The following is a 55474-nucleotide window of genomic DNA, read 5'->3' as shown; positions in this document are numbered from 1 at the left end:
CACCGAGGTCCACGGCGAACGTCTGGCGGGCGGCGAAGGCCAGGCCGGTCAGCGCCGCCAGCCACAGGACGGCGATCCGGGCGGCCCACCCGGCCACCTCGCCCGCCCCGGCCGCGGCCCGGTGCCGCAGCGGCCGCAGGAACCCGGCGGCGAGGACGAGTGCCCCGGTCAGGGTGACCGACAGCGGCATCACCGTCACACCCGCGTGTGTACGGGCGAGCGGCCCCGCGTTGCCCGAGAGTTGTACGCTGCCGCCGACCGCTGTCACCATCGTCGCGCACACCACCCGGGGAAAGGCGCGGTCGGGCAGGTGCGCGGCACCGGCCGCCCACAGCCCCAGTGCGGCGACCACGCCCATGGCGACCAGGGAGGCGAGCACCGTGCACAGGGCCTGCGCCCAGCCGTGGCGGCGGGCGGCGGCCGGGGGAGCGGAGGAGGGGGCAGGGCTCACACCGCCACGCTAAGCAGCGCCGGGACGGCACGCCCCCCGGAAGGTCCGTCCGCGTCGGCCGGGCCCAGGGGGACTGGCGGGCGGCGCGCTGGGTAACAGGACAGATGCAGTAGCGTCCGGCCAGACCGGCTTTTCGAGAGAGAAACGCATGATCGAGCATCCGGACGGGGTCGTGATACCCCCTGGTTTCGACATTCCCGTGGAACCCCTGCGGCGGGCCACGCACTACACCGGCGAGCCCGGCTGCATCGCCGAGGCGCGCTCCTTCACCACGCACTTCCTGGAGCAGCTCAGGACCGAATGGTGCGCCGTGATCGGCGGCCGGTCGGCCCAGGCGCTGCTCCTGGTGGTGAGCGAGCTGGTCACCAACGCCGACCGGCACAGCGAGGGCCCGTACATCCTCGAACTGGAGGGCACGGACACCTCGGTCACCGTCAGCGTGTACGACAGCAGCGCGGCCCTGCCCCGGCGTTACGCGCGCGACCCCGAGCGCGTCGGACGGCACGGCCTGGAGATCGTGCACGCGCTGGCGGACCGGGTCAGCGCGGAGCGCATCCCGGTGGGCAAGCGGGTACGCGCGCTGGTACGCCTGGAGAGCGACTGATCCGGGGTACGTCCGGAGAGCGACTGATCCGGCCGGCTCTGGTGAACCGACCGGACCGATCCGGACCGGCGGCGGGTGGGCCCCGCCGCACTCGCGCCGCTCTTCTTCAGGTCTTCGTCAGGCGCAGCCCAGCTCGCCCAGCATGCCCTGGCGCAGCTGTGTGATGATGCGTTTGATCAGGCGGGAGACGTGCATCTGCGAGCAGCCGAGCCGCTCACCGATCTCCGCCTGGGTGGCCTCCTCCACGAACCGCAGGTGGATGATCTGCCGGTCGCGCTCGCTCAGGTTCGCCACCAGCGGCGCCAGGCAGTGGAAGTCCTCGACCAGGCCGAGCCCGGCCTCCTCCACGCCGATGAAGTCGGCCAGGACCGCCTCGCCGTCCTCGGGGCCGTCGCCGGTCAGGGCGGCGTCCAGCGACGAGGAGTTGTAGCCGTTGGACGCGATCTGCGCCTCGACGACCTCGTTCTCGGAGAGGTTCATCAAGGTGGCCAGCTCGGCCACCGTCGGGTCCCGGTCCAGGCGGCTGGAGAGTTCCTCCCGCGCCCGGGCCAGTTCGACGCGCAGCTCCTGCAGCCGCCGCGGCACGTGCACCGCCCAGGTGGTGTCCCGGAAGAACCGCTTGATCTCGCCCACGATGTAGGGCAGCGCGAAGGAGGTGAACTCCACCTCGCGGGCCAGCTCGAACCGGTCGATCGCCTTGATCAGCCCGATCATCCCGGTCTGGACGATGTCCTCCATGTCGTCGCCGCGGTTGCGGAACCGGCCAGCCGCGAAGCGGACCAGCGACATGTTCATCTCGATGAGGGTGTTGCGGGCGTACTGGTACTCGTGCGTGCCCTCTTCCAGCTCCGTCAGGCGCCGGAAGAAGTGGCGGGACAGCTCCCGCGCGTCGCGCGGCGCGACGGCCCGGGGGTCCGCGACCGCCGGCAGCGGTGCGCCGTCCGTCCGGTTCTCCCCGGTGGCCTCGACCGCTGTCTCGGACCGGCTCACGGCGGTGTCCATTGCCTCTCCCACGAAAGTCACGGTTCGACCTCTGCCTCGTCGGCCTGCACGTACATGTCATTCCGGCGGTCCGGTTCGAGACGGGTCCCGGCCGGGCGTGCCCTCCGGATACCCCGAGTGACCCGGCGCATGCCCCCCGTGCGGCGGCACGGCGGAAAAGCGACGGCCGCGCGGCGCGCGGGCACGACCGGCCGGGCCCGCTGTGCCACTGACCGTCCGCCTCTGTACGCTCCCGTGCCTTATCTCTCTGTACCTCTCCTTATCTCTCCTTCGCGGTGTTTCACGCCCCTGTGTTCCGGTGCTTCACCCAGGGCGGAACGCCGTGCCCTTGCCCCGGCGGCCGCGGCTCCTAATCTGGGGGAGTGACCGACCAAGCGCCGAACCCAGTCCGTGTCGTCCCGCTGCGGCCCCAGGCCGCCCGTCCTGCCGGTGCCCTTCCCGCGCCGGGCCGCCCGGCGCCCGGCCGCCCCGGTGACGCGCCGCCCGCCCGTGAGCCGTTGTGGCGCGATCTCGTCGGTGACGTGCTGCGCCGCGAACGGCTCGCCCAGGAGCGGACCCTCAAGGACGTCGCCGACGCGGCGCGGATCTCCATGCCCTATCTGTCGGAGGTGGAGCGCGGCCGCAAGGAGGCCTCCTCGGAGGTCCTCGCGGCCGCGGCCCAGGCGCTCGGGCTCGGCCTCGCCGACCTGCTGGCGCTGACGCAGGGCGAACTGCTGCGGGTCACCAGCCTGACGGCCGGCCGGGCCCGGAGCACGTCAGGCGGCGCCCGCGTCGACGGGCTGTGCCTCGCCGCCTGACCCCGCCGGTCTGACCCCGCCCGCCGGGGCCGCCCCTCGGGGCCGCCCCGGACTGCCGCCGGGACCGGCGCCTCAGACCGTCGCGAGGCGCCGGCTCAGCACCTGGTCGGCCAGCCCGTACGCCACCGCCTCCGCCGCGGTGAACACCTTCTCGCGGTCCATGTCGGCGCGCAGGACGGCGGCGTCGTGCCCGGTGTGCCGGGACAGCACCTCCTCGACCTGGGCGCGGATCCGCACCATCTCCTTGGCCTGGAGCGCGAGATCGGTGACCGTGCCCTGCCGGCCGCCGCTGGCCGGCTGCCCGAGCAGCACCCGCGCGTGCTCCAGCACGAACCGCCGCCCCGGATCGCCGCCCGCCAGCAGCACCGCAGCCGTGGAGGCCGCCTGTCCCACGCAGAACGTGGAGATCGGCGACCGCACGAACGTCATCGCGTCGTAGATCGCCATGAGCGAGGTGAACGACCCGCCCGGCGAGTTCAGGTAGACCGCGATCTCCTGCTCCGGGTTGGCGGACTCCAGGTGGAGCAGCTGGGCGATGACCACGTTGGCCACGCCGTCGTCGATCTCGGTGCCCAGGAAGACGATCCGCTCGTTCAGCAGGCGGCTGAACACGTCGTAGGACCGCTCGCCCTGCGCGGTCCGCTCGATCACGTACGGAACCGTGTACGACCCCATGTCACAGCCCCATCCGTCGGCGCGAACCGGCCGGGCGGACGTCGGTGAGCGTCGCCACCACCTGATCCACCATCCCGTACTCCCTGGCCTGTTCGGCGGTGAACCAGCGGTCCCGGTCGCCGTCGCGGGCGATGGTCTCCTCGCTCTGCCCGGTGTGCTCGGCGGTGAGCCGTTCGATGGTCCGCTTGGTGTGCTCCAGGTTCTCCGCCTGGATCTCGATGTCCGCGGTGGTGCCGCCGATCCCCGCCGACGGCTGGTGCATCATGATCCGCGCGTGCGGCAGCGCGAACCGCTTGCCCCGCGTGCCCACGGTCAGCAGGAACTGGCCCATGCTGGCGGCGAATCCCATGGCCAGCGTCGAGACGTCGTTCGGGATGAGCCGCATGGTGTCGTAGATGGCGAGCCCCGCGGAGACCGACCCGCCGGGGCTGTTGACGTACAGGCTGATGTCGGTGCGCGGGTCCTCGGCCGAGAGCAGCAGCAGTTGCGCGCACACGCGGTTGGCCGACACCTCGTCGACCTGGGTGCCCAGGAAGACGATCCGCTGGGCCAGCAGCTGGGCCGCGAGGTGGTCGTCGAAGCGGCTGGGCGGGGTGTCGCCCTCCTCGGCGCGCGGTGCCAAGCGCGTGGGGGCGAGGTGGGTGGGTGGAGTCATCGGGTCTCCCTGTCCTGGCTCGGATGCCGTCGGCTCCACTGTCGGCCGCCGGCCGCCGCTCCCGGCGGTTTCTCTGCCCGTGGCAGATCCGCCAGGGGCAGAGCGCCGCCCCGCCCGCCGGCCTCAGCCCTGCTCGCGCAGTTCCCGGAAGAACGCCCGTACGTCCCCGACCAGCAGGTCCGGCTCCTCCATCGCCGCGAAGTGGCCGCCCCGGCCGAACTCGGTCCAGCGCACGACGTTGTCCGTGCGCCGGGCCCGGTGCCGCAGCGGGACCTGGATCTCGGCCGGGAAGACGGCGAGCGCGGTCGGCGCGGTGGACGGCTCGGCAGGCGCGGCGGCCCGGACCGATCCGGCGTGCGCCCGCTCGTAGTAGATCCGCGACGCGGAACCGGCGGTCCCGGTCAGCCAGTACAGCATCACGTTGGTGAGCAGCCGGTCCCGGTCGACGGCCTCCTCGGGCAGCTCCCGCGAGTCCGTCCACTCGCGGAACTTCTCGACGATCCAGGCGAGCTGGCCCACCGGCGAGTCGGTGAGCGCGTAGGAGAGGGTCTGCGGGCGGGTCGCGTGCAGCATCGCGTACGCCGCGCCGTCCCGCTCCCAGGCCGTCCAGCGCCGCCACGAGGCGAGCGTGCGCTCCCGCTCGCCGGGATCGAGCGCGGCCAGCTCCTCGTCCGTCGGTTCACTGGTCTGCTGCGCCCCCGGCAGCAGGTTGAGGTGCACGCCGATCACCCGGCCGGGGTGGGCGCGGCCCAGCTCGCGCGAGATCGCGGCGCCCCAGTCGCCGCCCTGCGCGCCGAACCGTTCGTAGCCGAGCCGCCGCATCAGCTCGGCCCAGGCGTCGGCGACCCGGCCGGCCTCCCAGCCCCGGTCGGTCGTCGGCCCGGACAGCCCGAAGCCCGGGATGCCCGGCACCACGACGTGGAACGCGTCCGCCGGGTCGCCGCCGTGCGCGGCCGGGTCGGTGAGCGGCCCCACGACGTCCAGGAACTCCACGATCGACCCCGGCCAGCCATGGGTGAGGAGCAGCGGGATGGCGCCGGGCTCCGGGGAGCGGACGTGCGCGAAGTGGATGTCCGCCCCGTCGACGGTGGTGGTGAACTGCGGCCACCGGTTCAGCTCCGCCTCGGCCGCCCGCCAGTCGTACGTGTGCCGCCAGTACCGCGCCAGCTCGCGCAGATAGCCGGCCGGTACGCCGTAGTCCCATCCGGCGCCGGGCAGTTCCTCGGGCCAGCGGGTGCGGTCGAGGCGGTCGTGCAGGTCGTCCAGGGCGCTCTGCGGGATGTCGAGGCGGTAGGGCCGGATGCCGTCGGCCCGCGGTGACGTGGTCATGGCGGCGATGCTAGTTCGCGGCGGACCGGAAACCCGGGGACCGGTCCCGGGCCGGCCGATGAGTTCCGCCGCCCCCGGGAGTCTCCACCGCAGACAGTGACCCACCCCCAGGAGGACCCCGTGGCCACCGAAGGATTCACCACCTGCCTCTGGTTCGACGGTACGGCCGAGGAGGCCGCCCACTACTACGTCTCGGTGTTCAAGGACTCCGGCATCGGCCGGATCGGCCGCTGCACCGAGGCCGGGCCGGGGCCCGCCGGGTCCGTGCTCGCGGTCGACTTCACGGCGAACGGCCAGCGGTTCGTCGCGCTCAACGGCGGCCCCCAGTTCACGTTCAACGAGTCCGTCTCCTTCCAGGTCTTCTGCGCCGGCCAGGAGGAGGTCGACCACTACTGGGCCCGGCTCACCGAGGACGGCGGCGAGCCCGGCCCGTGCGGCTGGCTCAAGGACAAGTACGGACTGTCCTGGCAGGTCGTCCCGGACGGGCTCCTCGACCTGATGAGCGACCCCGACCCGGAGAAGGCGGCCCGCACCGCCCGGGCGATGTACGCGATGGGCAAGCTCGACATCGCCGCCCTGAAGAAGGCCCACGCGGGCGGGTAGCGGGCGGTCGTGCGGCCGGCCCACCCGTCCGGGGGAGTGGGCCGGCCACCGGCTGTGCGGGCCGCGGCCGGGATGACTAGCGTGAGGTTGCGGGAGCGCCGCCGACCGGAAGAGGGCCGCGTCCATGACAGCACGACCTGACGAGGGAACCCCCTGCTGGGCCGACGCGATGTTCACCGACGTGGAGCGGGCCGAGGCCCTCTACGCGGATGTGCTCGGCTGGACGTTCGGCGCGTCGGCGGCGGAGTACGGCAACTACGTCCTGGCCCGCGCCGACGGTAGCGCGGTGGCGGCCGTGGTGCCGCCCGCGCCCGGCCAGCAGGGCCCGGCGCAGTGGTGCCTGCACCTGGCCTCGCCGGACGCGGCCGCCACCGCCGCCCGCGTCCGCGACCACGGCGGCGAGGTGCTGATGCAGCCGATGCGGGTCGGTGACTTCGGGACCATGTGCCTGGCCCGCGAACCCGGCGGCGCCGTGTTCGGCGTCTGGCAGGGCGACACCCACGAAGGCTTCGAGGCCACCGCCGTCCCCGGCGCCTACTGCTGGGCCGAGATCCGCACCCGCGAGCCCGAACGGACGGACGCGTTCTTCACCGCCGTCTTCGACTACACCGTCCGGGGCATCGAGGGCGGCATGAACGGCTTCCGCGTCTACGACCTCGGTGGCCGGACGGTCCTGGGCCGGATGCGGATGACGGACGACCTCCCGCCCGAGACACCCTCGTACATCGAGGTCTACTTCACCGTCGCCGACTGCGACGCGGCGGTGGCCGCCGCCGGCCGGCACGGGAGTGCCGTGCGGTACGGGCCCGCGGACAGTCCCTTCGGCCGTTGGGCCGCGCTGACCGACCCGCAGGGCGCCCGTTTCAGCGTGATCGACATCACCACCGCCCGGGGGGAGAAGCCGCAGGCCGAGGACGTGGTCCGGGCGCCCGACGGGTGAGGGCCGAACGGGTCCGCCGGCCGTGGCATCATCGAGCCCATGCGTGAACGAGTGGTGGCCGCGTGCGACGGCGCGTCGAAGGGGAATCCGGGTCCTGCGGGCTGGGCGTGGGTGGTCTCCGACGACACCGAGACCCCGGCCCGCTGGGAGGCCGGCGCGCTCGGCACCGCCACCAACAACGTCGCCGAGCTGACCGCCCTGGAGCGGCTGCTCACGGCGACCGACCCGGACGTGCCGCTCGAAGTCCGGATGGACTCGCAGTACGCGATGAAGGCCGTCACCACCTGGCTGCCCGGCTGGAAGCGCAACGGCTGGAAGACGGCCGCCGGCAAGCCGGTCGCCAACCAGGAACTGGTCGTACGGATCGACGGGCTCCTCGACGGCCGCACGGTCGACTTCCGCTACGTACCCGCCCACCAGGTCGACGGCGACCCGCTCAACGACTTCGCCGACCGCGCCGCCAGCCAGGCGGCCGTGGCCCAGGCGGCGGCCGGCAGCGCGCTCGGCTCCCCGCAGCCGCCCCCCTCGCCCGACACCCCGAAGGCGTCCGCGCCGCGTCGCAAGGCCCCCCGCCGCACCGGCGGCGCCGGGTCCGCGCGCACCCTCAAGGCCAAGTTCCCCGGCCGCTGCCTGTGCGGCCGCGCCTACGCGGCCGGCGAGACCATCGCCAAGAACGCCAAGGGCTGGGGCCACCCGGAGTGCCGCACCGCCGAGGCCTGACCGGCCCGGAGCACACATCCTGTTACCCTTCGCTACCAATCGACCACTTTCGGTAGCCATCTGGGGTGTGCGTGAAGGTCGTCTGCGCCGGCGGCGGGCCCGCCGGCCTGTACCTCTCGATCCTGCTCAAGCGCCAGGACCCGTCCTGCGACATCACCGTCCACGAGCGCAACCGCGAGGGCTCGACCTACGGATGGGGCGTCACCTACTGGCAGGGGCTGCTCGACCGGCTGCGCGACGGCGACCCGGAGTCGGCGCACGCCGTGGAGGCGCACTCGGTCCGCTGGAGCGACGGCGTGGCCCACATCGGTGACCTGACGACCCGGCACCACGGCGACCAGGGCTTCGGCATCGGCCGGCACCGGCTCCTGGAGATCCTCACCGAACGGGCCCGCGCGCTGGGCGTACGGGTGGAGTTCGGCAGCGCCCTCAGCGCCGCCGAACCGCCCGCCGCCGACCTGCTGGTCGCCGCGGACGGCGTGCACAGCGCGCTGCGCGGCCGCCACGCCGACCGCTTCGGCACCGAGATCCGCCACGGCCGCAACCGCTACCTGTGGCTCGGCACCACCAAGGTCTTCGACGCCTTCACCTTCGCCTTCACCGAGACCCCGCACGGCTGGATCTGGTGCTACGGCTACGGGTACGGCGACGGGCACAGCACCTGCGTCGTCGAGTGCGCCCCGCACACCTGGGCCGGCCTCGGACTCGACCGGCTCGGACCGGCCGGCACGCGGGCCCTGCTGGAGCGGCTCTTCGCCCGCGTGCTCGACGGCCACCCCCTGCTCGGCCGCGCCGACGGCGACGGCGCCACCCCGTGGCTCACCTTCCGCACCCTCACCAACCGCACCTGGCACCACGGCAATCTGGTCCTGCTCGGGGACGCCGCGCACACCACGCACTACTCCATCGGCGCCGGCACCACCCTCGCCCTGGAGGACGCCATCTGCCTGGCCGGCGCCCTGCGCGCGCACACCGCCCTCCCGCACGCGCTGGCCGCCTACGGACACGAACGGCGCGCGGCGCTGCTGCCCGTGCAGAGCGCGGCCCGCCACAGCGCCCAGTGGTACGAGAACCTGCCCCGCTACCTCCACCTGCCCCCGCACCGCATGTTCGCCCTGCTCGGCCAGCGCCACTCGCCGCTGCTGCCGTACGTGCCCCCGCAGGTGTACTACGGCCTCGACAAGGCGGCCGGGAGCGTCGAGGCGCTGCGCCGCCTGAAGCGGTGGCTCGGCCCCCGGGCCGCCCGCGCCCTGCAGGCCCGCACCACGGCCCACCGCAACAGGCCCTAGAGGGCCGCCGACCGGGTGGTGCGCGCGTCAGCGCAGCAGCCGGTCCAGGAACGCGTTGCCGAACACCCGGTGCGGGTCCAGCCGGTCCAGGGTCGCGACCGCCTCGCCCCACACCTCGGCGCCGAACGAGCCGGGCACCGCCGTGCCGAGCACCCGCTCGTCGCTCCAGCCCGCCCGAGCCGTGTACGCCCAGCCCTTGGACCACTCCACGCGCGCGAGCGCGTCCCGGCCGGTGAAGCGGCCGAGCAGGAAGCCCTCCAGCTCGCTCAGGAACGCCTCGGCGCCCGGCGTGCCCGGCAGGGTCAGCACGTCCAGCCAGACCGCCGTGTCCCACTCCGGATGCTCCGCGCTCGGCCGCAGCACGGACAGCAGCGGGGCACGCGCGCCCGGCACCCCGGCGTCGGCGGGCTGGTCCAGGCCGGTCACCCGGATCTCCACCGAGCCGTTGACCGGGAAATCGCCGCGTGCCGCGTGGGCGGCCAGCCGCTCCCGGTAGAACCCGGTGAACTCGTGCACCACCCGCTGCACCCCGGCCCGCGAGGTGAGCACCGCGTACCCGTTGGCCGTCACCCGCAGCGTGCTCGGCCGCACGTACAGCAGCGTGTTCCTCGACGCCCCCCACAGGTCCGCCGACGCCGTCGCGGCGAGCCCGAGCCGCACCACCTCCAGCTGGGCCGGGCCGAGCAGCGGCGCCAGCCACCAGGCGGCACCGGAGACCAGCCGCCCCACCAGATCGGCGACCGGCTCCGGAAGGCTGTCGGAGAAGGGGTAGTTGTACGGCGAGGTGACGTGCCGCGAGCCGGCCGGGCGGACCGGGGCCACGCTCCACTCCTTCAGCCACGGGAACTCGGTGAAGGCGAACCAGATCGTCTCCACCCGCCCCGAGCGGCGCAGGAAGGACTCCAGGGTGCGCCCGCCGGAGCCCGGGGCGGCGAACAGCTCGCGGGCCGGGACGTCGGTGCGGCTGACACAGCGCAGGGGGCGGTCCGGGCCCACCCGCAGCACCACCTCGGTCACCAGCGACCGGCCGAGATGGGCCAGCAGCGCCGCGCAGTCCGCCTCGTTCCGGCGGAAGGTGCGCAGGACGTAGGCCCCGCTGTCCGCGTCCCACACCACCGCCGTCAGCTCCAGCACCCGGTTGCTCAGCGAGCCGTACGTGCCGCCGGGTGCCGGGCGTTCGCCGTCGGCCGGTACGGCGGTGCCGTGCGCGTCGATCGCGAGGGCGCCGCCCAGGCTCAGGTCGCCCGGGGCGGGTGCCGCGGTGAGTCCCAGGCCGTGCCCCTCCAGGAAGGCGAGCAGGGCGTCCAGGGTGACCCCGGCGCCGGCCCGTACGGTGTCGCCGGACTCCAGGGCGAGCCCGGTCAGATGGGCGGCGGTGTCCACCAGCAGGACCCGGTCGGCCGCGGTGGTCCGCGCGGTGACGGTCAGCGGGGACCAGCCGTGCGCACTGCCCCGGGCCCGCACCCGCCAGCCGTTGCGCCAGGCCCAGTCGACCACGGCGAGCAGCTGCTCCGGGCCGGTCGGGGCGGTGGCCCACAGTCCGTGGGCGGTGATCTCGCCCGACCAGTTGCGGTACGCCGTCCGGTACAGCGCCACCCGGGCCGGGAACCCGGGGAGCCGGGCCGCGGCCACCGCCGGATCGGCCGCGACGAGCACCGGCACGGCGGCCAGCGCGGCGGCGGAGCGCAGCAGGGTACGGCGGCTCGGCGGGTCCGAAACCCCTGGTAGGGCGGGAGAGTTGTCCTTGGGAAGATCGTTCACGCGGTCACGCTAGAGAGGACGGCCGCGCCGCGTCAGCCGTGCGCCGCCGTAGATCACCCGTCCGGGTGAAATGCCGGGCCGGGGCGCGGGAATCGATGGACAATGCGCACCCCGGCGCCGCGCGTCGGACGCCCTGGCCCCGCCGGGGCCGCGCGCACCGCGCGACGCGGGTCCGGGTGACACACTGGCGCCATGGACGAACGTGTTATCGACAGGTCGGGTCAGTGGGCCTCGGTGGTCGGGCTCGGCACCTGGCAGCTGGGCGCCGACTGGGGCGACATCGACGACAAGGAAGCCCTCACCGTGCTGGAGACGGCCGCCGAGTCGGGGGTGACCTTCTTCGACACGGCCGACGTCTACGGCGACGGACGCAGCGAGCAGACCATCGCCACCTTCATCGGCTCCCGTCCGGACCTGCACGTGCTGGTCGCCACCAAGATGGGCCGGCGGGTCGAGCAGATCCCGCAGAACTACGTCCTGGACAACTTCCGCGCCTGGACCGACCGCTCGCGGCGCAACCTCGGCGTCGACCGCCTCGACCTCGTCCAGCTGCACTGCCCGCCGACGCCGGTGTACTCCAGTGACGAGGTGTTCGACGCGCTCGACACCCTCGTCGAGGAGGAGCGGATCGCCGCGTACGGCGTCAGCGTGGAGACCTGCGCCGAGGCACTGACGGCGATCGCCCGGCCCCGGGTGGCCAGTGTGCAGATCATCCTCAACCCGTTCCGCATGAAGCCGCTCGCCGAGGTGCTCCCGGCGGCCGGGGAGGCGGGCGTCGCCATCATCGCCCGGGTCCCGCTGGCCTCCGGGCTGCTGTCGGGCAAGTACACCAAGGACACCGTCTTCCCGGCCGACGACCACCGGACGTACAACCGGCACGGCGAGTCCTTCGACCAGGGCGAGACCTTCTCCGGCGTCGACTTCGCGACGGGGGTGGAGGCCGCGGCGGAGTTCGCCGCGCTCGCCCCGCAGGGCTGCACCCCGGCCCAGCTCGCCCTGCGCTGGATCGTCCAGCAGCCCGGTGTCACCACCGTCATCCCCGGCGCCCGCTCCCCGGAGCAGGCCCGCGCGAACGCGGCGGCCGGGAAGATGCCGCCGCTGTCCGAGGAGACCATGGCCGCCGTCCGCGACCTCTACGAGCGCCGCGTCAAGGACCAGGTCGAGGCCCGCTGGTAGCAGGGAGCCGTAGCCGCGCCGGGGCGTCTCACGGCTCCAGGCGCAGCTGCCGCTCCTCCTCCTGGTCGCCCGCGGCGGCGCCCTCGTCGTGCGCCGTGAAGGCGTGCGCGAGGGTGTCGCTCGCCCGCCGCACGGCCTCCGGCGTGCCCTGGACGGTGACGGTCACGGGCGCGGAGAGCCGGCCGCCGCTCCCCGCGGCGCCGGTGCCGGCCGTGTCCTGCCCGGCCGCGTCGGCGGAGAACGTCGCCGTGCGGATGCTCGCCTCCGGGTCGGCGGGGAGCTGGTCCGGCGCCCCGAACGTCCCTTCCAGGGCCTGGACGACCGTCCGGGCGTCGGCGACCTCGCCACCGCTGAGTGTCACCGTGAGCTGCGTGCCGGGCATGGGTCAGGACCTCCTCGACTGGGGTGTCTGCGTCACCCGCTTCGTGTAACCGGGCACCGGGCGCTGAAACGGCCGTCCGGCCGGGGGAGGAATGCCGCCGTCCGGGGAACACGCCTGGACACGGGGCCGGAGGTCGGCTCCGCGGCGAGCGGAAGGCGGTGCGATGGCGACGGAGAGACTGTCCGGCGGGGGCGAGGGCCGGGGGCGCGACGAGACCGAGGAGGAGCGGGCCGACCGGATGTGGGTGGAACTCATCCAGGAGGTGCGGGTGGCCCAGACCGGGGTGCAGATCCTCTTCGGCTTCCTGCTCACGGTGGTCTTCCAGCCCAAGTACGACAGCCTCGCCCGCACCGACCAGATCATCTACGTCGTCACCGTGCTGCTGGGCGCCGCCGCGACCGGCGCGCTCATCGGCCCGGTCTCCCTGCACCGGCTCGTCTCCGGGCGCCGGGTCAAGCCCCAGGCGGTGCGCTGGGCGTCCCGGCTGACCTTCGTCGGGCTGGTGCTGCTGCTGGCCACCACGACCGCCTCGCTGGTGCTGATATTGCGGGTGGCCACGCACGGCGGGCTCGTGCCGTGGCTGGCCGGGGTGGTGGTCGCCTGGTACCTGCTGTGCTGGTTCGTGCTGCCGCTGTGGGCCCGGAACCGCTACACGTCCCGGTGAGCCGCGCTCAGCTCCCCGACATGACCTCGGCCAGGAAGTCGTCCACGCCGATCTTCTCGGTGCCGGGCGCCACCACGTCATGGGTCTCGCGCAGGAAGGCGGCGATGCCCGGCGCCCACGCGAACACCGTGGCGTGGTGCCGGCCGCCGTCCGGGTGGGAGTCGCCGTAGAAGTCCATGCGCAGCTCCTCCCAGCGGCCGGTCACCGCGGGACGGAAGCGGACGTCACCGACGCCCACCGGGCGGGTGAGGCCGTCGCCGAGCATCTCGCGGTCCAGGCTCCAGCGGGCGAGCACCCGGCCGTCGTGGCTGAAGACGGCGGTGACGGCGAACGGGTCGCTCACGTCGTAGGCCAGGTGCGCGAGCACCGGGAAACGGTCGGTGCCGTCCGCCTGCAACTGCATCACCAGCGTCGTGCGCACGCGACGGTTCACGAGAGGGCCCCTCCGAGGACGTCTGGACATGGAGCCCTCTAGTACCCCGGAATCCGGCATGATGCTCCGTCATCCGGGTGAATCCCGCCACCGCGGGTTTTCCCGTCCCCGTCGCTCGCGGGCGCGGTCAGGCGAAGGCGTCGCGCAGCGCGGGCAGCAGCTTCTTCACCGACCAGTCGAGGAACGGCACCTGCGTCTCACCGCCGATCTGCACGAGCGCGACCTCGGTGAAACCGGCCTGGGCGTACGGGCGTACCGCCTCCACGAACGCCTCCGGGTCGTCGCCGCACGGGATCGAGGCGGCCACGTCGTCGGGGGTGACGAACTGGGTGGCCGCGTCGAAGGAGTCCGGGTGCGGCAGCTCGGAGTTGACCTTCCAGCCGCTGCCGAACCAGCGGAACTGCGCGTGCGCCCGCTCGATCGCCGCGTCGCGGTCGGTGTCGTAGCAGACCGGGAGCTGGCCCACCCGCGGCTTGCCCGCGCCGCCGTGCCGGTCGAACGCCTCCAGCAGGTGTGGCTTGGGCTCGGTGGCGATGACCAGATCGGCCAGGTGCCCGGCGAGTTCGCAGGACTGCTCGCCGGAGACGGCGATGCCGATGGGCGGCGGCTCGTCCGGCAGGTCCCACAGCCGGGCCGACTCCACGTCGAAGTGCGCGCCGTGCCGGGTGACATGCCCGCCCTGGAACAGGGCCCGGATGATGTCGACGGCCTCCTCCAGCCGTTCGTGACGTATGTCCACGCTCGGCCAGCCGCCGCCCACCACATGCTCGTTGAGGTTCTCGCCCGAGCCCAGCCCCAGCCGGAACCTGCCCTCGGAGAGCAGTTGCACCGTCGCCGCCTTCTGCGCCACCACCGCCGGGTGGTAGCGGAAGGTCGGACAGGTCACGTACGTCATCAGCGGGATGCGCGAGGTCGCCTGCGCGGCGGCCCCGAGCACGCTCCACGCGTACGGCGCGTGCCCCTGCGAACGCAGCCAGGGAAAGTAGTGGTCCGAGATCACCGAGAAGTCGAAGCCGGCCTCCTCGGCCCGCACCACGTGGTCGACCAGCTCCCGCGGACCGGCCTGCTCGGTCATCATCGTGTATCCGATGTGCACCATGGCGCCCGAGTCCCCGGCTGACCGCCCGGGAAACGGGTCTTCATCCGAATGCGGGAGCCGGTCTCCTCGGCGCGGCTCAGCGCCGGCTCAGCGCAGGGCGAATTCGTCCGCCCAGCGCAGGATGTCGGCGACCTCCGCGTTGCCGCCGCACACCACCAGGCCGAGGCGGGCGTCCGGGCCCACCCGGTCGCGTACCCGCCGGGCGGCCGGCAGGAGGCAGCCGGCGGCGGGCTCGGTCCAGACCTTGCCGTGCTCGGCGAGGTCCAGGCAGCCCTGGACGGCCGCCCGGTCGGAGACCACGAGGACCTCCTCGACCAGGGCGGTGACATGGTCGTACGTCACCCGCGCCACCGTGGGCGCGCTGAGCGTGGTGACGATCGAGGACAGCGTGACCGGCAGCGGGCCGCCCGCCGCCAGCGCCTCGGACATCGCCTGGGCGCCCTCGGTCTCCACGCCCCAGACCCGCACCCCGGGCCGGAGCGCGCGCAGCGCCGCCGCGACACCGGAGATCAGTCCGCCGCCCCCGACGCTGACCAGCACGTCGGTCAGCTCGCCGGCGTCCTGGGCCAGCTCCAGGCCGACCGTGCCCTGCCCGGCGATCACGACCGGGTCGTCGAAGGGGTGGACCAGGGTCAGCCCCTCGTCGCGCAGCCGGGCGGCCGTCGCGAACGCCTCGCCCATGCCGTCGGTCAGCCGCACCTGCGCCCCGGTGTCCTCCGCGGTCCGGATGGACCGGGCCGGCGCGGTCCGCGGCATCACCACCGTGGCCTTGACCTGGAGGGCGGCCGCCATCACGGCCAGCGCGATCCCGTGGTTGCCGCCGCTGACGGCGACCACGCCCGCGGCCCGTTCCGCCTCGTCCAGCGAGAGCAGTTTCGCCGTCGCGCCGCGCGCCTTGAACGAGCCGGTGCGCTGCAGCAGCTCCAGCTTCGCGGTCACCGGGACACCGAGCAGCTCGGACAGCCCGGGGCTCGGCACCGTGGGCGTACGGACGACATGTCCGGCGATCCGCTCGGCCGCGGTTTCGATCTGCGAGATGCCGATCACGGCAGTCCACCCTTCCGGCGCGGGCCGGGTGTCCGCGCCACCCCGACCCTCACCCGGCGGGGCACCGACGGTCAACATCTTTCGGCCCGCCGCCCCCGAGGGGCCGTCCACCGCCCCCTGTCCTCAGTGCTGCTGCGGCTTCTGCGGTGTCGCCTCGCTGGGCCGGACCACGACATGGCCCTCGCCCTGGAGCATCAGCTGGACCGCCTCGCCGGAACCGCCGCGCAGCATCGAACCCAGCGACTGCGAGCGGTGCAGCGACGTCTGCAGGCGGGCGGTCCAGCCGACCACCGCGTCCGTGTCGACGTACACCGGCTGCTGGGGCGTGACCGGGATGACGAGCGGGTTGCCCTCGCACACCAGGGCCAGCCGGCCCTGCCCGCTGAACACGCTGTTGAACAGCCCGCCGCCCGCGATGCCCGACCCCTTGACCGTCTTGATCTGGTACGCCAGGGACGCGTCGAAGCAGAGCACGTTGCGCCCGTTGACCGTGAACTCGTCGCCGGGGTCGATCTCGACGATGAAGCAGTTCTGCGCCTCGTGCGCGAACCATGCCTCGCCCTGACCGCGCACCGCCATCAGCGGCAGCCCCTCCCCGGTGACCGCGCGCTTGAGCATGCCGCCCACGCCCTGGCCCTTGCGCTCGAACTGGAGGTCGCCGCGGTAGGCCACCATCGCGCCCTGGCGGGCGAGCATCTCGCCGTTCACCGCGTAGCCGACGCACTTGGCGTTCTCGACGTACATGCCCGGCGCGGCCGCGGGCCGCACCACGTGCTCACTGGAAAAGAGGTCACCCTTCATGCGGGCATCCTGTCCCGGAACCAGTGGTTCCGCCAAGATCCCCCGGGTGCCGGCCGCCGGGGAGGGCTCAGCGCAGGGTCCGCGCCCAGTCCGGCGGGACGCGGCCGGCCGGGCCCGGCACCGGCTGGTCGGCCGGGTGGGCGGCCGGGGGCGCGAGGTCGGGGCCGGTGTCGTACAGCTCGTCCGTGGCGTAGTTCCAGAACCAGGTCTCGCCGGGCTCGTAGCTGCGGATCACCGGATGCCCGGTGGCCCGGTGGTGGGCGCCGGCGTGCCGGGCGGGGGAGTCGTCGCAGCAGCCGATGTGCCCGCAGGCCGCACAGCGCCGCAGATGGAACCACCAGCCGCCGGCGGCGTCGCACTCCACGCAGCCCGGACCGCTCGGCGGGACGCCGGGGTCGACGGCGGGGTCCTGGGACATGTCGTGGGTCATGCCGGCTCCTCGGGGACGGGAGAGGGGGCGGGGGCGGAGGTGGTGTCCGGCGCCGTGCCGTCGCCGTCCGGCGCGGTCAGCGGCAGCAGCACCTGGAACCGGGTGTCACCCGGCACGGACTCCAGCCGGATGGTGCCGTGGTGCTTGTTCACCACGATCCGCCAGGAGATGTCCAGACCGAGGCCGGTGCCCCGGCCGACCGGCTTGGTGGTGAAGAACGGGTCGAAGATGCGGTCGCGGATCTCCGGCGGCACCCCCGGCCCGGTGTCCCGGAACTCGACCAGCAGCCGGTCGCCCTCGCGTGCCGTGCGCACCGTCAGGGTGCCCTCGCCGCCCGCGTAGCCGATGGCGGCGACCGCGTTGTCGATCAGGTTGGTCCACACCTGGTTCAGCTCGGCCGGATACGCCGGGACCCTCGGCAGCGTACGGTCGTACTTCTTGACCACCTCGATGCGCGGACCGGTCTTGCCCGACAGCATCAGCAGCGTGCTGTCGAGGAGTTCGTGCACATCGGCCACCTGATAGGGGGCGCGGTCCAGCTGGGAGTACTGCTTGGCGGCAGCCACCAGCCCGGAGACGCGGGTGGTGGAGTCCGCGATCTCGTCCATCAGCAGTTCGGTCTCCACCGTGTAGCTGAGCCAGCCCACGGCTCCCGGCAGGATCTCCTCGTCCACGGCCGCCGCCACCTGCTCCAGCCAGTCGACGTCGAGCCCGGCCTGGACGAAGACGGGAGCGGCCTGCCAGGCGCCCGCCACCCCGTGCTCCTCCAGCCAGTCGGTGACGGCGTCCTCGCGGTCGGCGGTCTCCAGGGGGCTGAGCGAGTGCGCCTTGGCGACCCGTTCGGCCGTACGCTCCTGGATCTCGATCAGGTGCGCCAACTGGTCGCGGGAGAACGGGCCTTCGGCGATGACCGCGAGCTTGTGCCGCATCTTGGCCACCCGCTCCCGCAGCGCCGCCGTGGCCCGTACGGCCGCCGCCGCCGGGTTGTTCAGCTCGTGCGTGAGCCCGGCCGACAACGAGCCCAGCGCCAGCAGCCGCTCGCGCTGCCCGATGGCCGCCTGGGTGCTCTTGGACCCGAAGAAGAGCCCCTCCAGCAGATGCACCGCCATCGGGAACCACTCCCGCATGATGTCCGCGAACGTGTCCGCGGGCAGCACGAAGAACCGCGTCGGCTCCGTGACGCGCATCGAGTTGTTGTACACCTGCCGCACCCGGTCGCCCAGGTACGCCTGCACGGCGCCCCCGTACACCCCGCGCTGCGCGCTGCGGACCACCTCCACATCGTCGCCGCCGACCCGGCGGGACAGCGCCACCGCGCCCTCGATCAGCACGTAGAAGCAGGTGGCCGGCTCGCCCTCGGCGTACACCGGGCCGGGCTCGAAGCCCATCACCCGGCCCGCCGCGCACAGCCGGCCCAACTGCTCGTCCGACAGTTCCTCGAACAGGAACAGCGAGCCGATCTCCCGGGGGCTGCACGGGAGCACCCGCCCGCTCACGACTGCTCCAGGTAGCGGTGCACGAGCATCACGGCCATGGCTCCCTCTCCGACGGCGGACGCGACCCGCTTGGCGGACTCCGCCCGCGCGTCCCCGGCCACGAACACGCCGGGCACATTGGTCTCCAGGTGGTAGGGCGGCCGGTCCAGCTCCCAGCCCTCGGGCGGCCGGCCGTCGGCGGTCAGATCGGGCCCGGCCAGGATGAACCCGTGCGCGTCGCGCAGCACCGTGCCGTCCAGCCAGTCGGTCAGCGGCGCGGCGCCGATGAACACGAACACCCACTGCGCGTCGACGCGTTCGGTGCGGCCGCCGTCCACCTCGCGCAGGGTCAGCTGCTCAAGGCGGCCCGGGCCGTGCGCGGCCTCGACGACCGTGCCGGTGCGCACCGAGATGTTGGGGGACTCCTCGATCTGCTGGACGAGGTAGTGCGACATCGACGCCGCGAGGGAGGGGCCGCGCACCAGCAGCGTCACCGACTTGGCGCCCCGGGACAGGTACATCGCCGCCTGGCCCGCCGAGTTGGCGCCGCCGACGATGTACACGTCCTGCCCGTGGCAGGCGGCCGCCTCGGTCAGCGCCGAGCCGTAGAACACCCCGCAGCCGGTGAGGTCGTCCGCGCCGGCCGCCGTCAGCTGCCGGTAGGACACCCCGGTCGCCAGGATCACGCTGTGCGCGGCGACCGCCGTGCCGTCCGAGAAGCGGACCGTGCGGGCCGCGCCGTCGATCTCCAGGCCCGTCACCTCGCGGGCGGTGAGGATCTCCGCGCCGAACTTCGCGGCCTGCCGGCGCGCCCGGTCGGTGAGCTGGGCGCCGGAGACGCCGTCCGGGAAACCCAGGTAGTTCTCGATCCGGGAGCTCTGGCCCGCCTGGCCGCCGGTCGCCGAACGCTCCACGAGGACCGTGCGCAGCCCCTCGGAGGCCCCGTACACGGCCGCGCCCAGGCCGGCCGGGCCGCCGCCGATCACCACGAGGTCGTAGAAGTCGGCCGCCGGCGTGGTCGCCAGCCCGACGCGGGCCGCCAGTTCGGGCGCCTCCGGCTCGACCAGCGGCGTGCCGTCCGGGGTGACCACCAGCGGCAGCCGCCGCCCGTCCTGCCCGGCCGCCGCCAGCAGCCGCCGGCCCTCCGGCTCGTCGGAGGAGTACCAGCGGTAGGGGACCTGATTGCGGGCCAGGAACTCCCGGGTCCGCGAGGACCGCGCCGACCAGCGGTGCCCGACCACCTTCGTGGCGGGCACGGGCCGGTGGTCGCTGTGCCGCCACGCCTGGAGCAGGTCGTCCAGGACCGGGTAGAGCTTCTCCTCCGGCGGGTCCCAGGGCTTGAGCAGGTAGTGGTCGAGGTCCACCACGTTGATCGCGTCGATCGCCGCGTTCGTGTCCGCGTACGCGGTCAGCAGCACCCGCCGCGCGCCCGGGTACACGTCGAGGGCCTGTTCCAGGAACTCGATGCCGTTCATCCGCGGCATCCGGAAGTCGGCCAGGATCACCGCGACCAGATCGCCGCGCAGCTTCAGCTCGCGCAGCGCGTCGAGCGCGGACTCGCCGGACTCCGCGCGCACGATCCGGTACGACTGGCCGTAGCGCCGCCTCAGATCGCGGGCGACGGCACGGGAGACTCCCGGGTCGTCGTCCACGGTCAGGATGACGGTCCGCGTGGCCTCCGCGGCCTGTGCCATGTGTCTCCCACCCCGAGTGGTCGCAGCGGGCGGCCCGGTGCCCCCGCCTTCGAGCCCACGTGCGCCCATCGTATGGGTGTCCGTGCGGCGGCGCGCGGCCGCCCGGGGCGCGCCCGTCCGGGGGTGGGCGCGGCGGACCCGGTGCGCCCGCGCCCGGGCGGGGTGGGGAAGACTGGGACCGACGCAGCGGCCACGGCACAGGGAGGCGGACGGCATGACACGGCCGATCACGGCAGGGGTGGACGGATCGCGGGAGAGTCTCGCCGCGCTGGCGTGGGCGGCCCGGGAGGCCGGGCGCCGCGGGCTGCCGCTGCGCGTGGTGCACGCCTGGCGTTTCGAGGTGCGCGAAGCCTTCGACCTGGGCGACCGGGACACCCAGCGCCAGCGGGTGCGCGAGTCGGTCGACGAGGCGGTGCGCGGCCTCACCGCGCGCCACCCGGAGCAGGCCGTGACCTGCGACCTCGTGGAGGACGACGCGGCCGAGGCGCTCATCGCCGCCGCGGCCGACGCCGAGGCGCTGGTGCTCGGCTCGCGCGGCCAGGGCGCCCTGGTCGGGTTCCTGGTCGGCTCGGTCGGCCAGCAGGTGATCGCCGAGGCCGCCCGGCCCGTCGTGCTGGTGCGGGCCGGTGACGAGCCCGCCGCCGAGGCCGCCGGGCGGGAGGTCGTCGTCGGCCAGCACGGCACCGCCGAGGACAGTGCCGAGATCCTGCGGTTCGCCTTCGAGACGGCCGCCGCTCGGGGCGCCACGGTCCGTGCCGTGCGCGCCTGGACGCTGCCGCCGGTGTTCGCCTACAGCCCCGGTTCGCTCAGGCTGCTCGACGAGGCCGGCGGCCTGGAGCCGCACGAGCGCAAGGGGCTGGCCGAGGCGCTGCGGCCGTGGCGGGAACGCTTCCCGCACGTCCCGGTCGTCGAGCACGTGGAGATGGGCAGCGCCGGACAGGTGCTGCTGGCGACCGCCGGGCGCGCCCAGCTCCTGGTCGTCGGGCGCCGGGCCCGGCGTACGGCGGTGGGCGCGCGGATCGGGTCGGTCGCGCACGGTGTGCTGCACCACGCGGCCTGCCCGGTGGCCGTGGTCCCGCACGCCTGAGCCGGTCCTACTCGGTGACCTGTCCGGGCGCGGCGGGCGCGGGCGTGGCGCGGGCTTGGGGCAGGACGTCGCGGACGTAGTGCTCGATCGCGGTGTCCAGGCCGATGTCGTGCTGCGCCCGCTCGGACAGGTACCAGCGGTGCTCCAGCAGCTCGTGGTAGATCTCCGCCGGGTCCATGGTGCCGCGCAGCTCGCGCGGCACCTGGCGCACGGTGGGCCGGAACACCTCCCGCACCCAGCGGTGCGCGAGCACCTCCGGACGCGCGGAGAGGGGGTCGCCCGGGGCGTAGTCGTCCTGGGTGGCCATCCAGCTCTCCAGGTCGGTCAGCAGCCGCCGCGCCTGGTTCTCCTCGGTGTCCAGGCCGGTCAGCCGCAGCAGCTGGCGCTGGTGGTGACCGGCGTCGACGACCTTGGGCACGAAGGTGACCGTGGAGCCGTTGGAGGCGTGCTCGATCTGCATCTCGGCCACGTCGAAACCGAGGTCGTTCAGCCGCCGTATCCGGCGCTCGATGTAGTGGTACTTGCCCGCCGGATAGACCGAGGTACGGGTCAGCTCCTGCCACAGGCGGCCGTAGCGGGCGCAGATCTCGGTGCCGAAGTCCACCGGGTCGACCGAGGGGTGCAGCGCGCCGGACGCCTCCAGGTCGAGCAGCTCGCCGCTGATGTTCACCCGGGCCAGGTCGAGGTCGTACTCCCGCTGCCCGTCGCTCAGCCGCGCGTGCAGCTCGCCGGTCTCCGCGTCCACGAGATAGGCGGCGTACGCGCCCGCGTCCCGCCGGAAGAGCGTGTTGGACAGCGAGCAGTCGCCCCAGGCGAACCCGGCCAGGTGCAGCCGCACCAGGAGGACCGCGAGGGCGTCCATCAGCCGGTGCATGGTGGCCGGGCGCAGGGTGGTCTCGAACATCGCCCGGTACGGCATCGAGCCGCCCAGGTGCCGGGTGATCAGCACCGGTTCCAGCGGGGCGCCGGTGCGGTCGGTGCGCCCGGTGACCACCGCGAGCGGGTCCACGGCGGGGATGGCGAGCCGGTCCAGGTCGCGCAGCAGCCCGTACTCGCGCAGCGCGGGCCGCTCGGCCAGCTCCTTGACCGCGATCACCTCGGCACCGGCCCGGGCGTAGCGCACGACGTGCCGGGAGATGCCGCGCGGCAGCGGCACGAGGTGCTTCTTCGGCCACTTCTCCAGCGGCGTCTGCCAGGGCAGTTCGAGCAGGAGCGCGGGGTGCTCCGGGTTGGTGGCGCTGATCTGCAATGCCATGGCGGCACTCTAGAGCGGGTGGTCAGAGCGCGTGGTCCCGGGCCCGGCGGGCGGCCGCCTTCACACTGCCGTGGTGCGCGGCTCCGTGGCCGGGCAGCAGGACCTCCGCGTCGAGGGTCTCCAGCAGGTCCAGCGAGGCCAGCGCCCGGGCGCGCTCGTGGTGGAACATGTCGGGCAGCAGCTGCGGCCCGCTGATCCGCGAGGTGGGATGGCCGCTCACCAGGGCGTCCCCGGAGACCAGCACCCCCGCGTCCGGGAGGTGGAAGGCGGTGTGGCCCCGGGTGTGTCCGGGCGTGTGCACCGGCACCGGCCGCCCGGGCAGGTCCAGCGGGCGGCCCGTCGCCGCGAACGCCCCCGGAGCGGTGACCGGCAGGTGCGCGGTGCCGCCCGCGCGCAGCGAGTGCACCGCCCAGGGCAGCACACCGGGCCGCCAGCCGTTGCGCAGCACCGTCCCGACACTCACCTGATGCAGGAAATCGCGCCGGGCGTGCGGCACTTCGGCCTCGTGCAGCAGGACCGGGGTGCCGTAGGTGACGTTCAGGTACTCGGCGGAGCCCACGTGGTCGTTGTGCGCGTGCGTGATCAGCACGGCGGCCACCGCCTGCGGTGAACTGCCCACCTGCGCCAGCGAGTCGAGCACCTGCCGCCGGTCGACCGGGTAGCCGGTGTCGATCAGGGTGGCCGCGTCCCCCTCGGTCAGGATCACCCAGTTGGTGTCGCTGCCGCGCACCAGATAGGTGCCCTCGGCGACCTGCCGCACCCTGCCGCGCATCGCTGTCCCCGCCTCCATGAGTGGCCGCCCGACCGGGACAGCAAACCAGACGTGCCGTCAGCGCACACCGGCCGGCCGGAACTGGATGCTGATCCGCGGCTCGGTGGCCCGCGCGCTCTTGGGCACGCAGTGCTCCCAGGCGCGCTGGCAGGAACCGCCCATCACGATCAGGTCGCCGTGCCCGAGCGGGCGCCGCACCGTGGCGCCGCCGCCCCGGGCGGGCCGCAGCAGCAGGTCGCGGGGCGCGCCCACGGAGAGGATCGCGACCATGGTGTCCTCGCGCGCGCCCCGCCCGGTCCGGTCGCCGTGCCAGGCGACGCTGTCCCGGCCGTCGCGGTAATGGCACAGGCCGGCCGTGGTGAACGGCTCGCCCAGCTCCTCGGCGTAGTGCGCGGACAGGGCATCGCGGGCCTCGGCGAGCACCGGGTGGGGGAGCGGGTCGCCGGCGCCGTAGAAGGCGAGGAGGCGGGGGACGGCGACCACGTTGTCGTACATCTTGCGGCGCTCCGCGCGCCACGGCACCTCGGTGGCCAGCTGTTCGAACAGCTCGTCGGCCCCGCCGAGCCAGCCGGGCAGGACGTCGATCCAGGCCCCGAGCCCCAGCTCCGTGCGGCGCAGCCCCTCCAGCGGGGCCAGCCGCAGCTCGTCGGCCTGGTCGAAGAGGGAGCCCTGGAGGTGGTGCGCGCTCATACGACCAGCGTACTCGGTAATCGAAAATATCTTCGAGTGGAATACCGGGGAATCCCTTCGATCGAGGGGACTTTGGATACATCGACGTATCGGATACATTCATGTATCGAGACGGTCGGAGGCCGGAGGGAGACCGGGCATGGCGGCGGAAGGCAGCACCGGGCGCGTCACCAAGCGCCGGGCGCGCACCCGGGCCAACCTGCTGGAGGCCGCGTTCCGGGTCTTCGCCGCGAAGGGCTTCGGGCGGGTGTCCATCGAGGAGGTCTGCGAGGCCGCCGGCTACAGCCGGGGCGCCTTCTACTCCAATTTCGCCACCCTGGACGAACTCTTCTTCGCCCTCTACCAGGAACGCGCCGAGCTGATCGCCGGCCAGGTGGCCGGGGCCCTCGCGCTCGACGGGCCGGGCCTGGACGTGCGCGCGGCCGTGGACCGGGTGACCGAGGTGCTGCTGCTCGACCTGGACTGGCTCCTGGTCAAGACGGACTTCCTGGTGCACGCCGCCCGCGACCCGGCCGTGGCCCGGACCCTGCTGGAGCACCGGGCACGGCTGCGCGAGGCCGTCGCGGAGCGGCTGGCCCGGGCCCACGGCACCACCCCGCTGCCCGCCGTCCTCGGCGGGGTGGACGGCGCCGCCCGCGCGGTCGTCGCCGCGTACGACGGTGTCACCACGCAGTTGCTGCTGGACCAGGACGTGGAGGCCGCCCGCGCCTGGCTGGGCCGGCTGCTCATGACACTGCTCACCGGCGGCGGCACCGGCGACGGCGGGACCACCGACGGCGGGGCGAGCGGCGTCGTCGGCGCCACTCGACGCACCACTCCCGAACGAGCCGAACGAGCCGAACGAGCCGAACGAGTCAACTGAGGAAGGAACGGTCGTCATGGACGCGGACGTCATCGTCGTCGGAGCGGGCCTGGCCGGCCTGGTCGCGGCCCACGAGCTGACCAGCCGGGGCCGGAAGGTCGCCCTCGTGGACCAGGAGAACGCCGCCAACCTCGGAGGGCAGGCGTACTGGTCCTTCGGCGGGCTGTTCCTCGTCGACTCGCCCGAGCAGCGCCGCCTGGGCATCAAGGACTCCTTCGACCTGGCCTGGAACGACTGGCAGGGCAGCGCCCGGTTCGACCGGCAGGACGACGAGGACTCCTGGGCGGTGCGCTGGGCCCGCGCCTACGTCGAGTTCGCGGCGGGCGAGAAGCGGTCCTGGCTGGAGGGGCACGGCATCACCCTGCTGCCCACGGTCGGCTGGGCCGAGCGCGGCGACCTGCGGGCCGACGGCCACGGCAACTCCGTACCCCGCTTCCACATCGCCTGGGGCACCGGCACGGGCGTCGTGGAGCCGTTCGCCGAGTACGCCCGGCAGGCCGCCCGCGACGGACTGCTCACCTTCCACCACCGGCACCGCGTGGACGAACTCGTCGTCGAGGGCGGCGCGGCGCGCGGGGTGCGCGGCACGGTCCTGGCCCCGGACGACGCGCCGCGCGGCGCCGCCTCCAACCGGGAGGAGACCGGCGCGTTCGAACTCACCGCGCAGGCCGTGATCGTCACCAGCGGCGGCATCGGCGCGAACCACGAGATCGTCCGCCGCTTCTGGCCCGAGCGGCTGGGCACCCCGCCCGCCGAGATGGTCACCGGCGTCCCCGCGTACGTGGACGGCCGGATGCTCGACATCAGCGCGGCGGTCGGGGTGCGCCTGGTCAACCGCGACCGCATGTGGCACTACACCGAGGGCATCCAGAACTGGGATCCGGTCTGGCCCGGCCACGGCATCCGCATCCTGCCCGGCCCGTCCTCCCTGTGGCTCGACGCCCTCGGCCGCCGGCTGCCCGACCCCTGCCTGCCCGGCTACGACACGCTGAGCACCCTGCGGCACCTGCGCACCACCGAGGACATCGCCGGACACGGCCACTCCTGGTTCGTGCTCACCCGGAAGATCATCGAGAAGGAGTTCGCGCTCTCGGGCTCCGAGCAGAACCCGGACATCACCGCCAAGGACGGCAAGGCGGTGCTGCGCGACCGGCTGTTCGGCAAGGGCGCGCCGGGCCCGGTGCGGGACTTCGTGCGGCACGGCGCGGACTTCGTGGTCGCCGACACCCTCGAACAGCTCGTCGAGAAGATGAACAAGCTGACCGACGAGCCGCTGCTCGACGCCGCCGGGGTGCGCCGCCAGGTGGAGGCCCGCGACCTCCAGCTGGCCAACCCCTACAGCAAGGACGCCCAGGTGCAGGGCATCCGCAACGCCCGCCGCTACATCGGTGACCGCCTCGGCCGGGTCGCCTCGCCGCACCGCCTCCTCGACCCGGCGGCCGGCCCGCTGATCGGCGTCAAGCTGCACATCCTGACCCGCAAGACGCTCGGGGGCATCCAGACCGACCTGGACTCCCGCGCGCTCGGCGGCGACGGCCGGGTGATCGACGGGCTGTACGCCGCCGGTGAGGTGGCCGGGTTCGGCGGCGGCGGCGTCCACGGCTACAACGCCCTGGAGGGCACCTTCCTCGGCGGCTGCCTCTTCTCCGGGCGCGCGGCGGGGCGGGCGGCGGCGGACCGGACCGGCTGATCCGGCGGTACCGGCCCGGGCCGGCTGATCCGGCGGTACCGGCCCGGGCCGGCTGATCCTGCGGTGCCGGCCCGCACCCCCGGAGGCCATCGCGGGTGCGGGCCGGGCGAGTTGGTCCGGGCCGGGGACCGGCCGGGAGCGCGCACCTCTAGTCTGAGGGCGCTCGAACAGTGTGTGATCATGCCGTCCCAGCCTTTCGGAAGCCCTTTCGAGGAGAGCCCGTGACGCCACCCAGGAAGCAGCCGCCCGCCGGACGCACCCCCGCCGCAGGCACCCCGGCCCGCCGCCGCCGCGAAGCCGTGGCCGCCGCCGTCCCCGTCGCCGTGGCGGCGCTGCTGGCCACCGCCGGGCCCGCCGCGGCCGGACCCGTGCACGGCGGTCCCGCCGCCCACCGCGCGACGGCCGGTGCCCCCGGCGCCGGCGACCCCTACTTCCCGCTCGCCGGCAACGGCGGCTACCACGTCTCCCACTACGGCCTGACGCTGCGCTACGACCCGCGCACCCGGCACCTCGACGGCACCGCCGTCCTCACCGCCCGCGCCACCCAGGCGCTGAGCCGGTTCGACCTCGACCTCAAGGGCCTCAAGGTCACCGCCGTCACCGTCGACCACGCCAAGGCCGGCTACCGGCGGGCCGGCCAGGAACTCGTCGTCACCCCGCGCACCGCCCTGCGCAAGGGCCACGACTTCCGCGTCACCGTCACCTACAGCGGCACCCCCGAGCCGGCCACCGACCCCGACGGCTCCGCGGACGGCTGGATCCCCACCGACGACGGCGCCTTCGTCGCCGGGGAGCCGCAGGGCGCCATGACCTGGTTCCCCGCCAACAACCACCCGCTGGACAAGGCGTCGTACGACTTCACCCTCACCGTCCCCCGGGGCGACACCGCCGTCGCCAACGGCGTCTTTCTCGGCAGCCGCACCGCCGGCGCCCGCACCACCTTCCGCTGGCGCCAGAGCGAGCCGATGGCCGCCTACCTCGCCACCGCGACCGTGGGCAGGTTCCAGGTCCAGCAGTACACCACCCGCGACGGCGTCAAGGTCTACAACGCGGTCGACCCGCGCGAGGCCAAGGCCGCCGCGCCCGTGCTGAAGCAGCTGCCCTCGGTGCTGGAATGGGAGAGCAGGCTCTTCGGGCCGTACCCCTTCCGGGCCGCCGGAGCCATCGTGGACCACGCCCCGGGCGTCGGGTACGCGCTGGAGACGCAGAGCAGGCCGCTGTACGACTCCGCCCCGGACCTCGCCACCCTCGTCCACGAGAGCGCCCACCAGTGGTTCGGCGACTCCGTCTCGCTCACCCGCTGGCAGGACATCTGGCTCAACGAGGGCTTCGCGACCTACGCCGAGTGGCTGTGGACCGAGCAGCACGGCGGCAGCAGCGCCCAGCAGGAGTTCGACGCGCTGTACGCCCGCCCGGCGAGCGACGGGCTGTGGGCCTTCGCGCCCGGCGACCCGGGCAGCGGCGCGAACATCTTCGCCACCCCCGTCTACGCGCGCGGCGCCATGACTCTGCACGAGCTGCGCAAGGCCGTCGGCGACCCGGCGTTCTTCCGCGTCCTGCGCGCCTGGGCGTCCGCCCACCGCGACGGGCACGGCACCACCGCCCAGTTCATCGCCCTGGCCGAGCGGATCTCCGGCCGGAACCTGGACGGCCTGTTCCACACCTGGCTGCTCACCGGGGGCAAGCCCGCCGCCCCCTGAGACGACGCTGACGAGTTCCTCACACGCGCCGGTCATGATCGGCACATGAACCCCCGCCCCGTCCGCTCCCGCCCGACCGCCGCCGCGCCCCGCGCCCTTGCGGTGCCGCCCCGTCCCGAGGGGCGCGGCGGCCGGCCCGTACCGCGGACCGCTTAGGATCCGCCGGGTGTGCGCACATGTGCTGGTCGCCGAGGACGACGAGATGCAGGCCGAGCTGATACGCCGCTCCCTGCTGGCGGAGGGCCACACCGCGACCGTGGTCCACGACGGCCGGGCCGCCCTGGACGCGGCCCGGCTGGAGGGCCCCGACCTCGTCGTCCTGGACCTGATGCTGCCGGTGATCGACGGCTTGGGGGTGTGCCGGACGCTGCGCCGGGACGACGACGTCCCGGTGCTGATGCTCACCGCCCGCTCCACCGAGGACGACATCCTGCTCGGCCTGGAACTCGGCGCCGACGACTACATGACCAAGCCGTACAGCCCCCGGGAGCTGATGGCCCGCATCCGCACCGTCCTGCGCCGCGGCGGGCGGGGCGGCGGGCGGCGCGAGGGCCACGTCGTACGGGCCGCGGGCCTGGCCGTCGACCCGGTGCGGCACGAGGTGCGGTGCGAGGGCCGGCCGGTGGTGTGCACCCCGGCCGAGTTCGAGATCCTGCTCGCCATGGCGGGCGAACCCGAACGGGTCTTCACCCGGCGGCAGTTGCTCCAGTGCACCCGGGGCCTGGACCGGGCCTCCACCGAACGGGCCGTCGACGTCCACATCATGAACCTGCGCAAGAAGCTGGAGGCCGACCCGCGCCGCCCGGCCCGCCTCCTGACGGTCTTCGGCGTCGGCTACAAGCTGAGCGGCGGCACGGCATGAGGGGCGGCGTCGGGATGAGCGGCGGCACGGCATGAGGGGCGAGCGGCACGGGATGAGCGGCGGCTCGGACGCGGGTCCGGGCGGTGGCATACCGCTGCGCAAGCGCCTGCTGGTGCGGCTGCTGATCGCCTCCGTGCTCATCGCCCTGTGCTCCGTGGCGGCGACCGCCTGGCTGGCGGTGCAGACCACCACCCACGCTCTGCGCGAGGAACAGGGCCAGGACCTCGCCGACGACATGGCCGTACTCGACCGGCTGACCGGCTACGCCGCCACCCACCCCGACTGGCGGGGCGTCGGGCCCGTCCTGCGCGACCTCGCCGCCCGCACCGGCCGCCGGATCGCCCTGACCACCGCGGACCGCACCCCCGTCGCCGACTCCGCGCCGCCCGGCAGCCCGCTGCCGCCGGCCCCCGCCGCCACCGTCGACCCCCTGCGCACCGACACCTACACCCAGCACGGCGCCCAGATCAGCGGCATCGACCCGCGGGCGGTCGGCCCGTACCTGCTGCCGGCCCAGGAACGGGCCAAGCTCGATGTGCTGGCCGCCCGGCGGCGCACCTGCTACGACGACAACGGCGTGGCCACCACCCTGCGGCGCCTGCCGAGCGGCCGCCCGGTCGTCAGCGACACCGACGGCACCGGATACGCGCCCGAGCCGTGCGCCGACGGGCTCCTCAACACCCCGACGCCCACCGAGCAGAAGGCCCTGGCCGACCTGGAGCGGCGGGCCGGCGGCTGCCTGCGCCGCGCCGGACTGGACCCCGAGCTGACGCTGTACGCGACGTTCGACCCGACCGGCACGACCCGCGGTGCCGGCCATCTCGGCGTCAAGCCGACCAGGCCTCGCGACGACAGGGCGGCGGCCGCGGTCCGCGACTGCGCCGAGACCGCCCGCCGCGCACAGCTCGACCCCTACGTCGCCCCCGCGGCCCAGCTGTTCCTGGGCGGCGGCGACCGGGCCGCGCCCCGCTTCGTGATGTCCCCGGCCAACAAGGCGAAGATCGTCGGCGCGGCCGGCCTGGTGCTCGCCGTCACCGTCGCCCTGACCGCCGTGGTCGCCACCCGGCTCGTACGGCCGCTGCGCGCCCTCACCGAGGCGGCCCGGCAGCCGCCCGAGCGGCATGTACGGGTCCCGGTCACCACCCGGGACGAGACGGGGCTGCTCGCGGAGGCGTTCAACACGCTCACCGAGCGCCGCGAGCGCCTGGAGGCGCAGCGCAAGGCCATGGTCAGCGACATCGCGCACGAACTGCGCAGTCCGCTCACCAACATCCGCGGCTGGCTGGAGGTGGCCCGCGACGGCCTGGTCGAACCCGATCCGGCGCTGCTGTCCTCCCTGCACGACGAGGCGCTTGTGCTCCAGCGCGTCATCGACGACCTCCAGGACCTCGCCGCCGCCGACGCCGGCACCCTGCGCCTGCACCGGGAACCGCTGGACGCCCGGGAGCTGCTCGCCCAGGTCGCCGCGGCCCACCGGGTGGCCGCCGACGCGGCCGGCGTCGCCCTGCGCACCGAGGACGCGGACGGCTGCTGCCTGGACGCCGACCCGGTGCGCCTGCGGCAGGCGCTCGGCAATCTGGTCTCCAATGCCCTGCGGCACACCCCCGCCGGGGGCACCGTCACGCTGGCCGCCCGCCCGGACGGCGACGAGACCGTCCTCACCGTCACCGACACCGGTACGGGCATCGCGCCCGAGGACCTGCCGCACGTCTTCGACCGGTTCTGGCGGGCCGAGAAGTCCCGCAGCCGTCGTACCGGCGGCAGCGGGCTGGGCCTCGCCATCGTCCGCCACCTGATCGCCGCGCACGGCGGAACGGCCACGGCGACGAGCCAGCCGGGCACCGGCAGCGTCTTCACCCTGCGCCTGCCCGCGGCGCCCCTCCTGGCCGACTCCGGCTGAGCGTGGTCACTCCGAGGCCCTGATGAGCGGCAGGCCCTGATGAGCAGTGGGGACCGCGGCACCGGAGAGCACCGTGCGAGCGAGAGCGCCGGCAGCCGGGGCGGCTGTCAGCCGGCGCGCCGCCGGGCCGCCGCGCGCCGCCGCTTGAGCGCGCGCCGCTCCGTCTCGTCCGTGCCGCCCCACACCCCGATGGCCTGGTCGGTGTCCATCGCCCACCGCAGACACTGCTCCTGGACGGGACAGCGTCGGCACACCGCCTTGGCCTGCTCGGTCTGCAGCAGCGCCGGACCCGTGGTGCCGATCGGGAAGAAGAGATCGGGGTCCTCGTGGCGGCACACGGCGTGGTCTCGCCAGTTCTCCATGAAAAGTCACCTGCGATCGAAAATCGGAAGTCGTCCGTGCCTCGACAAGTACGCGGCGTCGGGTGACCGGCGGACCCGGGGATAAAACGGCCCCGCCGGGATCGGGCCGGACCTTCGCACAATCCCCACAGGGCCCGTACACGGCCGCTACCCGGCGGGTGCGCGGCCCGTACCCGGCGGGTGCCTGGCCCGCACCTGACCGGAACACGCGTGCGAGGGGTACGGCCTGTGCTGGGATAGTGAACCCGGACCGAAAGATGTATCGAGCAGCCAGGAACCCCGTGGACACCAGCGAGAGCACCGACAGCAGCACCCCACCGCAGACCGGGACCGGCGGCGGCCCGGACCCGGCCGGGCAGGCCCGGCGCGGCTGGCGCCACTGGGCCATGGACACCCGTCCGCTGCGCCGCCCGGCCTACCGCCGGCTGTGGACCTCCACCATCGTCACCGCGGTCGGCAGCCAGCTCACCGCCGTCGCCGTGCCCAAGCAGATCTACGACATCACCGGCTCCTCGGCCTGGGTCGGCTACGCCAGCCTGGCCGGGCTGGTGCCCATGGTCGTGTTCGCGCTGTGGGGCGGCGCGGTCGCCGACACCGTGGACCGGCGCAAGCTGCTGCTGGTCACCAACGCCGGTATCGCCGTCACCTCGCTGCTGTTCTGGCTGCAGGCGCTGACCGGGCTCGACTCGGTGGTGGTGCTGATGGCGCTGCTCGCCGTGCAGCAGGCGTTCTTCGGGCTGAACTCCCCGGCCCGCACCGCCTCCATCGCCCGGCTGGTCCCCGAGGAGGAGCTGCCCGCCGCCAACGCCCTGGGCTCCACGGTCATGCAGACCGGCCTGGTGGCCGGGCCGCTGCTGGCCGGCGCGCTGATACCGGTGATCGGCCTGCCCGAGCTGTACCTGATCGACGCCGTCGCCCTGTGCGTCACGGTGTGGGCGGTGTGGCGGCTGCCCGCGCTGCCGCCGCTGAACGCGGCCGTCGCCCGCCGCGCGGGAGTGCGCGAGATCGCCGCCGGGTTCCGCTACATCTCCGGGCACAAGGTGCTGCTGCTGTCCTTCCTCGCCGACATCATCGCGATGGTCTTCGGCATGCCCCGCGCCCTGTTCCCGCAGCTCGCCGCCGAGACGTACGCCCCCTACGGCGAGGGGCTCGCGCTCGGCCTGCTGTTCGCCGCCATCCCCATCGGCGCGGTGGCCGGCGGCCTGTTCTCCGGCACCTTCTCCCGGGCGCGCCGGCACGGCTGGATGGTCATCGGCGCGGTCACCGCCTGGGGAGCGGCCGTCGCCGGGTTCGGCCTGAGCCGCAACCTCTGGGTCGCCGTGGTGTTCCTGGCCGCCGCCGGAGTCGCCGACATGGTCTCCATGGTCTTCCGCGGCGCGATCCTGCTGTCCGCGGCCACCGACGAGATGCGCGGCCGGATGCAGGGCGTCTTCACCGTCGTCGTGGCGGGCGGGCCGCGCCTGGCCGACGTACTGCACGGCACGGCCGGCTCGGCCTTCGGACCGCGCGCGGCGGTCACCGGCGGCGGGCTGCTGGTCGTCGCCCTGATGCTCGGCCTGACGGCGGCCGTCCCCGCGCTGCGCCGCTACCGCATCTGACGCGGCCCCGCTGTACTACTGCCGCGTCCGACGTCCTGCTGTGCTGCTACGGCGTCTGACGGCCGTGCTGCGTCGCCACCGCGTCCGGCGCCCGTGCTGCGTCGCCACCGCGTCCGACGGCCGGCGCTCACCGGTCCATCACCGGTCCGTCGCCGCCGGCCGCCGCTCCTACATCCCGCGCCGGGGGATCGTGTACTGCTCCAGCAGCCTGCCCCGGGTCAGCTCCAGGCGGTGGGCGAGGATCTCGGCGACGGTCCGCACCAGCGACAGCCCCAGCAGCGGGTCCTCCACGGACAGCGCCAGCACCGCCGACCCGTCGAACTCGTAGGCGCGCACCTGGCTGAACGCCTCGGCGCCGAAGTCCCACCGGTAGGGCGGGAACAGCCACGACCAGCCGAGCAGGTCACCCGCGCCCAGGCTCCCCACGGTCACCCGGCGGGTGGCCGTGACCTGCTGGTCGAGATGGACGGCACCGGAGCGGACCACCCAGAAGCGGTCGGCCGTGCCGCCCGCCTCGAAGATCCGGGCGTCCTCCGGGAAGGAGACCTCCTTCGCCACTTCCATCAGGCGTTCGCGCTGCTTGTGGGGGAGGGCGGTGAGCAGTTTTATCGCTTTGGTCATGGCCCGGGGCTCCTCGCCGGCGATGGGTTCCGCGCATGTGCCTACGCCCATTTCAGCCGCTCGCGCCGCGCCGGGCACGTCGGAGGGCACGGCATCCGGCCACCGGGGCCGTGCGGGCATGAAAAAGCCCTGGCTGGACGGGGGAAGCCAGCCAGGGCCGTATGCGACGGCGGACGGGGGATGATCCGGATCGACCCCGTCACCGCGTATGGATGAACCGTAAACCATTTTCGGCCGTTCCGCTCGGCCCCCGGCGTGTCACGTGACCGGTTTCACTCACCTTCACCCGGTGTGCACGGCGATCACCCTGATCGTGCCCGGCTCCGGGCGACTCCGGGGCACCTGGCGTCAGCCGGGGTCCGTGTGCTTGCCGGGAGAGACGATCTCGTCGAGCACGTTGCCCACGGCCTCGTAGGCCAGCGCGCGTGCGGCCGCCTCGCGCGCCCCCTCCGCGTCGCCCGCCCGCAGTCCGTCCCGGCGGTTGCGCCACCGGTGCTCCTCCTGCGCCGCGCAGGCCCGGGCGCGCTGGATGCGCCGCAGCAGTTCGTCCGAATCCACCACATCGGTCATGCGGTCCGCGTACCCACTGGACGCCCTCCGCAGGCCCCTCGGGGCGCAACCGCCGGACGGGCACGCATGTTTGGGTGGCCGCACGGGGGCTAGCCGGACAGGGAGCCCCCGCGGAGGCCGCCCGGCACCGGTCGCCTCCGCCAGCGCCACTCATTCAGGGAGCGAGGAGATGTGCGAGAAGCACAGCATCACCGCCGCCATGGCGGCGTCGCCGGCCGTGGACCGGCCCGCCCGGCAGCCGAGGACATGCCAGCCGGCCGACGCCCGCCGGACCGTGGAACGTGTGATCAGCGAGTGCTGCCGGGCCGGCCATCCGCCGTGTGACGCGCACGCCGTCTCCGACGCCCTGCTCGTGGCCTCCGAACTCACCACCAACGCCATCCTGCACGGCGGCGGGGTGACCGACTTCCACGTGGACGTCCTCGGCCCGGACATCCGGGTCTGCGTCAGCGACCGCAGTGACCGGCTGCCGGTGGTCCGCCCGCCCGTGGACCGGCAGGGCCGGCGCCGGGTCGGCGGCCGGGGCTGGCCGATCGTGTGCCGGCTGGCGCGTGACGTGCAGGTCAGCGACCTACCCTCCGGCGGCAAATGCATCAGCGTGGTGGTCCCCCTCAACTGAACGGTGCCACCGGGCGGCCGTCACTCGGACGGGTGAGCGGCGGCCGGAATTGTCCGCTGCAAAGAAGTCGGCGAAGTGGAGTTTGGGCCTCCTGCACTCGGGCAGACGGAATCTCGTGCTTCGGACCGGAGGCGCGCCAGCGGGAGCGGCATGGCTGCTCCGGAGGCCCTCCAGGTCGACCGGTCAGCCCGCGCTCTCGCGGTACATCCCTGACACGACCGTTCAGGAGCGAATCTGCATGCTCATCGAAATGTCGACAAGCCACTCCGCCGCCCCCGAAGACCAGGCCGCGCCCGCCCGGCGGCCGCACGACGACGCTCCCGACACCGCGGCCCTCTTCCGGCGCCTGATCGCACTGGAGGACGGACCCGAACGGGACGAGATCCGCGACGAACTCGTCACCGCCTGGCTCCCCATGGCCCACCGCATCGCGGGCCGCTTCCGGGACCGCGGCGAGTCGATCGAGGATCTGCGGCAGGTGGCGGCGCTGGGGCTGGTCAAGGCCATCGACCGGTTCGACCCGGAGCGAGGGGCTTTCGAGAGTTACGCCGTGCCCACCATCACCGGTGAGGTCAAGCGGCACTTCCGGGACCGCATGTGGGCGCTGCGGGTGCCCCGCCGCGTGCAGGAGCTGCGCAACAAGGTGCGCGTGGCACGCCGCGAACTCACCCAGAACCCCGGCAGCCCCGAACCCACCATCGCCGCCGTGGCCGCCCACACCGGGCTGACCGAGGAAGAGGTCAGCACCGGGATGGAGGCGCTCGACAGCTTCAGCACCCTGTCCCTGGACGCCGAGATGTCCTCGGGCGCCGACGGCTACAGCCTGGCCGACACGCTCGGCGCGGCGGACGCCTCCTTCGACGTCGTCGTGGACCGTGAGTCGGCCAAGGAAGGGCTGCGCCGGCTTCCCGAACGCGAACGGGCCATCCTCTACATGCGCTTCTTCGAGGACATGACCCAGAGCCGCATCGCCGACCGGCTGGGCATCTCGCAGATGCACGTCTCCCGGCTGATCAGCCGCAGCTGCGCCCGGGTGCGCGACGAGGTGCTGGCCGAGCGCACCGGCCGGCGCGGCGGCACCCGGCCGACGGACTTCTGAGACGCACCCGCACGACACATCCCACGCCACATCGCCGCACCACACATCACCGCACGACTTCTTCTGGAGAGTGACCGAGTGCTGACGCCCCACCCCGCATTCCTGCGCCGCCTGGTCGACGAGTACGAGACCGCGCTGGCCGACGACGCCACGGGCACGGACGCCGCCCGCGGCACCCGGGCGCAGGACCTGGCGTACACGCTGTGCGTGTCCACCGGCACCCGCGACGTACGGCAGGCCCTGGAGGAGGCCCGCCGCCTGCTCGCGGCCGCCGGCACCCCCGCGCCCGCTCCGCGCCGCCGGGCGCAGGCCCCCGCTCCCGCCCACGCGACCGCCGCCGCCCACGCGACCGTTGCCACCGCCGCCCCGCTGACCGTCTGACCCCCGGCACTCGGCCACACCCGGCCGACCCGGCCGCCCGGCCTTCCCGGCATCCCGTCACCGACCGCCCGCCCGCGTCCGTCCCGCGGCGCGGGCGGTTTCGTGTGTGCCGGGACGGTGTGACGGGCCGCGGCCGGGGCATCCGCAGGTCCGGAGGTGGGGTGGAGATGGAGACGAGCGCCATGTCCCGCTTCGGGCGGACCCGGTCCCGGGCCCGACGAGCGGCGAAAGGCTCGGTGACGGAGGGGGCCGCGCGCGCCGGACTGACCGCGCGCGGCGTGATCTACCTGCTGGTCGGGGTGCTGGCGCTGCGGATCGCCTTCGGCGACGGCCACGAGCAGGCCGACCGCAGCGGCGCGCTGGCCACGCTCTCGCACACGCCGTTCGGCGCGGTGCTGCTGTGGGCCCTGGGCGCCGGACTGGCCGGCATGGCCCTGTGGCGGCTGTCCGAGACGGTGTTCGGCTCCGTCGGCCCGGACGGCCGCAAACCGGTCAAGCGGCTGCAGGCCGCCGTCCGCTGCGCCTTCTACGTCTCCGCCGCCTGGTCCGTGCTGGCCCTCGCGGCGGGCACCGGCGGCAGGCCCCGCTCCAGCGACCAGCAGTCCCGGGACGTCACGGCCCGGGCCCTGGCCGTACCGGCCGGGCAGTGGCTCGTCGGCGCGGCGGGCGTGGGCATCGCGGTGGCCGGCGTGTGCATCGGCGTCCAGGCGCTGCGCCGCAGCTACCGCGACAAGCTGGACCTCGGCGGGCTCTCCCGCACCACCCGCCGCCTGGTGGACGTCACCGGGGTGGGCGGCGGCACCGCGCGGGGAGTGGTGTTCGCGGCGGCCGGGGTCTTCGCGGTACGGGCCGCCGTCGACTTCCGGCCCCAGCAGGCCAAGGGGCTGGACGACACGCTGCGCTCGTTCGCCGGTACCCCCGCCGGACCGTGGCTGCTGGCGCTGGTCGCGGCGGGTCTGGCGCTGTTCGGCCTGTTCTCGTTCGTGCTGGCCCGGCTGCGTCGCGTCTGAGCCGCGCCGGGCGGGGAACCCGGGGCAGATGAACGATGACGAGCTGCCACCCGACGACCGGGCCGTGGAGGCGTACCTCGACCTGCTGCGGGTCCGGATGCCCGAGGACGACTACGAGATGCTGCTCACCGTCGTGGACCCGGTGCTGCGCGCCATCCACGAACAGGGGGACCAGGGGGTGCCGACCGCGGACTTCCCGCTGGACGGCCCCCAGGCGCAGGGCCTGCCCCAGGAGATACGCGACGAGGCCGCCCTGGTCATCGCCACCGCGGTCACCGGCAGGCTGGACAACGAACTGGTCGTCCTCGACATCGAGGAGACCGGCCCGGTACGGGTGGTCACCGACGCCGTGACCGCCTCGGACCCCTCGCGCCTGACGGAGATCGCCGACTACATCCGCGACCGCCACCGGGAGACCGAGGAACTGCGCGGCATCGCCGCGGCGAGCGACCTGCCCACCGATTTCTGACCGGTCGGCCACCACTTCCGGTCGTCCGGCCGACCACTTCTGACCGACCGGCCCACCACCGCGTTCACCGCTGGGGCGTCGGCACCTCGACGTCCAGCGGGCGGGCCAGGCCCACCACGCCCTCGTCCAGGCGCTGCAGATGGCGCAGCACCCGGTCGGTGACCCGCCCGTAGCGGGGCGTGCCCGGGGTGCCGCCGGACTCCAGCAGGGAGGCGATGCTCGGCCCCGTCTCGATCCGCGCCGTGGCGTGCTCGTCGGCCACGTGCGCGGTGAGCGCCGCGATGTTGTGCGTGATCCGGGCGCACGCGCGGCGCAGCCGGGGATCGGCGGCGATCGAGGGATGCGTGGGCAGCAGCTCGGCGGTCGCGGCCAGCGAGCGCGCGTGGTAAGCGCAGGTCTCCAGCAGCGCGAGCAGGTACTCGGCCGTGTTGCGCCGCGCCCGCAGCGGCGTGATCGGGTGCGTCAGCGGCTGCACGGCCGCCCGCAGGTCGCTCAGCGCCTGGTCCAGATCGCGGGCCTGGTCCAGCAGGTCGTTCTGCGGACCGCCGCTGAGCTGGTCGACGGCGGCGCCGGTGACGTCGGCGAGGCGTTCGAGGACCGTCACGAGCAGTTCGTCCGTACGCCGGTCGGTGCGCACCGGCAGCACCACCGCCGCCGCGATGATCCCGCAGGCCGCGCCCAGCGCCGTCTCCTCCACGCGCAGCACGAGCACCGCCAGGCTGTAGGTGTGCAGCAGCGTGTAGAGCAGGCCCAGCGCCGCGGTGACGAAGAACGACATCAGCGTGTACGACAGCGGGGCCGTGTAGAACATCGCGAACACGAACAGCAGCACCAGCGCCAGCGCCGTCCAGGTGTGCGGCCCGACCAGGCCGGCCAGCACGATACCGGCCACCACGCCCAGCACCGTGCCCAGCAGCCTGCGGTAGCCCTTGACCAGGATCTCGCCCGTGGACGAGGTGTTGATGAAGACGATCCAGCAGGTCAGCACCGCCCAGTACCAGCGCTGGCTGGAGAGGAACTCACCGCCGACGATGGCCAGGGTCGAGCCCAGCGCGACCTGCACCGCGGCCCGGGTGGTGGGCCGCCGCAGCCCGGTCGGGACCTCCTCCTCGGCCCGCTCGGCCTCCTCGGCGCCCTCGATCGCGGCGTCCTCGGCGTCCAGCTCCTCCCGCGAACGCACGGTCGCCGGGGCGTCGTCGGACTCGTCGTCCTGCGCCGCGCCCAGCGCGAGCCGCAGCCCGAGGACCGCCCGCGTGGCCTCGCCGATGCCGCGGAAGACGTCCTGCACGGCGGGCGAGGCGGGCGGCAGGTTCTCCTCGTCGCGGTAGCCGAGGAGCCGGTTGCGCACATGCGCCATCGCGGTCCCGCCGCCCTCCCCGACCGGCCGCAGCGCGAGCAGGCCCAGCGCCGCCAGGTCGCGGCGCAGGACGTCGGTGGCCGCCTCCCGCACCGGCAGGTGCCCGCCGGTGGGCAGCGGCGCCCCGGGCAGGTGCAGCGTGAGCGTGTCGGCCCGTTCGCTGCTGCGCGCGTTCAGCACGAGCAGCCCCAGCCGCTCGGCCGAGATCTCGGCGCCCGCGATCCTGCGCTGCACCAGCCGGGCCACGGACGGGTCGGAGGCGCCCTCCTCCAGCCGGCTCTGGATCATCATGGCCGTCTCGTGCAGCCGGGCCGTGCGCTCGCGCACCGTGCCCAGGACCTTGTCCACCTCGCCGGGCCCCGCGTCCAGCAGCTCCAGGTGCGCGGCCACCAGTTGGGCCAGCCGCACCCGGAACGCCTCGCGCAGCCGCTGCAGGATGCCCGCGGGAGTCTCGTAGACGATCGCGAAACGCAGCAGCGCGCTGGACCCGAACGCGACCGCGATGACGCCGTACAGCCCCGGCAGCGTGTGCACGGTGGCGCCGACGAACAGGGACATGAAGTAGATCTGGAAGCCGATCAGGCCGAGCGCGTTGCCCCGGTCGCCGAACCGTCTGCTGTAGACGGCGCAGAAGATCAACGCGACGAAGAAGACGTCCCCGGCGATCACGCGCGCGTTCAGCAGCGCGGCCAGCGACACGGACGCCAGCGCCACCAGCAGGCCCAGCGCCAGGGTGACGGCCTGCTGCCCGCGCAGCTTCTCCCGGATGGCGAAGGTGGCCGCCATGGACGCGATCGCCCCGGCCACCAGATGGGGGACGGGGGCGCGCAGCGCGGCGAGCACGGCCAGGGTCAGCGCTATCGAACCGACCGTCCGCGAGCCCGCGGCCAGCCGCAGCAGTCCGGGATCGGATGCCGTGACGCGATCCCGCAGCCGTGCCCGGACCGATCCCTGCGCCGCTTTCACGCTGCCGTACTCTCCCGATCCCCGTGATGATCCGCTCGTCCAGCATCGCACGCCGCCGCCGGGCCGCCTCGGGCGGCCCGGCGGCGCGGCACCCGGCTCACGACGAGCTGGCCCGCGTCTTCTCGACGTGCTCCTTGACCTGCTCGGTGGTCATGTACGCGTCCGTGTACTCGAAGTCCTTCAGCTTGGCCGGCTTGCGGGCCTGGAACCCGGTGCGCACGAAGTCGTCGCCGGCCACCGCGTTGAGCAGCCAGTTGGTGATCACCCTGGTCTTGGCGACGTTGGTGCGCAGCGCCCCGAGGTGGTAGCCGCGGGCCACCGCCTGGGCGGGCACCCCGTGCAGTTCCACCCCGAGCGGCTTGGCGACCGCGTCGGCGCCGCCGAGGTCCACGACCAGGCCGAGGTCCTTGTGCTCGTAGCGCCGCATGGGCTGGTGGCGCAGGGCCGCGATGACGTTCTCCGCGACCCGCCGGCCCTGCCGCATGGCGTGCTGCGCGGTCGGCGGGCACACCGCGCCGTCGTCCTTGGCGAGGTCCGGCACGGCCGCGGCGTCGCCGAGCGCGAACACCCCGTCGTGGCCGGGCAGGCACATGTCGGCATCGACCGCGAGCCGCCCCTTGACCGTCTCCGCGCCCAGGGTGGCGATCAGCGGAGAGGCCACCACGCCCGCGGTCCAGATCAGGGTGCGGGTGGGCACCACCCGGCCGTCGGTGAAGGTGACCTCCTCCGGGCCCGCCTTGGCGATGGACACGCCGAGCGAGATCTCGATGCCCCGGCGCCGCAGGTCCTCCTGGGCGCTGCGGCCGAGCTTGTCGCCCAGCTCCGGCATCAGCTTGGGCGCGATGTCGATCAGGTGCCACTTGATCAGCGCCGGGTCCAGGCGCGGGTAGCGTTTGACGGCGGCGTGCGTCAGCCGTTGCAGGCACGCGGCCGTCTCGGTGCCGGCGTACCCGCCGCCGACGACCACGAACTGCAGCCGCGAGGCGCGCTCGGTCGGGTCGTCGCTGGCGTCGGCCAGGTCGAGCTGGGTGATGACGTGGTCGCGGATGTAGGCGGCCTCGGCGAGCGTCTTCATGCCGAAGGCGTGCTCGGTCAGGCCCGGGATGTCGAAGGTGCGGGTGATGCTGCCGGGGGCCAGCACGATGTAGTCGTACGGCTCGTCGACGATGCGGTCGGTGATGGTGCGGATCAGGCAGACCTTGGCCTTCAGGTCCACACCGATGGCGCCGCCCGGGATGATGCGGGTGCGGTACTTCTTGCTGCGGCGCAGCGAGATCGCGATCGACTGGGGCGTCAGCACGCCGGAGGCGACCTGGGGCAGCAGCGGCAGGTAGAGCTGGTAGGCGAACGGCGTCACCAGGGTGACATCGGCTTCGGCGGGGGAGAGCATGCGCTCCAGGCGGCGCACGCACTCCACTCCGGCGAAACCTGCGCCGACCACCAGGATCCTGGGTCGTGTCACGGTGTTTCTTCCCTTCTGCGGCTCCAGGCGGTGTGTCTCGACGCCATGCGCCTGCCCCTGGATCGCCGCTTCGCACCTCATCGATCCCACCGTGCCGCCGGCCCGCCCGCTCACCCGGACGACGGCCGCACACATGTGTCGATCACCACCATGCACGCCCCGGGCCGTCGGCGCACCAGAAACAGCCGTACCAGCCGTACCGGCCGTCCGGGCACATCCGGGCATCCGGGCGTTCCGGGGGGACGCCTCAGTGCCGCCGGGGCCGTGCGCGGTCCGGGCGGGCCGCGGCCCGCCGTGCCCCGGCCCGCTGGCCCGGCACCGGCCCCGAGCCGCCGTCGATGTGGCACAGCAGCAGGCACACGTCGTCGTCGCGTTCGGAGTCGCTCAGCATCGGGCCGAGCACCCGGTCCGCCGCGCCCTCCAGGTCCGTGTCCAGCTCGTCCGTGCCGAACCGGCCGAGCGTCCCCGCCAGCCGCTCGATGCCCGGGTCTATGCCCTGCGCGCGCCGCTCCACCAGGCCGTCGGTGTACAGCGCCAGCGTGGAGCCGGGGGAGAGACGGACGGTGTGGTCGGCGATCTCCTGGTCCAGCGGGATGCCGAGCATCGCGCCCGGCTTGTCGTCCAGGACCCGCACCCGCCCGTCCGGCTCGCGCAGCACGGGCGGCGGATGGCCCGCGGCCGCCCAGGTGACCGTCGGATCGTCCGGGTGGAACCGGGCGATGACCGCGGTGGCGTACAGATCGGGCTGCAGGTGGTGCAGGAACACGTGCAGCCGGGTCAGCAGCCGCCCGGGGCTGCCGCCGTCCACGGCGTACGCGCGCAGCGCCGTGCGCAACTGGCTCATCATCACGGCCGCCCGCAGCCCGTGCCCGGTGACGTCGCCGATGACGGTGATCAGGCTCCCGTCGGGCTGCCGGAAGGCGTCGTACCAGTCGCCGCCGATGTTCAGCCCGCGGGTGGCCGGCAGATAGCGCGCCGCCAGCCGCAGCCCCGGCGTGGTGGGCAGCTCGGTCAGCAGCGCCCGTTGCAGGGTCTCGGCGATGTCCCGGTTGTGCTCGTAGCGGCGCGCGTTGTCCAGGGCGTTGCTGGCCCGCCGGGCCAGCTCGATCAGCATGACGGCGTCGTCGGGGTCCCAGCGCGTCCCGGGCGGCGGCGGGGAGAGCGTCAGCACGCCCAGCGGGCCGCCGCGCGCGGGCAGCGGGAGGCACAGCAGGGGCCGGCCCGGGTCCAGCACGGACGGCGGCCGGTCCTCGACGCCCGGCAGCCGTCCGGCATGGTCGGCGGCATACTGCGGCCGCCCGGTACGGGCCGCCAGCACCGCGGCCGCCGGACGCGCGGCGGTCCGCCGGGCGTCCTCCTCCTGGTCGAACAGCCATACGTCGACGCTGCCGGCGTACCGCGGCACCAGCAGCTCCGGCAGCCGGCCCACGATCTCCTCATGGTTGAGCGAGGCCGTCAGCGCGGCGCTGGCGTCCGCCAGGAAGCGCAGCCTGCGCCGGGCCTCCTCCGCCTCGGTGTGCGCCGCGCGCTCGGCGGCGAACGCCTCGCGCTGGGCCAGCCCGGCCGCGTCCAGCTCGGCGTGCAGCACCAGGACGCCCTGGTTGGTCTGGTGGAGTTCCTCCCGGTGGAAGGCGACCAGTTCCTCCTGCTCGGCCAGTTTCCCGAGCACCACGGCGGTGTCCTCGTCGGCGTCCAGCAGCGCCTGCGCCAGGGCGGCCGCGTCCTGCGGTACGTCGCCCGGCGGGACGTCCGCCGGTTCGGGGCAGGCGACGCCGGTGTGCCACGGCGGCTCGCCGGCCGCGCTCGTCTCCCGGTCCGGGACCAGGGTGACGTGCAGGAACCCTTCCCGCACGCCGGGCGCCGGGGGCTGCACGAACAGGCGCCAGGTGCCGCCCTTGGTCAGGCAGGTGCGCAGCCGGGCGCCGAGATCGGCGGCCAGCCGGGTGCGTTCGCGTACCGGTACCCCGTACGCGGCGGCCAGGCGGGTGGTGGCCACCCGGGCGCGGGCCGCGTCGACGACGCCGTCGATCCGCCAGTCACGTGTCATGGATGCTCCGGCGGTACGGGGGCGAGGACGGCCACGGCGGTGTCGTCCCGCACCGGGCGGGCCGCGCCGACGACGTCACGGACGATCCGCGCCGGGTCCTGGCCGGCGCCGCCGTGCCCCGCCCGACCACGCCGTGCAGGGGGAAGGCGTCGGTGGCGGGGCCGGCAGGTGCCGGGGCCGTGCCGGGCGAGCGGGTGGTGGAGCAGCCGTCGCGCGGGGCCGCGGCCACGTCCCGTACCCCCGGGCTGTGATCCACCGCAGCCACCCGCACCACCGTCTCCGGTTCCCCGTCCGTAGCCGGACCTGGCGCGCCGGCGTCCGTACGGCGCCCGTCGAGGCCGGCCAGGGCCGCGGCGTCCCCCGCGGCCGCCCGCGCCTCGCCCACCCGGGACGTCTCGCCCACCCGGGACGTGTCCTGCACCGGCAGGTCCCACTCCCGCGCCATCACAGCACCTCCCGCGCACGCGGGGGCCGGGCCGCCCACGAGGTCACGGTGACGGTCGTCCCCGAGCCGGGCGCGCTGTCCACCGCGAACTCGTGCACCAGCCGCCGGGCGCCGCCCAGGCCCATGCCCAGGCCGCCGCCGGAGGTGTAGCCGTCGGTCAGCGCCCGGTCCAGGTCCGCGATGCCCGGCCCCTCGTCGCTGAAGACCAGCCGCAGCCCGGAGGCCCGCCCGTCGCGCATGTGCACCGCCTCCATCTGCCCGCCTCCGCCGTGCACCAGCGTATTGCGGGCCAGTTCACTGGCCGCGGTGACCAGTTTGGTCTGGTCCACCAGGCCGAAGCCGAGCCGTGTCGCCGACTGGCGGACGTGCTGCCGCACCCAGACGAGATCCAGGTCCGAACCGATCGGCAGGCAGGCTGCCACGCCCGTCGGCGCCTCCATCAGCGTCTCCCCGGTCGGGTGCCGCCGGGAAGGGAGGCCGGGTCCTGGCCGGTGAGCGGCCGCGGGGCGGTCTCGCCGGCCTGCGCGACCGGGACGTGTCCCGTGGCGGGCCGGTAGAAGTCGTGGGTCACCGCTCACCCGCACCGTACTGGGCCGGCCGGCCGGTGCCGGGCCGGCCCGGGGCGGCGGCCGGGGTGCAGGGAAGGCCGGCGGCGGGCGGCTCCGCCGCGGGCGGCCGCGGGACGGCCAGGTCGTTCGTCGCGTCCAGGGGTGTCGGCCTCGCACGAGTGGGCGCGGTGCCCGGCCGGCGCGACCGCTCGCGAGCACCCGGCCGTCCGCCGCGGCGCCCCCCGCCCTGCCGCCGCTCGCTGCTCCGGCACCCTGTTCCACTCCTCATCCGTGTCGCACCCTGCTCGCACCCGGAGCCCCGGACGACACGCGCCGCCACGCCGGGGCCGGCCTCAGCCCTGCCGCTCCGCGGCCGCCTCCGCCGCCCCGGGCTCCTGGTCGACCAGGGCCAGCGCCTCCTCGGTGCTCTCCGAGACCGGCACGGTGATGCTCACACCGGTGAGGTCGAGGATCCGCCGCACCGCCGGGGTGGGCGCGATGATGTGCACGCTGCCCGGCCGGTCACGGACCTCCTGGTACACCCGCAGGATGATGTTCATACCGGAGGAGTCCATGAAGGGCACCCCGGTCAGATCCAGCAGGAAGTGCCGCCGGCCGTGGTGGAGCTGGTTGGCCAGATGGGCCTGCAGCTCCGTCGCCGTGTCGACGTCCAGGTACCCCTCCACCGTGAGCAGGGCGACATCCTCACGGGGCACGGACACCTCGACGGACAGCGGGTTCTGGGCAATGGGCACGAGTACCTCCAACGAGTGCTGACTGCGCACCCGCGCCTACCCCTGGAACGCCGGCTCATGCACGGCCCCGCGAAAGCACCGCCGCGACCTCCGTCACGGCAGCGGTGTGCCGCCGGTGGCGTTGAGGATCCAGGCGGTGACGAAGCTCGCGCGCTCCGCGGCGAGGCAGACGTGCGCGGGCGCCGTCCCGGCCGACTGGGCGGGACGGCCCAGCGGCGCCTGCTTGCCGAACGCGTGGTCCAGCGGATGCGGGCTCGGCTGGTACGCCTGCACGGAGGCCGTGTCGATGATCGAGGCGCCGGCCCGCATGTGCGGCAGCGCCATCCTGAGCAGGCCGCTGCCCCGGGAGGAGTCCTCCCCGTGGTCCGGCGGCGGGTCCACCGGGCCGGTCCGGCCCGGGTGCTCCTGCCCCTGCTGCGGGAAGTCCGGCCGCGGGCGGCGGGTCCTCGGGTCCTGCGGGCGGTCGTCGGTCATGTGCACCTCCGGGGGTGTGGCCCCCGGGTCGTCGGCGGGCGTACGTCGTCGGTTCCAAGTGCCCCGCCGCGCACGGAGCACGCCCGCCGAACGAGTGATGGCCCTAGGCCACCCGGATGCCCACGATGCAGGTGTCGTCGTCCGTGTCCGATCTGCTGTAGGTCAGCAGCCGGTCCAGCTGCTGGTCCAGTGTCTTGGGCGCCGAACGGGCCGTGGTCAGCAGATGGCTCAGCGACTCCTCCACGGACCGGTCCCGCCGCTCGATCAGACCGTCGGTGTACATCAGCAGCGTGTCGTCCGCCGCGAACTGCACCTCTGCCTCCTCGTAGCGGGCCTCCGGCACCGCGCCCAGCAGCATGCCCCGCACCAGCGGCAGCGGCGTGGCCTCCGCCCCGCGGACCACCACGGGCGGCAGGTGGCCCGCGCGGGCCCAGCGCAGGGTGCGCCGGTCCGGGTCGTACAGGGCGCACACCGCGGTGGCGGTCACCGCGCCGGTCAGATGGTGGGCCACGATGTTCAGCCACGACAGCAGTTGCCCCGGCCCCGCGCCGGTCACCGCGAGCCCGCGCAGCGCGTTGCGCAGCACGACCATGCTGGTGGCGGCCTCTATGCCGTGCCCGGCGACATCGCCCACGCAGAGCAGCACAAGACCGGAGGGCAGCACCACCGCGTCGTACCAGTCGCCGCCCACCAGATGCTCGGTCTCGGCCGGCCGGTAGCGCACCGCGACCTCCATCCCGGACACCTTCAGCGGGGCCTGGGTCGGCGGCATGATGGCGTGCTGCAACTGCAGCGTCAGCCGGTTGCGCTCGGCCGCCTGCTGCTCGGTGTGGGCGAGCTGGTCCCGGGTGGCGGCGAGCGCCACCTCCGTCCAGTGCTGGGCGGAGATGTCCTGGTAGGCGCCGCGCACCGCGAACAGCCTGCCGTCGGTGTCCAGGACCGGCTCGCACACCACCCGGATGTGCCGGGTCACCCCGTCAGGACGCTGCAGCCGGAAGGCCGCGGAGGCCGGGCGGCGCCGGTGCAGCACCGTGCGCAGGAACCGGCCGAGGGCCACGGCGTCGTCGGGATGGGCGTGCGCGGGCAGCTCCTCCAGCGGTACCGGCATGCTCGACGGCGACCTGCCGTAGAGGTGGAACAGCTGGTCGTTCCAGGTGATCTCGCCCGTCAGCAGGTTCTCCTCGAAACCGCCGATCCGGCCGAGGCGCTGGGCGTGCTGGAGCAGGCTGGCCAGCCGCGCCGTCTCGTCCTCGATCCGCCAGATCAGCAGCACGCTGCTGCCGTGCCGGCTGATGCTGATGTCGGCGACCGCGGACAGCGAGACCTGGTCCACCAGCGCGGTCAGCTGCATCCGGCGGCCCCGGAACGGCTCGCCCGTCGCGTACACCCGCTCCACCCGCTGGAACAGCTCGCTCTTCCCGGCGGCCATCGGGTACGCCTCCAGCAGCAGCGCGCCGCTGATCACCGCGCGCGGCCGGCCCGCCGGGTCGAGGAAGCGGTTGTTGACGTGCTGGATGCGGAAGTCCACCAGCTGCCCGGAGCTGTCGACGCTGGGCACCAGGACGAGCGCCGGGTCGTGCAGCCCGTCGGCCAGGTCCATCAGCTCGGCCGCGTCCGGCAGCACCCGCGGCTCCTGCCCCGGCTCCTGGCGCAGGGTGTACGTCTCCAGGGTGTGCGCGCACAGCTCGGCCAGCGCCTCGACCTGCCGCACCACCTGCGGCGGCTGCGGCTCCAGCGGCCCCGGCCAGGCGATCTCCAGCACCCCGTGGATCCGGCCCCCGGTACCGGCGGGCACCGCCACCCGGCCGCCCTCCGGGTGCGGGTGCCGGCCGATGGTGGGCAGGCCGGTCCCGGCCAGCGAGGTGAACCACTGCCCGGTGCGCTCGGTCAGGCCCCGGCGGGCCACCGTGTCCACCTCCGGCGGCACATAGCGCCACCGGGTGGCCTCGGCCGGGGAGAAGCCCGCGCTGCCCGCCAGGGTGAGCGAGCCGTCCGCGCCCGCCGCCCACACCGCCACGGCCACCGCGCCGAGCGGGCGCAGCGCGTGCTCCAGCAGCGAGTCGGCGACGGCCTGGGTGTCGTCGGCGGCCAGCGCGCCGCTCTCCGCGGCGCGCAGCCGCACGGCGGCCGGGTCGCGCTCGGGCGTCCCGGTGGTGGCGGCCAGGAAGGCGTCCGTGACCTCCGACACCCGGTCCCGGGCGGCCTGGTTGATGACCTCCACCGCGAACTCCAGCGGCGTCACCCTGGCCTGCTCCGCCAGGTCCGCGAGCTGCTTGGCCGCCTGCGCCGGGCCGCAGCCCAGGCGTTCGACCAGGATGCCCTTGGCCAGCTCGACCAGCGCCCGGCCCTCGGCCTCCGCCTGCGCGGTACGGACCTCGCTGCGCAGCCGCTCCACGGTGGCGGCCAGCCGGCCGACCGGGGAGTGCGCCGCGCCGCCCGCCGACTCCCGGCGCGCCGGGCCGTCGGCGTGGTACTCGGCCGCGTCCGTGGACGGTTGCGGACGCGGCCCGGCCCCGGTGGGCTCGCTCGGCTGCTCGGTGGTGCTCACGATGCGAACGCTCCTCGGCTGGACGGCGCTGGGGTGCGGTGCGGGCCACGCCCTGCTGACCCCGCGCCGGCGGCCGGCGGCGCGGGCACCGGTGTGCTCACGCCGACAGCCAGCGCCGGACGCAGGCGATCAGGTCGTGGGTGTCGACGGGCTTGGTGACGTAGTCGCTGGCGCCCGACGCCAGGGACTTCTCCCGGTCGCCCGGCATCGCCTTCGCGGTGACGGCGATGATGGGCAGCTCGGCGTACTGCGGCAGCTTGCGGATCTCCGCGGTGGCCGTGTAGCCGTCCATCTCGGGCATCATCACGTCCATCAGGACCATCGCGATGTCCGGGTGGGCGACCAGCGTCTCGATGCCCTTGCGGCCGTTCTCCGCGTGCAGCACCCGGAAGCCGTACAGCTCCAGGATGCCGCTCAGCGCGAAGAGGTTGCGCGCGTCGTCGTCCACCACCAGGACCGTACGGCCCTGGAAGGAGTCGTCGACCGGCGGCGCCAGGTCCTGCGGGTCGTCGGCGCGCACCAGGGACAGCACGTCCCCTGGTTCCTCGGCCGACAGGTGCAGGGCGATCCGCTCGCGCAGCTCGTCCAGGCTGGAGAGGAACTCCAGCGCCCCGTCGTCGTGGTGCGAGCGCAGCGCCTCGGCCCGGGCCACGTCCGGCCGGTGACCGCTGTGTATCAGCACCGGCACGCCCGCCAGGCCCGAGTCGCCCGCCAGCGCCTGGAGGAACCGGCCCGCCTCACCGTCGGGCATGTCCAGGTCGAGGATGACGCAGTGGCACGGCTCGGCGGCCAGCGCGCCCGCCGCCTCCTGCGCCCCCACCGCCGTGATCACGTCCACCGCGGGGGGCGTGGTGCCGTCGTCCGGGCTGTGCCGGGCCAGGTCCGCCACCACGCTCTCGGCGACCAGGGTCAGCAGCCCGCGCGAGCGCTCCTCCACCACCAGCAGCCGGCGCGGCCGCTGCCGGGGCGGGCCCGCGGTGACGGCGGCGACCGTCTGGGCGGCGGCCGAGACCAGCTCGGCCGGCTCCCGGTGCGCGGACCGGCCGCTGCCGAGCAGCTGCTCGTAGTCGGGCCGGGCCACCGGCAGGTACAGCGTGAACGTGCTGCCCCGGCCCGGCACGCTGTCCACGGCCACGGCACCGCCGAGCAGATGGGCGATCTCCCGGGTGATGGAAAGACCCAGGCCGGTCCCGCCGTACTTGCGGCTGGTGGTGCCGTCCGCCTGCTGGAACGCGCCGAAGATGGTCTCCAGGTGCTGTTCGGGGATGCCGATGCCGGTGTCCTTGACCCGGAAGGCGACGACGGCGCCGCCGCGCACCACCCCCTTGGGTACCTCGCCGTCCGCCGCCGGTTCGATGGACAGCTCGACGCCGCCCTGCTCGGTGAACTTCACCGCGTTGGACAGCAGGTTGCGCAGCACCTGCCGCAGCCGCGAGTCGTCGGTGAGCAGGTCGGCCGGCGCGCCCGCCGCCGTGGCCACCGTGAACTCCAGGCCCTTCTGGGTCGTCATCGGCCGGAAGGTGGCTTCGACGTACTCGATGAGCCGGTCCAGGGACACCCGCTCCGGGGTGACGTCCATCTTGCCGGCCTCGACCTTCGACAGGTCCAGGATGTCGTTGATCAGCTGGAGCAGGTCGCTGCCCGCGGAGTGGATGATGCCCGCGTACTCGACCTGCTTGGGGGTGAGGTTGCGCGAGGGGTTCTGGGCGAGCAGCTGGGCGAGGATCAGCAGGCTGTTGAGCGGGGTGCGCAGCTCGTGGCTCATGTTGGCCAGGAACTCCGACTTGTACTTGGAGGCCAGCGACAGCTGCTGGGCGCGCGCCTCCAGTTCCTGCCGGGCCTGCTCGATCTGCAGGTTCTTCGCCTCGATGTCCCGGTTCTGCGTCGCCAGCAGGGACGCCTTGTCCTCCAGCTCGGCGTTGGAGCGCTGCAGTTCCTCCTGCTGCGCCTGCAACTCGGCCGAACGGGCCTGGAGTTCGCCGGTCAGGCGCTGCGACTCGTCGAGCAGCTCGTCGGTGCGGGCGTTCGCCACGATCGTGTTGACGTTGACGCCGAGCGCCTCGCGCAGCTGCTCCAGGAAGTCCTGGTGGATGGGCGTGAACGCGGTGAGCGAGGCCAGCTCGATGACGCCGAGCACCTGGTCCTCGAAGAGGATCGGCAGCAGCACCAGCGCGGTCGGCACCGCCTGGCCGAGCCCGGAGGAGATGGTGACGTAGCCCGGCGGCAGCTCGTCGACGGTGATCGTGCGGCGGCTGCGCGCGGCCTGGCCGACCAGCGAGCGGCCGAAGGAGAACCGGGTGGGCCGCTCGTCGTCGTCCGGCCTGCCGTAGGAACCCACCAGCCGCAGCTCGGGGCCGCGCTCGCCGTCCTCGGCGAGGTAGAAGGCGCCGTACTGGGCCGACACCAGGGGGGTCAGCTCCTCCATGATCAGCTCGGCCACCACCGGCAGGTCCCGGTGGCCCTGCATCAGGCTGGAGATCCGGGCCAGGTTGGTCTTGAGCCAGTCCTGCTCCTGATTGGCCCGGGTGGTCTCGCGCAGGGACTCCACCATGGAGTTGATGTTGTCCTTCAGCTCGGCGACCTCGCCGGACGCCTCCACGGTGATCGAGCGGGTCAGGTCGCCCTCGGCCACCGCGCTGGCCACCGCGCCGATCGCCCGCACCTGGCGGGTCAGGTTGCCGGCCAGTTCGTTGACGTTCTCCGTCAGCCGCTTCCAGGTGCCCGAGACGCCCTCCACCTCGGCCTGGCCGCCGAGGCGTCCTTCGGTGCCGACCTCGCGGGCGACGCGGGTGACCTCGTCGGCGAAGGCGGAGAGCTGGTCGACCATCGTGTTGATGGTGGTCTTCAGCTCCAGGATCTCGCCGCGCGCGTCGACGTCGATCTTCTTCGACAGGTCGCCCCGGGCCACCGCCGTCGTCACCAGCGCGATGTTGCGCACCTGGCCGGTGAGGTTGTTGGCCATCGAGTTGACGTTGTCGGTGAGGTCCTTCCAGGTGCCGGCCACGTTCGGCACGTGCGCCTGGCCGCCGAGGCGTCCTTCGGTGCCGACCTCGCGGGCGACGCGGGTGACCTCGTCGGCGAACGCGGACAGCGTGTCCACCATGGTGTTGATCACGTCGGCCAGCGCGGCGACCTCGCCCTCGGCCGCCACGGTGATCTTGCGGGACAGGTCGCCGCGGGCCACGGCGGTGGCGACCTGGGCGATGGAGCGGACCTGGCCGGTCAGGTTCGACGCCATCACGTTGACGTTGTCGGTGAGGTCCTTCCAGGTGCCCGAGACGCCCTTGACGTCGGCCTGGCCGCCGAGGCGTCCATCGGTGCCGACCTCGCGGGCGACGCGGGTGACCTCGTCGGCGAAGGCGGAGAGCTGGTCGACCATCGTGTTGATGGTGTTCTTGAGTTCGAGGATCTCGCCGCGGGCGTCGACGGTGATCTTCTGGGAGAGGTCGCCCTTGGCCACCGCGGTCGCCACCTGGGCGACATTGCGGACCTGCGCGGTGAGGTTGCCCGCCATGAAATTGACCGAGTCGGTCAGGTCCCGCCAGGTGCCCTTGACGCCCTTGACGTCGGCCTGGCCGCCGAGCCGTCCTTCGGTGCCGACCTCGCGGGCGACGCGGGTGACCTCGTCGGCGAAGGCGGAGAGCTGGTCGACCATCGTGTTGATGGTGTTCTTGAGTTCGAGGATCTCGCCGCGGGCGTCGACGGTGATCTTCTGGGAGAGGTCGCCCTTGGCCACCGCCGTCGTCACCTGGGCGACATTGCGGACCTGATTGGTCAGGTTGCCCGCCATGAAATTGACGGAGTCGGTCAGGTCCCGCCACACACCGGCCACGCCGGGCACCTTCGCCTGGCCGCCGAGGCGTCCTTCGGTGCCGACCTCGCGGGCGACGCGGGTGACCTCGTCGGCGAACGCGGAGAGCTGGTCGACCATCGTGTTGACGGTCTCCTTCAGCTGCAGGATCTCGCCGCGCGCGGGCACGTCGATCTTCTGCGACAGGTCGCCCTTGGCCACCGCGGTCGCCACCTGGGCGATGTCCCGCACCTGCGTGGTCAGGTTCCCCGCCATGGCGTTGACCGAGTCGGTCAGGTCGGCCCAGGTGCCGGAGACGCCCGGCACCTCCGCCTGTCCGCCGAGCGTGCCCTCGGTGCCGACCTCCCGGGCCACCCGGGTGACCTCGGAGGTGAACACGGACAACTGGTCGACCATGCCGTTGAACACGGTCGCGATGTCGCCCATCAGACCGTCGGCGTCCTCCGGCAGCCGCGTGCCGAAATCACCGTCCCGCACGGCCGTGAGACCTGCCAGAAGCTGCCCCAGCTCCCGGTCGCCCGGCACGGCGTCGGCGACCTCGGTCCTGTCGCTGGTCATGCGCACCCTCGTCCCGCTCCCCAGGAGTCCTCGACGGCGAGGACTCGTCCACCCCACCGGGCCCGCGAGCCCGTGCCGCGGTCATGCGTCGGCGCATGTCACGGAATATGCACGATGAGAAAATACGCCGCAGATTAACCCAGCCGGACCGCCCCCGACAAAACCTCCCCGCCCTCCTGCCCCCGGCGGATCCGGTCGCGCCGAACCGTGCATGACCTCGCCCGATGCGGGTACCTGATGATTTTTTACCCACGGTCGGCGCCTGTCGCGCCACCCTCCGTGACGGGCCGTCGCATGCGAGCCCCGACGCCGGGGTAGCCGCAGCCTGTGGAGCCGCCGGCCGGACCGGCCCGGCGGCCCGTGACCGTCCGCCCGCCAAGGAAGGAACAGCGTGTCCATCGAGGAGATCTGGTCGTACCCGCCGCAGACCGGCCGTGCCGGGGAAGAGGACCTGACCGGGTTCAGCGTGGTCGCCGCCGACGGCGTCATCGGCCATGTGGACCGGGCGGCGGAGCACTCCGGGATGCGGCATCTGGTCGTGGACACCGGCGTCTGGGTGTTCGGCAAGAGCGTGCTGGTGCCGGTGGGCGTGGTCACCGGGATCGACCCGCAGGAGCGCCGGGTGACGGTCGGCTGCGCCCGGTCCGCGATCAAGGCGGCGCCCCGCTTCCGCACCGACAGCGAGACCATGGACCCGGCCTACCTGGCGCAGGTGGGGGAGTACTACCGCGGCCTGCCGCCCGAGGCGACCGGCACCACCGCCTGACGACACGGCGGCCCCGGGGCCCGTCGGGGCGGGGTCCCGGGGTCACCAGGGCAGGAAGACGTGCACGTCCTTGCCGCGGTCGTTGACGACGACACTGACCTGATCGCTCAGGGTGTGGATGAGGTGCCAGCCGATCCCCCCGCCGCCGTGGCTGGGGTGGAACGGGCGCGGCGCCGGTGGCGTCGTACTGGTGTCGCTCAGCGTCACATGCACCCCGTCGAAGGTACGGCGCAGGCGCAGCACGAACGGCCCCGGCGCGTACTGCACGGCGTTCGCGGCCAGCTCGGTGACGACCAGCAGGATGTCGTCCCAGTGCTCGGGGGCCGCCGGCAGCGCGGACCGTGCGAGGTCGTCGAGGAATTCCTCCGCGGCCAGGCGCGCACCCGTCACATGGTGCAGTTCGCCCGCGAAGCGAGCGGTGCGTGTCGGAATCCCCTCGGTAGCCAGTGTGTCGTCCCAATGCGGCTCGGTTGCCATCTTGCCTTCCCGGCCCGGCATACGCAGGGCGTAGCGAATCCTTTCCCTTCCCATCCGTCCCATGTCTAGTTCCCGTGCGCACGGAGGCTACGCGTCGGCATCCCGTGGGCCTCGTCTCCATGACGACGGCCCGGTGATCCGGCGCGGAAGGGGGACTCGGCGGACATGAGTTACGTCAATCCAGATCCAGGCCCAGATCCAGTACGGGAACCGGAACGGGCCACCGGGCCCGCGGCCGACGGGGGTGTGCCGCCCGGCGAGACCCCGCCCGCGGAGAGCAGCATGCCCGAGGCCGGGCCCCGGCAGCCGGACAGCACGTCCAGGGGCTGGGCGAAGGCCCCGCTCTTCGTCATCCTGCTCCTCGTCCTGGTGGTCGCCGCCGGTTTCCTGGCGTACGCCCTGGCGCTGATCTTCTGAGTCCGGGCGGGGTCCTCCGGGCTCAGCCCTGGGTGAGGCGCACGCACTCGGTGACGACCTCCCGCAGGCTCCCTGTCCGCTTGAGCAGCTCGCGCTGCGCCCGGGCGCCGTTCCCGCGCGTCAGCAGCGTGCCCAGGTCCGCGCGGGCCCGGTCGAGGTCGCCGCTGTCGGAGAGGGCGTCCGTGACATGGTCGAGCAGGGCCCGCAGCACGGACTCGGCCGGCATCCGCCGCATGGTCAGCGGATGCAGCAGCTCCCGGGACAGCCCGGCCCGGGCCGCCTGCCAGGCGGCCAGCCGCAGCAGGGAGACGCTGTGGTCCACGGGCGCGGTGCCGGCCCGCCACTCCCGGGCGGCGGTCTCCACCAGCGCGCGGGCGAGCGAGGCGAGCAGGCGGGCGGTGTCCGCGTGCAGGCACACGTCCGCGACGCGGATCTCCACGGTCGGGTACCGCTCGGACAGCCGTACGTCGAAGTAGGCCATCTTCTCGTCGAGGATCACCCCGGTGGCCACCATGTCGGCCACCCGCCGGTGGTAGCCCTCCGCCGACCCGAACAGCTCGGTGGGGCCCGCCGAGGGCCAGCGGCCCCACACCCGGCTGCGGTAGCTGTCGTACCGGCTGTCCTCACCCTGCCAGAACGGGGAGTTGCCGCTGAGCGCCAGCAGCACGGGCAGCCACGGGCGGATACGGTCCAGGACCGCGACGCCCTCCTCGTCGGACTCCACGGCCACATGCACGTGCATCCCGCAGACCAGCTGGTCCCGGGTGGCGATGGCGTACTGGTCGGCGAGCCACTGGTAGCGGCGGTTCATGCTGATGGTGGGGCTGACCGGCAGCGGGGAGGCGGCCAGCGCGGCCACCGCGCAGCCGATCTCGCCGGCGTGCCGGGCGGCCTCCTTGCGGCAGCGCACGATCTCCGCGCCGAGCGCGGCCATCTCCGTCTGGGGATGCGTGGCGAACTCCAGCATCTGGCCGTACAGCTCTTTCTCGAACACGTCCTGGTCCGCGTCGTCCGCCTCGGCCCGGGCCAGCACCGCCGCCGACAGCGCCCTGGGCTCCCCGGTCTCCGGGTCGACCAGAAGCAGTTCCTCCTCCACCCCGACGGTCCGCACTTCGCGCACCTCGTGCCGCCTTCCGTCCGCGTGCCGCCGACGCCGGACGAGTGCCGGGTCGTACGACCCCGAATGCCCAGGACCGGCGCGGCGCGGCGCCCGCCCCCGGCGTCCACACGAGGAGGTGCGGGCGGACTCGCAGGATCTAAGGGACGTTC

General features: G+C 73.9%; 53 protein-coding genes (1 of these 53 cut by a window edge). 22 read left to right on the top strand and 31 right to left on the bottom strand.

The window, feature by feature from the left end; translation table 11 throughout:
• Positions 1–358 carry the 5' portion of a streptophobe family protein gene (locus tag ABZ858_RS07875; protein ID WP_361374497.1) on the bottom strand. It extends 887 nt beyond the left edge of the window, so the window shows 358 of its 1245 coding nt (coding positions 1–358); its start codon is at positions 356–358; the stop codon falls past the left edge of the window.
• A 241-nt stretch (positions 359–599) separates the two neighbouring features.
• Between ABZ858_RS07875 and ABZ858_RS07870 the strand changes: the two genes are divergently transcribed.
• Positions 600–1055 carry an ATP-binding protein gene (locus ABZ858_RS07870; RefSeq protein ID WP_361373801.1) on the top strand — a complete coding sequence of 152 codons (456 nt, stop codon included), beginning with the start codon at positions 600–602 and terminating at the stop codon, positions 1053–1055.
• Between the two features lie 117 nt (positions 1056–1172).
• On the opposite strand, the gene ABZ858_RS07865 is transcribed toward ABZ858_RS07870, so the two are convergent.
• Positions 1173–2057 (bottom strand): RNA polymerase sigma factor SigF, encoded by an 885-nt coding sequence (locus ABZ858_RS07865; protein WP_361373799.1) that lies wholly within the window; start codon positions 2055–2057, stop codon positions 1173–1175.
• Positions 2058–2419: 362 nt separating this feature from the next.
• Here ABZ858_RS07865 and ABZ858_RS07860 point away from each other — a divergent pair, with 362 nt between their 5' ends.
• Positions 2420–2854, top strand: a complete 435-nt coding sequence (locus ABZ858_RS07860) for a helix-turn-helix transcriptional regulator (protein ID WP_361373797.1) — start codon at positions 2420–2422, stop codon at positions 2852–2854.
• A 72-nt stretch (positions 2855–2926) separates the two neighbouring features.
• Here ABZ858_RS07860 and ABZ858_RS07855 read toward each other — a convergent pair whose 3' ends face one another.
• From ABZ858_RS07855 to ABZ858_RS07845, 3 genes are all read right to left on the bottom strand, one after another.
• Positions 2927–3529: an ATP-dependent Clp protease proteolytic subunit gene (locus ABZ858_RS07855; RefSeq protein ID WP_361373795.1), complete on the bottom strand. Its 603-nt coding sequence runs from the start codon at positions 3527–3529 to the stop codon at positions 2927–2929.
• Position 3530: 1 nt separating this feature from the next.
• Positions 3531–4184 carry an ATP-dependent Clp protease proteolytic subunit gene (locus tag ABZ858_RS07850; RefSeq protein ID WP_361373793.1) on the bottom strand — a complete coding sequence of 218 codons (654 nt, stop codon included), beginning with the start codon at positions 4182–4184 and terminating at the stop codon, positions 3531–3533.
• A gap of 123 nt (positions 4185–4307) precedes the next feature.
• The gene (locus ABZ858_RS07845) at positions 4308–5513 is read right to left on the bottom strand and encodes an epoxide hydrolase family protein (RefSeq protein ID WP_361373791.1); all 1206 of its coding nucleotides are present in this window, start codon (positions 5511–5513) and stop codon (positions 4308–4310) included.
• A 120-nt stretch (positions 5514–5633) separates the two neighbouring features.
• Here ABZ858_RS07845 and ABZ858_RS07840 point away from each other — a divergent pair, with 120 nt between their 5' ends.
• The 4 genes from ABZ858_RS07840 (at position 5634) to ABZ858_RS07825 (ending at position 9065) form a co-directional block, all read left to right on the top strand.
• Positions 5634–6116 carry a VOC family protein gene (locus ABZ858_RS07840; protein WP_361373789.1) on the top strand — a complete coding sequence of 161 codons (483 nt, stop codon included), beginning with the start codon at positions 5634–5636 and terminating at the stop codon, positions 6114–6116.
• A 124-nt stretch (positions 6117–6240) separates the two neighbouring features.
• Positions 6241–7056, top strand: coding sequence for a VOC family protein (locus tag ABZ858_RS07835; RefSeq protein ID WP_361373787.1), 816 nt, complete (start codon positions 6241–6243; stop codon positions 7054–7056).
• Positions 7057–7083: 27 nt separating this feature from the next.
• Entirely contained in the window at positions 7084–7776 is a 693-nt protein-coding gene (locus tag ABZ858_RS07830) for a ribonuclease H (protein WP_361374495.1), read from the top strand.
• Positions 7777–7841: 65 nt separating this feature from the next.
• A complete protein-coding gene (locus tag ABZ858_RS07825; protein ID WP_361373785.1) occupies positions 7842–9065 on the top strand; it encodes an FAD-dependent monooxygenase in 1224 nt (407 codons plus the stop codon).
• Positions 9066–9092: 27 nt separating this feature from the next.
• Here ABZ858_RS07825 and ABZ858_RS07820 read toward each other — a convergent pair whose 3' ends face one another.
• Positions 9093–10826, bottom strand: a complete 1734-nt coding sequence (locus ABZ858_RS07820) for a cholesterol oxidase substrate-binding domain-containing protein (protein ID WP_361373783.1) — start codon at positions 10824–10826, stop codon at positions 9093–9095.
• Between the two features lie 192 nt (positions 10827–11018).
• On the opposite strand from ABZ858_RS07820, the gene ABZ858_RS07815 reads away from it, so the two are divergent.
• Positions 11019–12002, top strand: coding sequence for an aldo/keto reductase (locus tag ABZ858_RS07815; protein WP_361373781.1), 984 nt, complete (start codon positions 11019–11021; stop codon positions 12000–12002).
• Between the two features lie 28 nt (positions 12003–12030).
• On the opposite strand, the gene ABZ858_RS07810 is transcribed toward ABZ858_RS07815, so the two are convergent.
• Entirely contained in the window at positions 12031–12384 is a 354-nt protein-coding gene (locus tag ABZ858_RS07810) for a hypothetical protein (protein ID WP_361373779.1), read from the bottom strand.
• Between the two features lie 163 nt (positions 12385–12547).
• Between ABZ858_RS07810 and ABZ858_RS07805 the strand changes: the two genes are divergently transcribed.
• Entirely contained in the window at positions 12548–13048 is a 501-nt protein-coding gene (locus ABZ858_RS07805; RefSeq protein WP_361373777.1) for a DUF6328 family protein, read from the top strand.
• A gap of 7 nt (positions 13049–13055) precedes the next feature.
• Here ABZ858_RS07805 and ABZ858_RS07800 read toward each other — a convergent pair whose 3' ends face one another.
• The 7 genes from ABZ858_RS07800 to ABZ858_RS07770 form a co-directional block, all read right to left on the bottom strand.
• Positions 13056–13451: an SsgA family sporulation/cell division regulator gene (locus ABZ858_RS07800; RefSeq protein ID WP_361374493.1), complete on the bottom strand. Its 396-nt coding sequence runs from the start codon at positions 13449–13451 to the stop codon at positions 13056–13058.
• Positions 13452–13608: 157 nt separating this feature from the next.
• Complete coding sequence (locus ABZ858_RS07795) at positions 13609–14580, bottom strand: LLM class F420-dependent oxidoreductase (RefSeq protein WP_361373775.1); 972 nt, start codon at positions 14578–14580, stop codon at positions 13609–13611.
• 87 nt (positions 14581–14667) lie between these two features.
• On the bottom strand, positions 14668–15627 hold the full coding sequence (locus ABZ858_RS07790; protein ID WP_361373773.1) for a threonine/serine dehydratase: 960 nt from the start codon (positions 15625–15627) through the stop codon (positions 14668–14670).
• A gap of 123 nt (positions 15628–15750) precedes the next feature.
• Positions 15751–16428, bottom strand: a complete 678-nt coding sequence (locus ABZ858_RS07785) for an AIM24 family protein (RefSeq protein ID WP_361373771.1) — start codon at positions 16426–16428, stop codon at positions 15751–15753.
• 67 nt (positions 16429–16495) lie between these two features.
• Complete coding sequence (locus ABZ858_RS07780; protein WP_361374491.1) at positions 16496–16846, bottom strand: UBP-type zinc finger domain-containing protein; 351 nt, start codon at positions 16844–16846, stop codon at positions 16496–16498.
• An 8-nt stretch (positions 16847–16854) separates the two neighbouring features.
• Positions 16855–18354: an ATP-binding protein gene (locus tag ABZ858_RS07775; protein WP_361373769.1), complete on the bottom strand. Its 1500-nt coding sequence runs from the start codon at positions 18352–18354 to the stop codon at positions 16855–16857.
• Positions 18351–20027, bottom strand: a complete 1677-nt coding sequence (locus ABZ858_RS07770) for an FAD-dependent oxidoreductase (RefSeq protein ID WP_361373767.1) — start codon at positions 20025–20027, stop codon at positions 18351–18353. Before ABZ858_RS07770 ends, ABZ858_RS07775 begins: the two co-directional genes overlap by 4 nt.
• A 214-nt stretch (positions 20028–20241) precedes the next feature.
• Here ABZ858_RS07770 and ABZ858_RS07765 point away from each other — a divergent pair, with 214 nt between their 5' ends.
• The gene (locus ABZ858_RS07765) at positions 20242–21114 is read left to right on the top strand and encodes a universal stress protein (RefSeq protein ID WP_361373765.1); all 873 of its coding nucleotides are present in this window, start codon (positions 20242–20244) and stop codon (positions 21112–21114) included.
• A gap of 7 nt (positions 21115–21121) precedes the next feature.
• Here ABZ858_RS07765 and ABZ858_RS07760 read toward each other — a convergent pair whose 3' ends face one another.
• The 3 genes from ABZ858_RS07760 to ABZ858_RS07750 are packed head-to-tail and all read right to left on the bottom strand — an operon-like array spanning position 21122 to position 23831.
• Entirely contained in the window at positions 21122–22369 is a 1248-nt protein-coding gene (locus tag ABZ858_RS07760) for a DUF4032 domain-containing protein (protein ID WP_361373764.1), read from the bottom strand.
• Between the two features lie 22 nt (positions 22370–22391).
• Entirely contained in the window at positions 22392–23141 is a 750-nt protein-coding gene (locus ABZ858_RS07755; protein ID WP_361373763.1) for an MBL fold metallo-hydrolase, read from the bottom strand.
• A 57-nt stretch (positions 23142–23198) separates the two neighbouring features.
• Positions 23199–23831 carry an alpha-ketoglutarate-dependent dioxygenase AlkB gene (locus ABZ858_RS07750; RefSeq protein WP_361373762.1) on the bottom strand — a complete coding sequence of 211 codons (633 nt, stop codon included), beginning with the start codon at positions 23829–23831 and terminating at the stop codon, positions 23199–23201.
• A gap of 139 nt (positions 23832–23970) precedes the next feature.
• Here ABZ858_RS07750 and ABZ858_RS07745 point away from each other — a divergent pair, with 139 nt between their 5' ends.
• The 5 genes from ABZ858_RS07745 (at position 23971) to ABZ858_RS07725 (ending at position 30845) form a co-directional block, all read left to right on the top strand.
• Entirely contained in the window at positions 23971–24693 is a 723-nt protein-coding gene (locus tag ABZ858_RS07745; RefSeq protein ID WP_361373761.1) for a TetR/AcrR family transcriptional regulator, read from the top strand.
• Between the two features lie 16 nt (positions 24694–24709).
• On the top strand, positions 24710–26383 hold the full coding sequence (locus ABZ858_RS07740) for an FAD-binding dehydrogenase (RefSeq protein WP_361373760.1): 1674 nt from the start codon (positions 24710–24712) through the stop codon (positions 26381–26383).
• Between the two features lie 299 nt (positions 26384–26682).
• Positions 26683–28083 carry a M1 family metallopeptidase gene (locus ABZ858_RS07735; protein WP_361374489.1) on the top strand — a complete coding sequence of 467 codons (1401 nt, stop codon included), beginning with the start codon at positions 26683–26685 and terminating at the stop codon, positions 28081–28083.
• A 166-nt stretch (positions 28084–28249) separates the two neighbouring features.
• Complete coding sequence (locus ABZ858_RS07730) at positions 28250–28945, top strand: response regulator transcription factor (RefSeq protein ID WP_361373759.1); 696 nt, start codon at positions 28250–28252, stop codon at positions 28943–28945.
• A 31-nt stretch (positions 28946–28976) separates the two neighbouring features.
• Positions 28977–30845, top strand: coding sequence for a HAMP domain-containing sensor histidine kinase (locus ABZ858_RS07725; protein ID WP_361373758.1), 1869 nt, complete (start codon positions 28977–28979; stop codon positions 30843–30845).
• Positions 30846–30952: 107 nt separating this feature from the next.
• Here the strand turns inward: ABZ858_RS07725 and ABZ858_RS07720 are convergent, their stop codons facing one another.
• Positions 30953–31207, bottom strand: a complete 255-nt coding sequence (locus ABZ858_RS07720; RefSeq protein WP_361373757.1) for a WhiB family transcriptional regulator — start codon at positions 31205–31207, stop codon at positions 30953–30955.
• A gap of 281 nt (positions 31208–31488) precedes the next feature.
• On the opposite strand from ABZ858_RS07720, the gene ABZ858_RS07715 reads away from it, so the two are divergent.
• Complete coding sequence (locus tag ABZ858_RS07715; protein WP_361373756.1) at positions 31489–32805, top strand: MFS transporter; 1317 nt, start codon at positions 31489–31491, stop codon at positions 32803–32805.
• A 168-nt stretch (positions 32806–32973) separates the two neighbouring features.
• Here ABZ858_RS07715 and ABZ858_RS07710 read toward each other — a convergent pair whose 3' ends face one another.
• Together ABZ858_RS07710 and ABZ858_RS07705 are read right to left on the bottom strand one after the other, a co-directional pair.
• Positions 32974–33426 (bottom strand): cyclic nucleotide-binding domain-containing protein, encoded by a 453-nt coding sequence (locus ABZ858_RS07710; protein ID WP_361373755.1) that lies wholly within the window; start codon positions 33424–33426, stop codon positions 32974–32976.
• Positions 33427–33774: 348 nt separating this feature from the next.
• Complete coding sequence (locus ABZ858_RS07705; RefSeq protein ID WP_361373754.1) at positions 33775–33996, bottom strand: hypothetical protein; 222 nt, start codon at positions 33994–33996, stop codon at positions 33775–33777.
• Between the two features lie 169 nt (positions 33997–34165).
• Here ABZ858_RS07705 and ABZ858_RS07700 point away from each other — a divergent pair, with 169 nt between their 5' ends.
• From ABZ858_RS07700 to ABZ858_RS07680, 5 genes are all read left to right on the top strand, one after another.
• Positions 34166–34615 carry an ATP-binding protein gene (locus tag ABZ858_RS07700; RefSeq protein ID WP_361373753.1) on the top strand — a complete coding sequence of 150 codons (450 nt, stop codon included), beginning with the start codon at positions 34166–34168 and terminating at the stop codon, positions 34613–34615.
• Positions 34616–34853: 238 nt separating this feature from the next.
• The gene (locus tag ABZ858_RS07695) at positions 34854–35714 is read left to right on the top strand and encodes a SigB/SigF/SigG family RNA polymerase sigma factor (RefSeq protein WP_361373752.1); all 861 of its coding nucleotides are present in this window, start codon (positions 34854–34856) and stop codon (positions 35712–35714) included.
• Between the two features lie 78 nt (positions 35715–35792).
• The gene (locus ABZ858_RS07690) at positions 35793–36095 is read left to right on the top strand and encodes a DUF5133 domain-containing protein (RefSeq protein ID WP_361373751.1); all 303 of its coding nucleotides are present in this window, start codon (positions 35793–35795) and stop codon (positions 36093–36095) included.
• A 167-nt stretch (positions 36096–36262) separates the two neighbouring features.
• Complete coding sequence (locus tag ABZ858_RS07685; protein ID WP_361373750.1) at positions 36263–37105, top strand: DUF1206 domain-containing protein; 843 nt, start codon at positions 36263–36265, stop codon at positions 37103–37105.
• A 28-nt stretch (positions 37106–37133) separates the two neighbouring features.
• Positions 37134–37574, top strand: a complete 441-nt coding sequence (locus ABZ858_RS07680) for a hypothetical protein (protein ID WP_361373749.1) — start codon at positions 37134–37136, stop codon at positions 37572–37574.
• A gap of 64 nt (positions 37575–37638) precedes the next feature.
• Here the strand turns inward: ABZ858_RS07680 and ABZ858_RS07675 are convergent, their stop codons facing one another.
• The 9 genes from ABZ858_RS07675 to ABZ858_RS07635 form a co-directional block, all read right to left on the bottom strand.
• Positions 37639–39897, bottom strand: a complete 2259-nt coding sequence (locus tag ABZ858_RS07675) for an FUSC family protein (protein ID WP_361373748.1) — start codon at positions 39895–39897, stop codon at positions 37639–37641.
• A 97-nt stretch (positions 39898–39994) separates the two neighbouring features.
• Positions 39995–41338, bottom strand: a complete 1344-nt coding sequence (locus ABZ858_RS07670; protein WP_361374487.1) for an NAD(P)/FAD-dependent oxidoreductase — start codon at positions 41336–41338, stop codon at positions 39995–39997.
• A 268-nt stretch (positions 41339–41606) separates the two neighbouring features.
• Positions 41607–43406: a GAF domain-containing SpoIIE family protein phosphatase gene (locus ABZ858_RS07665; RefSeq protein WP_361373747.1), complete on the bottom strand. Its 1800-nt coding sequence runs from the start codon at positions 43404–43406 to the stop codon at positions 41607–41609.
• Entirely contained in the window at positions 43396–43851 is a 456-nt protein-coding gene (locus ABZ858_RS07660) for a hypothetical protein (protein ID WP_361373746.1), read from the bottom strand. The genes ABZ858_RS07665 and ABZ858_RS07660 overlap by 11 nt, the downstream gene beginning before the upstream one ends.
• Positions 43851–44291, bottom strand: a complete 441-nt coding sequence (locus tag ABZ858_RS07655) for an anti-sigma regulatory factor (protein ID WP_361373745.1) — start codon at positions 44289–44291, stop codon at positions 43851–43853. The genes ABZ858_RS07660 and ABZ858_RS07655 overlap by 1 nt, the downstream gene beginning before the upstream one ends.
• 461 nt (positions 44292–44752) lie before the next feature.
• On the bottom strand, positions 44753–45154 hold the full coding sequence (locus ABZ858_RS07650; protein WP_361373744.1) for an STAS domain-containing protein: 402 nt from the start codon (positions 45152–45154) through the stop codon (positions 44753–44755).
• A 93-nt stretch (positions 45155–45247) separates the two neighbouring features.
• A complete protein-coding gene (locus ABZ858_RS07645) occupies positions 45248–45628 on the bottom strand; it encodes a hypothetical protein (RefSeq protein ID WP_361373743.1) in 381 nt (126 codons plus the stop codon).
• Positions 45629–45731: 103 nt separating this feature from the next.
• Positions 45732–48176, bottom strand: coding sequence for a SpoIIE family protein phosphatase (locus tag ABZ858_RS07640; RefSeq protein WP_361373742.1), 2445 nt, complete (start codon positions 48174–48176; stop codon positions 45732–45734).
• Between the two features lie 97 nt (positions 48177–48273).
• Positions 48274–52545, bottom strand: coding sequence for a HAMP domain-containing protein (locus ABZ858_RS07635; protein ID WP_361373741.1), 4272 nt, complete (start codon positions 52543–52545; stop codon positions 48274–48276).
• Positions 52546–52936: 391 nt separating this feature from the next.
• Between ABZ858_RS07635 and ABZ858_RS07630 the strand changes: the two genes are divergently transcribed.
• The gene (locus ABZ858_RS07630) at positions 52937–53311 is read left to right on the top strand and encodes a PRC-barrel domain-containing protein (protein WP_361373740.1); all 375 of its coding nucleotides are present in this window, start codon (positions 52937–52939) and stop codon (positions 53309–53311) included.
• Between the two features lie 42 nt (positions 53312–53353).
• Here the strand turns inward: ABZ858_RS07630 and ABZ858_RS07625 are convergent, their stop codons facing one another.
• Positions 53354–53788, bottom strand: coding sequence for an ATP-binding protein (locus ABZ858_RS07625; protein WP_361373739.1), 435 nt, complete (start codon positions 53786–53788; stop codon positions 53354–53356).
• 165 nt (positions 53789–53953) lie between these two features.
• Here ABZ858_RS07625 and ABZ858_RS07620 point away from each other — a divergent pair, with 165 nt between their 5' ends.
• Positions 53954–54205, top strand: a complete 252-nt coding sequence (locus ABZ858_RS07620; RefSeq protein ID WP_361373738.1) for a DUF6480 family protein — start codon at positions 53954–53956, stop codon at positions 54203–54205.
• A 22-nt stretch (positions 54206–54227) separates the two neighbouring features.
• Here the strand turns inward: ABZ858_RS07620 and ABZ858_RS07615 are convergent, their stop codons facing one another.
• A complete protein-coding gene (locus ABZ858_RS07615) occupies positions 54228–55316 on the bottom strand; it encodes a glutamate--cysteine ligase (RefSeq protein ID WP_361374485.1) in 1089 nt (362 codons plus the stop codon).
• Between the last annotated feature and the right edge of the window lie 158 nt (positions 55317–55474).

Source organism: Streptomyces sp. NPDC047017, assembly GCF_040644175.1.
Classification (GTDB): domain Bacteria; phylum Actinomycetota; class Actinomycetes; order Streptomycetales; family Streptomycetaceae; genus Streptomyces.
This window is presented reverse-complemented; position numbering and strand designations above follow the sequence as displayed.

Excerpts from the sequence above, each read along its gene's own strand:
- ABZ858_RS07870 (WP_361373801.1), top strand. The coding sequence starts at position 600 with ATGATCGAGCATCCGGACGGGGTCGTGATACCCCCTGGTTTCGACATT.
- ABZ858_RS07865 (WP_361373799.1), bottom strand. The coding sequence starts at position 2,057 with ATGGACACCGCCGTGAGCCGGTCCGAGACAGCGGTCGAGGCCACCGGG.
- ABZ858_RS07855 (WP_361373795.1), bottom strand. The coding sequence starts at position 3,529 with ATGGGGTCGTACACGGTTCCGTACGTGATCGAGCGGACCGCGCAGGGC.
- ABZ858_RS07850 (WP_361373793.1), bottom strand. The coding sequence starts at position 4,184 with ATGACTCCACCCACCCACCTCGCCCCCACGCGCTTGGCACCGCGCGCC.
- ABZ858_RS07845 (WP_361373791.1), bottom strand. The coding sequence starts at position 5,513 with ATGACCACGTCACCGCGGGCCGACGGCATCCGGCCCTACCGCCTCGAC.
- ABZ858_RS07835 (WP_361373787.1), top strand. The coding sequence starts at position 6,241 with ATGACAGCACGACCTGACGAGGGAACCCCCTGCTGGGCCGACGCGATG.
- ABZ858_RS07815 (WP_361373781.1), top strand. The coding sequence starts at position 11,019 with ATGGACGAACGTGTTATCGACAGGTCGGGTCAGTGGGCCTCGGTGGTC.
- ABZ858_RS07810 (WP_361373779.1), bottom strand. The coding sequence starts at position 12,384 with ATGCCCGGCACGCAGCTCACGGTGACACTCAGCGGTGGCGAGGTCGCC.
- ABZ858_RS07805 (WP_361373777.1), top strand. The coding sequence starts at position 12,548 with ATGGCGACGGAGAGACTGTCCGGCGGGGGCGAGGGCCGGGGGCGCGAC.
- ABZ858_RS07800 (WP_361374493.1), bottom strand. The coding sequence starts at position 13,451 with ATGCAGTTGCAGGCGGACGGCACCGACCGTTTCCCGGTGCTCGCGCAC.
- ABZ858_RS07795 (WP_361373775.1), bottom strand. The coding sequence starts at position 14,580 with ATGGTGCACATCGGATACACGATGATGACCGAGCAGGCCGGTCCGCGG.
- ABZ858_RS07785 (WP_361373771.1), bottom strand. The coding sequence starts at position 16,428 with ATGAAGGGTGACCTCTTTTCCAGTGAGCACGTGGTGCGGCCCGCGGCC.
- ABZ858_RS07780 (WP_361374491.1), bottom strand. The coding sequence starts at position 16,846 with ATGTCCCAGGACCCCGCCGTCGACCCCGGCGTCCCGCCGAGCGGTCCG.
- ABZ858_RS07770 (WP_361373767.1), bottom strand. The coding sequence starts at position 20,027 with ATGGCACAGGCCGCGGAGGCCACGCGGACCGTCATCCTGACCGTGGAC.
- ABZ858_RS07765 (WP_361373765.1), top strand. The coding sequence starts at position 20,242 with ATGACACGGCCGATCACGGCAGGGGTGGACGGATCGCGGGAGAGTCTC.
- ABZ858_RS07760 (WP_361373764.1), bottom strand. The coding sequence starts at position 22,369 with ATGGCATTGCAGATCAGCGCCACCAACCCGGAGCACCCCGCGCTCCTG.
- ABZ858_RS07755 (WP_361373763.1), bottom strand. The coding sequence starts at position 23,141 with ATGCGCGGCAGGGTGCGGCAGGTCGCCGAGGGCACCTATCTGGTGCGC.
- ABZ858_RS07750 (WP_361373762.1), bottom strand. The coding sequence starts at position 23,831 with ATGAGCGCGCACCACCTCCAGGGCTCCCTCTTCGACCAGGCCGACGAG.
- ABZ858_RS07745 (WP_361373761.1), top strand. The coding sequence starts at position 23,971 with ATGGCGGCGGAAGGCAGCACCGGGCGCGTCACCAAGCGCCGGGCGCGC.
- ABZ858_RS07740 (WP_361373760.1), top strand. The coding sequence starts at position 24,710 with ATGGACGCGGACGTCATCGTCGTCGGAGCGGGCCTGGCCGGCCTGGTC.
- ABZ858_RS07725 (WP_361373758.1), top strand. The coding sequence starts at position 28,977 with ATGAGGGGCGAGCGGCACGGGATGAGCGGCGGCTCGGACGCGGGTCCG.
- ABZ858_RS07720 (WP_361373757.1), bottom strand. The coding sequence starts at position 31,207 with ATGGAGAACTGGCGAGACCACGCCGTGTGCCGCCACGAGGACCCCGAT.
- ABZ858_RS07710 (WP_361373755.1), bottom strand. The coding sequence starts at position 33,426 with ATGACCAAAGCGATAAAACTGCTCACCGCCCTCCCCCACAAGCAGCGC.
- ABZ858_RS07705 (WP_361373754.1), bottom strand. The coding sequence starts at position 33,996 with ATGACCGATGTGGTGGATTCGGACGAACTGCTGCGGCGCATCCAGCGC.
- ABZ858_RS07700 (WP_361373753.1), top strand. The coding sequence starts at position 34,166 with ATGTGCGAGAAGCACAGCATCACCGCCGCCATGGCGGCGTCGCCGGCC.
- ABZ858_RS07695 (WP_361373752.1), top strand. The coding sequence starts at position 34,854 with ATGCTCATCGAAATGTCGACAAGCCACTCCGCCGCCCCCGAAGACCAG.
- ABZ858_RS07685 (WP_361373750.1), top strand. The coding sequence starts at position 36,263 with ATGGAGACGAGCGCCATGTCCCGCTTCGGGCGGACCCGGTCCCGGGCC.
- ABZ858_RS07680 (WP_361373749.1), top strand. The coding sequence starts at position 37,134 with ATGAACGATGACGAGCTGCCACCCGACGACCGGGCCGTGGAGGCGTAC.
- ABZ858_RS07665 (WP_361373747.1), bottom strand. The coding sequence starts at position 43,406 with ATGACACGTGACTGGCGGATCGACGGCGTCGTCGACGCGGCCCGCGCC.
- ABZ858_RS07660 (WP_361373746.1), bottom strand. The coding sequence starts at position 43,851 with ATGGCGCGGGAGTGGGACCTGCCGGTGCAGGACACGTCCCGGGTGGGC.
- ABZ858_RS07655 (WP_361373745.1), bottom strand. The coding sequence starts at position 44,291 with ATGGAGGCGCCGACGGGCGTGGCAGCCTGCCTGCCGATCGGTTCGGAC.
- ABZ858_RS07645 (WP_361373743.1), bottom strand. The coding sequence starts at position 45,628 with ATGACCGACGACCGCCCGCAGGACCCGAGGACCCGCCGCCCGCGGCCG.
- ABZ858_RS07635 (WP_361373741.1), bottom strand. The coding sequence starts at position 52,545 with ATGACCAGCGACAGGACCGAGGTCGCCGACGCCGTGCCGGGCGACCGG.
- ABZ858_RS07625 (WP_361373739.1), bottom strand. The coding sequence starts at position 53,788 with ATGGCAACCGAGCCGCATTGGGACGACACACTGGCTACCGAGGGGATT.
- ABZ858_RS07620 (WP_361373738.1), top strand. The coding sequence starts at position 53,954 with ATGAGTTACGTCAATCCAGATCCAGGCCCAGATCCAGTACGGGAACCG.